Here is a 57,420-nt window from a genome sequence, read left to right as displayed (position 1 = left end):
GCAAAGGCTACTATGGCGCGTTGTTGCCATTGCTTCACGCTGACAACTTTCACTCGGAAAGCTTTCACGCTGAAGACGTCCAAGGAGGGTTGTCATGTGGGTAGATAACGAGACGGAAACAGACTTCCTCAATTTCTCTGGGGTGGCTGACACGGTTGCCGAGATCGTTTACCAAGCTAATGGCCGTCCGATTTCCATCGGCGTATCTGGAGCGTGGGGCGCGGGCAAGTCGTCCATGATCAAGCTGATCCAGGCGTCGCTGAAAGATCCTCCCCAAGGCGAGGAGAAGCCAAAGAAGGACTTTGTGTTCGTCGAGTTCAACGCATGGCTCTATCAAGGTTACGATGACGCCCGCGCTGCCCTGATGGATGTGATTGCCACGCGGCTGGAGGCTGAGGCCAAGAAACGCGCGAAAGGCCTGGATAAGGCCACGGAGCTTCTCTCACGAGTAAACTGGCTTCGGGCAGCGAAGCTTGCTGGCAGCACAGCAATGTCCTTTGCGACGGGCGTACCTGCTCCGGGCTTGCTGAGCGAGGTCATTGGGCTTATCGACCGAGTTCGAAATGGCCAGGTCGATCAGGACGCGATCGAGGCGCTGCACGACACCGCCGAAAAAGCTAAAGACGAGGCCGGTAAGCTATGGAATAGCGCACCTGCCAAAAAGTCTCCGCCCAAGGAAATCCAGGCACTCAGGGATAACTTCGAGGCCATCCTGGAGGAGCTTGGGGTCACGCTGGTCGTCTTAATCGATGACCTAGATCGCTGCCTGCCCGAGACCACCATCTCCACGCTGGAAGCCATTCGGCTCTTCTTGTTCCTGCGCAACACGGCGTTCGTGATCGCTGCGGACAACGAGATGATCAAGCACGCGGTGCGAAAGCACTTTAGCGGCGTGCCTGACGATGTCTTGGTGACCAGCTACTTCGACAAACTGATCCAGGTGCCGATTCGTGTGCCTCCGCTGGGTACCCAGGAAGTCAGGGCGTACATGATGATGCTGTTCCTGGAGAACAGTAAGCTGGAGAAAGATGTGATCGAAGACATCCGGATCAAGGTACGCGGGCAGCTTCGGTCGACATGGCAGGGCAACCGAGTGGATCGCGCTTTCATGCAGAGTTTGTACGATAGCTACCCCACAGATCTCATCGGCAAGTTCGACACCGCTGAGCGCCTGGCTGCAGTCATGACATCCGCCTCAGGTATCCAGGGAAACCCGCGACTCATCAAGCGTTTCCTGAACGCCTTGTCTATCCGGATGAGCATTTCTCGTGCCCACGGGGTGGGTGTTGACGAAGCGGTGCTGGTCAAGCTGATGCTCTTTGAGCGTAGCGGCAACCCCAAGGCATATGAAGAGTTGATGAAGGCCGTGGCTGCCCATAAGGATGGTAAGCCGACCATGCTTGGCGAATGGGAAGCGGATGTGAAGGTAGGCAAAGCCCTGACGCTCCAGCAGCCCTGGGATCTGCCTTTCGTGAAGGAATGGCTGGCTCTGCCACCGGCGTTGGCGGACAAGGATTTGCGGGGAGCCATCTACGTCAGTCGTGAACACGCGCCGATCATCACGGACGAAGACCGGCTGTCTTCCGAGGCCGCCGAGCTGCTCACTGCGCTGCTCGCAACTCCTGACATGGCCGGGCAGTTGAAAGATCGGCTGGCTCTCATTGCGCCCGTAGACATCAACGTGGTGATGGATCGTTTGCTGGATAAAGCGGGCGCTGAGCAAGAGTGGGGCGTACCGGACATCTTGGAAGCCTTACTCGTGGTTGGGCGCCTTGACGCTCAGCAAGGGCTCCGACTGGCTGCGTTTCTCAAAGATCGCCCGCCTGCACAAATTCAGGCGGCCATTGTGCCGAAACTGACCGACGAGCCATGGGCTAGGTCAGTGTACGAATTCTGGATGACCGCTGAAGTGAGCGGGCCTGTGAAGGCTGCGATAAGGAGATTCGATGGGCACTTCGCAAAATAATGACGGGCCTGGTAAAAACCGACCGTTCGTTCCCCCTTGGACTCCTCCGCTGCCGCCGATGCCGCCTGCGCCGCCTGTGCCTCCAAAACCGCCTGAACCGCCTGAGCCGGATCCGAACGATGACGGGCCACCCGAGCCAGACAAAGACAGGCCTGAGGACGGTGACCAAGCTGATGACCCGAGCCAGGCGCCTCAAGCACCGTCGCCGCTAGCGCCTCCTGGACGATTCGCGGGCGCGCGGCGGGGGCTTGGTGACTATGCGAGCAGTGGTAATCGCGACAGCTTGCGCAAGAGTCTGCGGGAATATGTCCGGCATGGGTACGGCGGGGCCAAAACAACCACTGCTCGCTTTGGGGGCACTGCGTCGATCGCAGGGGTCTTCGGCAGCGCCCTTGAGGCGGTTGCTGAAGGTAGCCCGCAAGCCGGCCCAGATGTGCTTGATCGCGCGCTGTTGCAGGGCCGTTCGGCCTCTGAGGTCATGGATGCACTGGTCGAAGCGGTGCGCCCTGTTGATGGCTCCCAGGATGCGGAAGCCGAGCGTGCATCGATTCGCGGTTCGCTGTCTGACGTTCTGCTGCGTTACCCGGACGCCGACTTGCTTAACCTATCGGTCGAGCAGCGGGCGTTTGCTATCGAGCGCTTTACCGCCATGGATGTGTTTCACCGGTATGAGCTGGATCTGGGAAAAACTGTTCAGGAGAAAGCTCCGTCGGCGACTGTGGCCATGCGTCGCTTAAAGGAAATTAAGGATTACATCAAAGAATGCGTGGGCGCTTCTTTCCGCAAGATCGCAACCGCCAGAACGCCCCTGACCACAGGGAAAATTTCTCAGGTGGTCGCACAGGCGTTGAAAGACACCTTTGAAGTCTTCGAGGGGTACGTAGAATGAGATTCGTGTGCGGCCCAGCTGGTTTCAGAGTGCCGGGTGTGGAAGACGCCATGCAAGTGGTGATCTACGGCAAAGCTGAGGATGGGCAGGTCAGCGTTGGTGGCTATGCCAGGGAACTGTTGGACAGGGCTCATCTGGAAATCAGCCCTCAAGCCTGGGACTTCCTGAACATCGCCCTTTCGGTGGTAGCTGCGGATTTCACTGCTTTGAGAGCAAAAAGTGCTGATGCCTGGACTCGCCAGATCAGCCTTGAAATTGCTGTGCAGGATTCGGTGTTTTGGAATACGCAAGCGCGTGCCTTGGAGGCGGCTTTGCGGTTCCTCACAACGGATCAGTGGACGCTGGCATTTCATCCTGGTGGTTATGGGCCGCCGGCACAGATGAAGGCATTGCACCCTATCGAAGACTCCGTTGTGCTGCTCTCAGGTGGTCTGGACAGCTTGATTGGTGCTATTGATCTGGTCGAGCAGGGGGTAAAGCCCTACGCAGTGAGTCAGATTGTCCGAGGTGATGGCGAAAAGCAGAATCTCTTCGCCAAGAGCCTTGGACTGAGCCGAATCGGTTTAAATCATGTCGCCAAATCTCCGGGGGAGCAGGAGCCGTCTCAGCGTGCTCGCTCGATCGTATTCTTAGCATTCGGCCTGGCAGTGGCGACATCGCTTGATCGCTACCATCTCGGCGAGACTGTACCGCTTTATATCTGCGAGAACGGATTCATCGCTATCAACCCACCACTGACTATGTCCCGATTGGGAAGCCTCAGCACGCGCACCGCACATCCTGAGTACCTTGGGCGTCTTCAGCAGATCTTTGATGCTGCAGGCATCAACGTTCAGATTCGTAACCCCTACGCCCTGGTTACGAAAGGGGAAATGATGGTGGAATGCAAAAACCAGGATTTGCTCAAGCAGCATGCTGTGGCATCCACGAGTTGCGGGCGTTTCCAGCGGTTCGGTTACAAGCACTGTGGTCGCTGCGTGCCGTGCCAAGTGAGACGCGCCTCGTTTAAGCGTTGGTCGGCGCTCGATGATGATACTTGGTACGTCTACGACAACCTGAGCAAAGATGACCTACAGCATGGGCGATTTGAAGACGTGCGGTCGGTGGGAATGGCGCTGGCCAACGTCGCCGAAAATGGGTTTGAGCAGTGGCTAGGGCACAGTCTTTCATCCTCCTTCATCCATGATCGCCAAGGGTACAGTCAGATGCTTGCGCGAGGGCTTGATGAGCTGGGCGTTTTGCATCGTGACTATCGGCTGATCTAGTCATGGGACGCGTGCGTCGAATGGCTACGCGGCGTGGCCTGATGCATAGCCATAGTCTGTGTGTGGTTATAGGCATGGGCCGAGCGAGGCCGATCCAGGCGCTTTTCGCAGATATGTGGCATTCAGAATTGGGAAGCCACGCGGTGAGTCGAGGGGCCTTAATCGAGGTCTGATCTGGCCAATTCTGAATTAACGGTCGCGATCAGCCCATGTCATCTATAAAGTCTGGTGACTTTGCCTTCCTGATCAACCTTTCGATGACTCAGTAATCCAGCCTCACCATCGATTTTTACGATCCTTAGTTGAAGATTTTAATCAAGGCGAGCCTGCTTTCTCTGAAAGTTCGGTTTAGCCTTATATTGTTGCGGCGAAATCCTGGTTCGAACATAATCCGCGTCCCTTCAATCTAACGCCATCGACGGAATGTTGGCCGGCTCACAAAAATGGTGAGTACCTCACATTTTGTTGTGGGGTAGCGGTAGAATTAACTTATCTGTTAATTGAATAGAGGCTGATATGGGCTGTCTTCAAGAGTTCGCTCGTCTGACTGAGTTAGTGCATACGCTGGAAAAGCAGAAAGAGCATATGCTTCAGGATGGAGAGCTCGTTCGGGAGTTGGAATTCGAGAGGAAATTGAACGAGCTTTTGGACGAATATGGCGTTCCTAGGGAGCGCTTGTTGGAGATTTTGCTGGGCCGTCCCGATGCGCCCCGCCCAATTCGAAAGGAGCTAGCTGATGTGGGGAGTTTGAAAAGCGAAACCCCGGCTCCAACCCCTGCTAAGCAAGCTGCTGCGAGCACAGCACCTGAACCTGGCCTGCGACCTGCCAGCTCAAATGCTGCTGCATGGAGGGAAAAATTTGGACATCGAAGCTTTGAGTCTTGGTTCAATCAAGCGAAGCCTGAGCGCAGCTGAGTTAAGTAGAATTTTTTAAAACATTAACTTAGCGGCTGATTTTGAATTTCCCATATTCTGAATGGTTAGTGTCGGCGAGCTAGTGAAGTTCGATGCTAACTCAATTCTGAATTGAGATACCGCTATGATCAGATTGCTCCCTGTATGGCTAGAAGTTGTTTCATTTCCGAATAGGCTCTTGCGACCGGTGTGTCCTTGGTCAAGAGCTTGCCAAAGAATGAAGCTGTAATTACATAATCCTGATCGATCAAGTCATTTGTTATGCGAGCGGCGGGGCGACTGTTGATCCCACCCTTGCTGACCCATTCCATATTGTGCCAAAAGCAAGATATGAAATATCTCAGAATCAGTGGCTTAGTTTTCAGAAACCCTTTGATGCGGACGTCTGAAAATCCTTTTTTCCTGAGAAATACTGTCGCACACTCAAAGGCCATTGAATAAATGGCCCCAAGCCGATGCTCATCCGGTGGGGTTTGCCGTAGTTCTTTGGATGCGGTCGGCCCCAGAACAGTTTTCAGCAGGCCGTCTCTTTTCAAGAACTTTTCTTGGTTTTTGACATGATTTAGCTCGTGCTTTTCAATATCTGGCTGAATTTCCTCGATATGTGCAGCGATGAGGCCTAGCCCGGCAGGTGAATCAGATCCTGCTTTCAAATCGTTCATCGCCCTTCGAACGACCTTGGTGAAAGCTTTGTCGACCAAGCGACCTTCCATGCTTTTCAGCCCGGCGCACTCCATTTGAAACGCGACGCCGACAGAAAGCGAAACCGACACGCGACCGGGAATAGACGACAGGGTGGCCAGTGATCCGCGCATGGTTTCGCGCCATTGGGGGCCTTTGCACATTTCGAGGAGTGCAGCGTCCGGAATTAGAAACTTGGCCTTGGGCCTGTCTTCAATTAATTGCTTCAGCTCCTCCGAGCGGAAGTAATTCTGATCCAAGGTGTAAATTTCTGTCATGGGGGAGACCTGAGTTACGCAATCGCTTGTGGAGCAGCCGGAATGGTTCAGGGTGGTTATTACATACAGACCATCAACACGGTTTTTGGATCACGGACGTAGGCGATCCTGGTCGTTTGTCTCAGATGTATCAGCCATCTCATCCTGAATGGCTGAGTCTTCCGTCGTCATGAGGCGTAGATACCATTCCCATCATTCTTGAGCTATTGGCGCAGGCTCCTCGCTACCCTCTGCCCGACTACCGCTCTCATTAGTCTCAACCATGCGCAGCATCTGCTCCCTTACCAGGGGCTCACATTTGTGGCAGGCGAAGTATTTGATTCTCTCCTTATCCCCAGTGACGAATTCATCGCATCGCTCACACGTGACAGCACCCCAGCCCCGGTCGAAGCACGATACACAGCTCCACATCCCGTCGATAAAGAATACTGAAGGCTCAGGGTGCTCGCACTTGTGGCAGGACGCGATATGCTCCTGTCCTTCCTCACACCACTCATCTCCCTGGGGATAATGCTTGGCGCAGAGGTTGGTCAGGACGTCGATGGTGATGTCGTGGCCGCAGTTTGGACAAGCGTTTAAACCCTTTTGGAAGAATTTAAATGGAGCGTTGCAGGCGGGGCAGGGCAGCTCTGCGTTGCACTCTTCCACAACGGTGTCATCGACGCCACACACCATGCAGGTGTAGTCAGTACCCCATGAGTGGGTCTCGCCAACAATAGCGGCGGGCATGTGGCAATGGCCGCAGGGGACGATTTTTTTGCCTTTCTTCTCTTGGATTTCGATTTGAGGCTTCAGGATTTCGAATCGGGTTTTGATGAATTCGCCCTGGCGCATCATGCGCTGGTTGAGCACTTGTAGCTCTACTGCATAGGGTTGAAACACGCCTTCCCATAGCCCGGTCAGGAGCGCATGCAGGTAGTGCCAAGATGCCCATGCTTCGGCAATCACCCCGGCCTGTGTCTTGCTCGAATTATCCATACCTGAATGTGCGAAATGGACAATCTGATTTCGGTGCTCGCCCAGTGCCTTGAAGTTGTCAGAGGCGTTCTTGTCGATTTTCTCGCCAAGAATGGACGGGATCCGGTTAAGGGCGTCATCAAGGTAAACGGAGAGAAAATCTCCAACGGCTAGATTTTGGAGATCTCCGGTCTCCGGCTTTGAAAGCATGAGTGTCCAGTGCTCCTTCATGAGCCGGGCTTTCAGGAACAACTCGACCGCCGTGTACAGATCGACGATGGCATTCTTGGGTTTGGTTTGGAGATGGTCGATAGAGCTATTCACGAAGCCCAGGGCGTTTCGCACCAAGGCGTCGAAGAGCTCTTCTTTCGTCCGGCGTTCCTGCTTCAACCATCTGCGTGCCATAACGCTTTACCGCCTCTGTGTTGATTACTTGCTGCGATTGTAGAAGCGAATGCACCTCGACGGTTCCCCTTCCGTAACGCTCGTTACGGCCCAGGCGGGAGCCTAGGCCAAGTATTGGCTATTCTTGGAGGGTGACTGTGATGGCAGTAGAATCTATGCCATAAAACCGGGCCATGGCGTCTTTGGCCCCTTTGATCGCTAGGTAGGGCTCGCCCTTCGTCTCTGCTACAAAGCCTTCGACCTCAATGGGAGTACCCCTGCTGAATAGCTCTCTCACTCCGCGAGCTAAACCTACGTTCTCATTGTGTTTGAACAAACCACTGACGGATCCAGAGACCTCGATCGCTTTTCTGAATTTCACATCCCATTGCTTCTCGCCGTCAGGGGATAAGACCTTGCACCACTCACAGATTTCGAAAACCAAACCACCTGGATCATGCGCAGATCCATCGGATCCGCCCTTAGGCCAGTATACGAACGATACTGCCAACGCCTCCGCGTCATCTACCACGGGCAAGCGTAAAGAGGCGCCATCAGTTTTGCTCCACGGAGCGGCGGTCTGATGTCGATAAATGAATTCTCTGTCATTCATGGCAATTCCTTAAAAGATTGCGTTGACTCTTAGACGGCTCGGTGTCGAGACCTTGTCTCGCGATGGCCCGGGAGACCATTTCACAGGTAGTGAAGGGGGGCTGGCCTACGGGTCAGGTGTTGAACAAATGGGGCAAAACTGGGCGATCGAGTCAGGCCTTGGCGATCTGCGATTTCACGGCCAGCCTCAGAGTTAACCGCCGATTGGTATACGTTTTGAAGAACCCTTCCTTCGTGGCTGAGCCGGTGCTCAGGTCAACGGTGATCAAGGCAAGCAGTCTACTGGCCTAAGCGCTGTTGCGACAGAACGCTTTTTGGGTGTCTGGGAGAGATCAACCTTGAGGTCATTTCCGGGTTGATTAGGACGGCGGGCCTGTACCTTCGCAATGAACGTTGCGCTATGGGATGCGTGCGTACCTATCGTGAGCTGGAAAAATTTTGAATAGGTACCGACTCTGCAGGTGCCGAACGCTAGCCTATGCAGACATAAATCAGACAGGTATCACTGAGTGCCCCACGAATCTACCGAAGCGGTACAAAAATGCGAAATCCTACTGCGCACTATGATGGAGGATCTTCAGGCCAAGCGAATCTGGCCGAACATGTCCAGCATCATCGACGGCATGCTCAAACGCCGCATAGAGCTTACAGAAGTGTACCAAGAGGTTCATGCCTCCTTGGCGCACGCACCCAGAGCCCTCTTCATTTTCTGGGATGTCTTCCTCCATACTGCTGATGGTTGGAACCTCCAGAAGAATCGAGCTGCGCGGCAAGCCCGTGAGGAATTGGTTGGTGTAAACCGCCGGATTAGCGAGCTCGCTGACCAATTGGCAGCATTGCTGGATCGGCGTGATGCCATTCATAACTACTCAGGTTTTCGTTCGAATACCCACTATCACATCTTGGATATCGTGCACGAAGCGTCTGAGCACAATGGTCTGTATGAGAGCTATGTGAAAGAAGATCTGGATCGTCTTCAGTACCAATTCGACCTGAAATATTGGCCGCCGCTGAGTGATGTGCTTCAGGCAATCGGCACCGACGCCGAGCGCGCAGAGGTTACTGCCACCGACCCAGCTACTGCAGCTGCTACCGCAAGTAGGAAATCAGGGCGTTCAGATTTCGTGAGGGCGTTTATGACGCGGATCGACGGCAGCAGAATAAAAAATTGTGGCTTCATCCCTGATGAATTCACGCTGTCTGATAGCGGCATGGCCTCGCTCGTCAACTGTGGCCTGGATTTGGCTGTCGATGAACTGGTAAATGCCGAATTCATCAAGCGATTTCGGCAGCGACAGCGTCAAGCGAGTAAGGCCTGACCGCACCTGGGCCAGCGTAGCGCAACAGTAGGTGGCACGATCCTACGAATACCTCGATGCTGACCCTGTCAGCTGTGGGCCAAGAGGGGAGCTAGGACTTCGCCGCGTCCATCCAGCGCTGATAGCTCTGCTCGGCGTGAACCGGGTTAGCGAGCTTCGGTTTTGAACGCAAAGCGAACGTCTTCTCAGCCAAGGTCTCCAGCCGCTCTGCTGCTTTCGGCAGCCAGCCATTCTTGATCGCCCACAGCTTGATGTTCTCTGCCGGCTCTTGGTGGTTACGCGAGCGCAGGATTCTAAGGATGCGTTTGGCGTGATCTTCATCGGAGGCGTTCAGGACGGCGGTGCCCAGGTTGATCACTGAGGTCAGGGATTTCATTGCTTGTTCGACGATCGGATCGGCAATGAGCTTTATCGCAGGGGCGGCAGACTTCCCAGATTTTGTGGGCTTGCCCAGTACTTGGGGTGACCAGGTTCTATTCCAATTTTCAATTGCATCGGGCGTCCATGGGACAGCCACGACAGCCACCAGGTTTTGCAGTGAATCGATTTTGTCCATCATGTCCTGGCCGGCAAAGATGGCGATCAGCACGGATGGTTTGGATACCCATTTCAAGGTCTTCATCGTTTCGCAGCGCATCTGGGCGCCGCTCGGCAATGTTACGGGTACTCCTTTGACCAGCTTACTGTGCATCGTCGCCCCTAACGCCTCATGGAGGGCGCCAGAGGTGAGTGATGCTTTGGCGGGCACTAGGAAAATGACGTCGAGCGTGCCGGAGGTTTCGCAGAGACGGTCTGCAACCTTGACACCTGCCAAGACGTGCACAGGGCTCTGATTGGTGTCGGGTAGGAGTATCCGTTGTACGTTGGGCATGCAGTCGTCCTTGTCAAAAATGGTCGTCACGGGTGTGAGCCGGATCAGGGTTTCGAAGCTTGTCTCGCTTCATCTGATAGATCAAGTGATGGAGTCGACTGCACCTCGGTTGGTGCTGGTTGAATGGTCGAATTCAGACGCCCCATGCAGGCCGTTCTGGGCTTGTGGTTTGATTCACATCTTGGCGAATAGCAGCGGATAAGAGAGAGGCTGATGGATAAGGATCAAGATATGGAAATGGTTACGGACGCCCCTGGCAGTTGGCGTCACGCGATGGCCCACCGTTGGCTTCGGATGATCAGGTCATGGCAATTTAGGAGCACTGGCGCAGCGCATGGACTGACCTCAGGCGCACTGAGACGGTAAAGTAATAGAGCGAATGAGAGCGTATTGGGCGAGCATGGAGGAGTTGCGCCGTCAGTGTGAGAGTGAAGAAACCGTTCGACACCAAGCCATCATCAACGCAGAGCACCAACGAGCGCTGCAGCTGCGTTTAGTGGAGAACATGGAGAAGTGGGAGCAAGCGGTACGCCTGAGAAGGTTCATTGATCCAGCAGCAACTGGCATTGGCGAGGTCAGCGAGGAGGAGGGCGTCATTTAAAGGCGTGGGTGGAGTGGGCTAGGGAGCACGTCGATGTACTCGATCCTCTGGGCAAAGACGCCACCACCTCACTTGACTGAGCGAAACCCAGGGCGCCGCTGTATTCTTCTAAAAAGAGCGCCCATATGAGGCGCCCTCAGGCTATCAACCGTGCCCCGCGCTTGGTTAGGATAATTGCCGGAGTGCCAAGTCAGACTGACTGTAAACCACTTTTCTACACTGTAAACTAAGCTGGTTAACAATATAAAAAGTAGGTTTACAGTTCTACGATTGGCTTCGGTTCACGGGTGGCTGAGCATCAGATCGAGCTACATCCTTGATTAGATGTTTTGGGATATCTAGCGAGCATTCTCGCCTAAATGGGTGTCCGGTTTCATTAGACCACTACACGCTGCCTCGACAGGGTGGGAAGGATGGAGAGACATGCCCTGTTGCAGGCTGCTCAGTCCTGGTAGGCCACCTTCGCGTAGCGGGATTTGGAAGGGCCCGTATTTTAGAATGCGGGCCTTTCTTTTGACGACGATTTACGTCAAGCGCGGACGCCCGTAGGACGGTTCGGGACTAAGGAATCTAGGCACCTCCGAGAGCATCAGATCACACTCCACCAATGCTGGCCCGTGCCAGAATAGCGTCCAGCGTTTGTAGTCTTCCTTCGTCTCGATCACGTAGAGCGTCTCCTTTCCAGTTTCTCTGAAAGATCGAATAAACCAAGCGGGGTTAACCTCGGATGGAACACGGAGTTCGTACCCGTCATCCGACCACCCAACCCAGTGGCTAAAGAAGCTGCGCTCAAAGAAGTCGTGTAGTTGGACAAAGTAGTACGATTTGTTTTCGTCTGCTGGCGCCGCTGCGCAGATGCCTTTACCGTGGTCGCGCCAAGAGATGAAAGCATTCTTGAAGGCCTCGAAGCAGCTTTTCCAAGACTCAAAGCCGTAGCGGCGCGCGACGATAGACAAGCAGGCTTTATGTCGCAAGGCCTTCTGGCTGGTACGCTTTAGAATCTTGGCCTCGCGCTTGATCTGATGAAGAAGCTCGGGGGTGAGGGGCTGTGTGAGGGTAAGAGATTTAGACATAGCTATCCCATAAATCCAATACGAGCACTGGCCCGCTCAGGCCCAAGACTTGTGGGTAGTCGTCAGATTTTTGCTAACAGTGTTCTCACTTGGGCCAGCGGGCGGCTCAGGCACCTGTAGTCGTACCTATAGCAGAAATGGTGCGGCACCTTTAGCAAATCTGTCAAGGCGTCAGTCGCTCCGGTCATGTCCATTTTTTTCCTCCACGTCGCTTGTTCGCGTACGTGCCCGCACCCTCGTCAGCCCTTCAAGGGGGTCAGACGCTCTGGGCTTTTTAAGTGTGCTCTCTAACGGCTTGCTGAGGTCGCTTCTGAGCGATCGCTTGATACTGCAAGCTTCTCTCTGACTCAGCCTTCAGCTGGCAGCGCCCGCTCCCATAGAAACCCCACTGTTGATCGACTTATCCCGAGCCGCCTAGCGGTCTCTGCCTTGCTCAAGCCAATCTCTTTGCATTCCAGCACTTTTTTGAGCTTGATCAAATTCACTGGTCGAGCGGCAGGCCGCTTCACTAGATCAATTCCAGCAAGATGCGCGGCAATATCGTCGTCGCTGACGCGTTTTTGTAGCTCCTTCAGCTCCTCTGCGGCCTCTGCGAGCAAAGCCGAGGAGGGAGTCTTATCCCGTGTCGAGAGAATCAGTGCCATGAAAGCCAAAGGGCTCATGCCGAGAGCCTCGGCAAGTTCTACGAATTTATCAATGGTGGGGCTGCTTTCGGCGTTCTCGATTTTGCTCAGGTATGTGCGCGATGCAGCATGGGCAAGGTTTTCCTGAGTGAAGCCTAGATTCCCTCGAACCGCCCGAACGACCGCTGCCAGTGCTGGCTTCAACAAGATGATGTCCTCAAAAGAGAGGATGTAGCCATGTTGCCGTGTACAGTTACACGTCATATGATGTATAAAACCGTACAGATTGCTGTCAGTGATATCGCTTGCACTGGCCGGCGCGTCAATCAGCGGCGTGTAAGGGCACTGCGGGCTCAGCATGCACAGCCCTGGGTATGGTTTTGCGTACGCAGCGTGACTGCGGTTGGAGGTTCACTCAATTCTTCCAATTATTTACTAAATCGCACCGCGTACAGCGAGCCTACTGGAAGAGGAGGCGGTGTAATCGCTCGTCGTTCGTAATAGTTTTATTAATTGTCGAGAATCAAGCAGATGTCTAATTGTGATTGGGTGCCAGACCGTCGGGTGGTCGAGGAACGTCAGGGCGCCCTCCAAGGTACGCCCCCAGAGGTCGTCCGGGCACAGCACGTCGACTGGTCGGTCGTTGTCGACGCTTATCTTTTCAATGCTGCAAGAGTAGGGGAGCGATACGTCGCGCTTGTCTACAGCGACCAATCGGGAGCCTCTGAAAACGGTATGACAGTTGCGACGCATCCTGTGCGATGCGTCGACGAGAGGGATGGCTTCAAGCTGGTTCGTACTGTCGGAGGAGATCACTACGTGATCACAAGCGAGCGAGACTGTTGAAAGTCTAGAGGCCCAGATTATCTGTAGCACCGAGCCGGATGAAGAAAAGGACAATTAACCTCAACTTCATTTCCAACGTTTACCGCATGAACGACGGCATTAGGCAGTATTTGATGGGGCTTTAGATAGCCGCGCCTGCCGAGAACCAATGCGCATAAGGATGAAAAATGGCTCACCTCGAAAAAATAACAGTGACGATAAAAAATTATGACGTCCAAGCGCAAGGCGATCTTGATGCTCTTTACAGTCGCGTGAGACTTGAAGATGAAAAAGGCGAAACCTTCTATTTTAAGCAGGTGGTCGTTCCCAAATACCTGAAAATTCATGGTGCGATGGCGACCGAGATTCCACGAACCTGGTATTTCAAAAGAACCTCCAAAAAGTCCATTGTGGTGCTAGCGTTTGAAAACAAAAACGGAAAAGTCGAATACGATTTGGATGACATCCGCTTGATCGCTAGGTCGACAGTATTGAAAGGCGTGGTGTTCTCGCTCGGTTCAATTCCTGCGGCCATTATCGCTGCTACGGCCACATTCGGCCTTGGTCTGGTGATCATGCCAATGGGCCTCTGGTATGGATACAGGAACATTTTCAAGCTCCCTGCAATGCTGAGTCGCAAAACACTCCTTAGCGATTTTGCGAAGCACGGAATCAACGTTCGTTAATTTCCGCCAATGTCGTTTGGACATGCGTTTCGGCTGCGGTAGTCGAGAGGCCGCTAACTTATGAAGCTGACTCCTTACCTCCCCTCCGATCTTCGCTTGGGTGGCGTAGCTGGACTAGCAATCCACGGATAAGGCTAACGGACACTGCGCCGCACCAGCTCAACTAACCATGAGTACTTACGTGCTCCCAGGGCGTCGTGATGAGTGATATCTGGCTACGAGAACGAGAACGAAGGAAGGCGCTATGGCAGCTCGCTGAACTGGTACCAGGCGATCAAAGCGCACGGGCGATCCTGGAACGATTGGATGAGCTTGAACGACTTGATCATGAAGTTCCATTGAGCGCCTGCCATCTCGACCACGCTGAGCTGGTTCGGCTGCCTAGGGAGGCTCATCCTGTAGGGTGCTGGATTATTCGGAACGCAGATATCCCAGAACCTTGGAGATCCCGCTTTGCGGTGGCTCTGGGGCCCGCAGCTCGTGTGGAGGCAGGATTCTACTGGCATGATTGGATTGATTTTCTAGAGGCTTGGGAGCGCGAAGTCGCGCACGTGGAACAACATCGATCGGCACTCGATGACGAATAACAGCAATTCCCCAAATGCCCGCGATGCTCCTCCAGTAGGTCAAAGTGGTCTCTTGAGTGTGGAACGCAGGGAATTAGTCAGCGGGAGGAGAATGATGGAGCAGCATGTAAGAACGCTGGGCCGTGACAATCTATCAGAACTCGAATCTGTCGAACGACTCGTCACGTCAATTGGCCCAGAAGCATTTGAGGCAGACGTCCGACGTCTATCGAATCTGCACACCGTCGATACCGAGTCCGCTATCCAATCGATCAGCCGCCTCACCCATCCCTCCATAATCGGGATGAGCGAGACACCCTTCCAAATTTTTCAACGGCTATGTGACGACCTAGTGGTAAGAGTGCCGCTATTGCTTCACCGTCCAAGTTATCGGTACAGAAATGGTGATAGCACAGCAGTCCCTTTTGAGCTCTGGTTGGACATCGTCCGGCATGCCAGAGAGTTTTTTGACCCAGCGGGGTTGGATGCGGAATTCCTGGTCGCAAGGATGCGGGAAGGACGTTCCAGCCAGGAGGCCTTCGATGCCCTTATTGCTTCGAAGCGCCCCAAGTGATGGTAGACGTCATACGAAGCGGTCAGCACACTAGGTGCTCGTCACGCCTTCACGGCATGACTACGCCTCTGAGGTTGATCAGGAAGGGTTACCTCCCGCGTTGCAATGGTGTAATGAGGATTCCCCAGAGCGCCTCCGCAGCACCTTCTTGAGACAGCTTTTGGTCGTGTCCGGAATAGTGGGACATGCCCAGAGTTTTCAAGTACAGGGTTTGATCATCTGCATTTACCGAAAGGGATTCGTTGTAGCTATTGCCCGCGAACGTAATCGGCCTGGCTGTAGTAAATCCCGGCACCCATCTGTCCTCCTGTAAACACCGTCCCCCTAAGGCTGTTCTCCACTATCCGGTGTAAGGCTCGACACTAGAACGTGATCCGCCTGATCGTATCCATTTGGAGTCATCCTCGATAGTTCGGATCGGTGAGTTTCTTGGACGGCGTCAGACAAACGTTCATGGATGCGACAAAAGATTCAAATTTGCGACAATTTATTCACCCCCCCTCTTGAAAATTTTAAAGCGAGACGGAGTTCTATATTTGAGAGCAAAAAGATTTTCTACGGTGCTGACGCCACTGATAATGCTTGGATCAGACACGGTGTGACGGTCGATCTTTTTGCTTTTGATCTTAGAGCTCTTTAAGGCTTCAATTGCCTTGCCGATAGGCGAGGGCTGCTAGGGGAGATCGTCTCTTCGGCCTTTAGGCCGCTGCTTTTGCTTTTGGCTTCAAAAAAAACACAAAGAACCCAATTTTTTTGAGCGGAGTAGCTCCGCCTAAAAATGCACCCATGTCAGACAACGTTCAGCAACCCTGGAGTTGGAGGGCTGTATTTTCCCTCGTAACTAGGGGTGTAGAGCGATTGCACCGTTGCTTCACGCTTCACAACCTCCCGCCATTTCTTTTGGTGGCAGCGACTAGGACACTGCCGCCCAAAGGAATAGGCCATGAAAAGCACCACATCACCGCTCCTTCGTCACATCTCGTTCCTCGCCAAGCGCTGTCAAAATGATCCAGATGCACCTCTGAGTCCAGAAGGGCGGGGGCTTCTTAAGCAGTTCAATGGGCGTCCACTTAAACACAGCCAGTGGCTCCAGCACGTTGCCCGGGATTTTGGGTTGGAGTACAACCAGGTTTCCCAGTGCAACGCACGTCTCACAGACTACTGCGATCACAATGCGCAAAAGCGCATCTGGAACAACCCAGTTCGCTTCTTTTACCAGCCTGATGTTTTCGAGCGGCAGTTGCAGGCGCTTCTGAGTGCTGCTGAGGGCAAGTTCAGTCTGGCAGAGGCAGCCAAAAAGCACCGTGTGAGGTTCGAGAATTTTGACTTCAGTCCTGCGCTTCTTGATTTCCTCGTTGAGCGTAAGGGCGTCTCACTCTTGAGTTTCGAGGGGATTTCTGCGTCTAGCAGTGTCATTGCAGATTCCTGGGTATCGATCTGCACCTCGTTTGCCGGCGCTGATCTAAGCAACGCGAAGTTCGTTCGCTATTTCGACGATGGTCAGTGCAGGGCGGGCATGGTGATCCATGAGGGGAAATTTATGGCAGCCAATCTCTCTGGTGCTGATTTGAGGTGGGCCTACCTTCGTGGGGCCGACTTCAGTGGCGCAAATCTGGAAGATACGGATTTGCGCAATGCCAACGTTTATGAAAGCTGCATGCGAAACGTCACGGGCGCTCTTGTCGGTGGTGAAGTGGATTCAACGCACTGGTTACTAGACGAGGTCTGACGGGCCAGCGCTTAGACGGTGAAGCATGCGCAGCCGGCGTGAGACCAGCTGCGCCGTGCCTTTTACGCTACGTCACCGATGCGCTTACCACTTGCCTGAAGTGTCAGCTGCGTATTTCCTTGCGGGGAGCCCTGCAGAGAGAAGACGCCTTTCTCGTAATCGACAGTGCCATGAGCATCAAGCACGAATCCGCCAGTACCACCGAAAACATGGGTGTTACCGGCTTGCCATTGCTGCACGTTGATCTGGGTTTTGAATTCGCCAGACTTAGCGGGAAGTTTTCCTTGATACAGGAAGTTGGCATCGCTGCCATTCACGCTGCCATCCTTGACGAACACGAGACCAGATCCGAAATCCTGGATGTTGGAGCGGAAGTGAACCTCAAACACACCTTGCGACATGGGAGTCTCCATGGTTGCTGAAATTAAGCGTCCAGCATAATGGGATCCAATGCGGGGTGGCCTAATGCTGTTTTGTTACCAGCTGTTTCCTGTCTGGTAGTTTGTTGGGGGCTGAATGCTTTGAGCGTCTAGATAAGCGAATTCTGTCTGTCCATTCAGGGCTGCGTGGCGCCGCTTCGTGCTCTGAAGCGCGAGCGTCATCGTCCGTCAGGTCGCAGGTTGTAGTCCCGATGCAACGCCATCACGAGCCGACGTTTCTATCTCACCACGGAGATGGCCGCCAGCGCTGTCACCCCCAGCGGCGATCCAGGCCGGTCAGAGGGCTGTATCTTCTTCCGGTACCGTGGCGGGGGCTTCTACGGTGGGACGAAAGATGTCACGAATGAGATACAGGTGTTCGTTCACTTGATGCAGCCGAGCTAAAAAGGTATCCATGAACTCATCGGTAACCTCGAAGTGCTTCGCCGGTTTACTGGAGGTTAGCGTCTCGCCCTGACCTCTGGGCTCAGTCGCGTCCTGGCGTCGATGCAGAATTTGGTTACCGGCCATGCTGGTGGTCGGGTAGGAGTGGATGATGTCCGATCGCTCATCGTTGAGTGTCCTGAACAGCTCATAGGCTTGTTGTCCGGCGGCGAAGGCTTCCGGTTCCAAATGCTCGATCTTTGTCACCGTTTGCTTAAACGCGTCTGCAAGGCGACCGCCCATTTTGGCTTCGAGCTCGGTACGAGACTTCTCGGGATCCATATGGCAGATCACCTCCGCCATAAAACTGCTGACCGAAGCGAATCCGTAGACAGCGGCCCCCAGACGAAATACATAGCGGTCACTCTCGGGCAAGGCGATTCGAGTCAGCCGCCTGATATCTGCGAAATCCTTTTCGATGCTGGTCATTTCTCATTTCCTGGGTCGTGGGTAAAGCTGCACGCTTGCCGAGGCCGAACAAGGCGCTTTGCGCGCAAGCTATTCGGATCATCGCCTAAATTTGTTGCATCGAGTAGAGTCTGGCGCATGTTCCGCCTGCGCCCTTTCCGATGCGAGGCCTGAGGCGGCTAAGGCAGATCACGACGCTGGCAGCTGGAAATCCCGGGCAGCCAAGTCATCGATGGAATGTGAGGGCGTGAATGCAAATCAGCCGAAAGCTCAACCTTTACGAGATTGAGGATCTTTATCAGTCGCTAGGCACTGATCCCAACCTCAGGCTTCCCCGCAGCATGAGCCACGGCGGTGGGCTGGGTGTTGATGCAGCATTGGCTCAGTTCATCGTGACCTGGGCTCGTGCCTACGATAAGACCGTCCTTCACCTGTACTCGCCTGCTGATGAAGCGATCGCCCAAATCACGCAGTTGGCTCATAGCGCCGCTGGATTCTTTGCCTTGATCATGTGCAGTGAAGTGCACGCTCGGGATCATCAACTGATTGATCGGCGAGAAGCCCTCATGGCGATCAGACCCCTGGTCGATGCAATGTTTGCAGGTGATCTGCGCAACACCTCGAACCTGAGAGGCGCCCGCCCAACTGCCATCAACCTATTCTGCGTGAACAACGCAAAGCGTGAATTCATCAAGCCGTTCTACTTCGATCACTCCGTCCCAAAAGTCCAGCCCAGGACGTGGTTCTCAACGCTCATAGAGGCGTCGTCGAAGCTGATGACCACTCGCAGTGACCAAGGTGCATTGCTCAGATCAGGCCTCCCTGCACTGGGCAGCGTACTCTGGGAGCTGATCTCGAACGCTGACCAGCATGCGGTCACCGACGTTGATGGGAACAAGTACAAGAAGGCGCTGCGCGGCACCTCGATCAAGCTCAACAGGATGAGTCGTCAGGATGCGCTGGAGTACTCCGACGTTGAGCCAGAACTTGCTCGATTCATTCTGAAGCGTTTTGTCAAAGCTGAGGTACTGGAATTCCTGGAGATCTCGGTCATCGACAGCGGGCCTGGCTTGGCCCGGCGATGGCTAACGGTCAAGGAGGAACGACCAGTCGAATCGCTGGATGGACTGAGCTTAGAGGCTGAACTTGAGGCCACGCTTGACTGCTTCAAGAAGCACGTCACTTCCAAGACGCAGTCTCCGAATTCGGGAATGGGCCTGCACAACGCTGTTCAGGCACTCAACAAACTGAAAGCCTTTGTACGTGTCCGGACGGGGCGGCTTTCATTGCACCAGGCCTTTCATGGCAGAGATGAGGTTATGGAATTCGAACCGTCGACTCGATTCGGTGGCCGAGTATTGGCTGCTGTCGAAGGCACTGTCTTCACGATCTGCATTCCGGTGAATTGACATGTTCGATCTCGTGGATTTTGAAGTCGAGCTAAGTCACGCCGGGAAGCCGGTTCACGCGGTGGTGTTTTTCACCGGCCCAGATCTCCTTACCGAGACGCAAGCAGCGCACGCCCTCCAGCACCAGCTCGCCGGCTATGTCATGCCCGATCTCCTGGTGTTTCTCATGCCAGGCTACATCTTGGCGGAATTTCGCGCTCAGCAAGCAGACACAACATCCCCTCTCATGGCGGAGCTAAGCCGCAAAGGCCCGGGGTCGCCTCGCACCTATGCGTGTGCGTTCTACGACGTAAAGGGCGCCATAACTGAGTATGTCCACATCTCAGGGCCCGAGGAGGGCTTGGCAACGCTGATCAAGGACAAGTCCAGGGCCATCGTCAAAGCCGGTCTGACGAACCTCGTCGAGCGCTCCAGCGTCCTAAAGAAGGCGCCTGCGGGCTTCTTCTATTCAAAGCCTTCCTCTCGGGCCTCGAATTATTTCATCCGCGCTGAAGACCTCCTGTCCGAGACGTTGCACGCTTATTACCTGGCATTCGCATGCCTGCCCTTGATCGAGAAGGCCACGGACGAGGGCGCGGCTCGCCCTGATACCCTCTACCTGGACACGATTGCCTTGCTGCCCCTGGCGATGTGCATGCAGATGTACCTCATGAAATTCGGGCTGCCAGGCTTCGCCAACATTCGTTCTTTCCACTCGCACGAGGGACTGATCAAAGACGGGCCTTTGCCCAAAGCGGTATCCGCCTTGTGCCTCATCTCTGCCTCGACCCAGTGCGGCCTCGCGCAACAGTGGGTAAAAGTGAACAGCGCTCCTCCTGAGCGTGTAGCGACCATCCTCTCCTTTGAGCGGTCATCGGATTCCTGTTCTGTCCTGTACACGCTCAAGCAGCCAGACGACTTCGAAATTCTGGGGGAGGGCGAAGCGGGCGGTACCCGTCTGATTCGGATTCATGGTGAGCGATTCGTTGCAGAGCACAGCGAAACCAAGGCGCTGAACATCGGAACCGATCATGCACCGGCTTTGCTGCAAAAACTGTTTCACTCCTTCATGGGGGCGAACCTTTTCAGTTGCTACGCCCATGATCGGCCAGGGCTCAGGCCTCGGACGGTGTGCGTCTATAAAGACAATCTCGCAGCTGCCGACGACTTCTTGGAATGGTTTGAGCGCGTCTTGTTGGAGGAAGCGGTCGCATCAACCCGCTGGATCATTCACGATGACGACGGGGCCAGCGAGGCTTTAGCCGACCGGGCAATCGCGTACCTTGCGTCCCGTGGCGTGACGGTCGAGAGCAAGGTGTCCTTCGATAACTTTGATGCCAGTGTGGATTTTGACGGGTCTGTCATTGTCATTGCAGCTGCTGCTGAGCGTGGGTCGCGCCTACAGAGCGTAAGCCGTCGTCTGCGCACCGCGCAGCAGTCCGGCACCCGGCTGTACATCACTGGAGCACTTTTCGGGCGCAGCTATGCACTGATGAAGGATCTGCAGAGCAACTTGACCCAGCCCGCCAAGGATCACAGCAGGTACGTTTTCAAGACCTTCATGGAAATCCCTGCGGCAGAGCTGGCCTGCACGAATCACTGGGTCGAAGAGCAGCGTCTGCTCGACTCTTTGCACTCAGTCGTCGACACGTTCTCAGCACCAATAACGCAACGCATGGAGGTGTTTGATAACGCAGGCACAGGTGGGCTTGGCCAGCACCCTTTCTGGCCCAGTAGCCACACCAATGAACCGATGACGCTGAGCCGAGGTTTCGCATTTGTCGACGGTACGGAAGATGTGAGGATCGCGACGTCGACTGACATCTACCTCACCATCCTGTGGATTCTGCAGAATGCCCGGCATAGCGATAAAGTGCAGAACGCCAAGCGACTGGAGTCCGGGGAGCTTCAGCAAGTGCTCCTCTCGCCCGACGTGTTCTCACGGTTCGACGATGGTGTTATCCAGGCTGCGTTCTTGCGTGCCGCGCTACCTGCCGAGCTCGATTACCGGGCTCAGGAAACCCACAGCTTGTCGATGAGCGATATCATCAAGCGTGTCGCCGCAGGGTATGGCCAAGAGCGGGGAGAAGCCGCCTTGGAGTTCGTGATCGCGCTGGCGATCGGAAAGATCCGCCTGCATAAAGACATTGATAGCCGCCTGCGGGCTAGCTTGATCGAAACGCTCTCGCCGCACCTTCCAGAAATCCCTTATTTGCTTGATCCAAATTATGAACCGCCGTTGTAACCTGCTCCCGGAAGCCGTCGGGCCGGCGCTTAATCAACGTTCGTTCTCAGGCGCTCTGGTCGCGACAGGCAAGGGCATTAACGTCCATTTAGATCACTGCCAAAGTACTATTGGTAAGCTGGTTCTTGTGCCCAGAATGACTTGCACGGGCCGAATCGAATGCATAGGGGGCCGGCGAACACACCTTTAAAATCCCAGCATCAAAAGCGATGGTGTTTGCGTATGTTTAAGCTGACGTGATCGCTCTTGATGATGGAGTTCGGTAGAGGCCATGTCGTAAGTCTCATTGAGAGCGCATAAGACCAGTAGAAGGAGAGATCATTGGTCAGTGCTCGCTTGTGACATCGCTTGATGATTGAAAAAAGGTGGGAGGTTTTTACCTATTGGCGGCTGAGCTGAAAGCGCGAGTGGGCTGGCCAAAGTGAGCCGAGGAAAACGTAGTGTCAGGGGGTATCTGACCACTACTCTTACTGGCTCTGTGGCATGACTCGATCGCTGCGGCGTATGATTTCGCCGCCTCCCCCGAGAACCTGAAGTGGGGAACGACTGCCAAGGATGCCATCGTGACCCCTATTTTTCGCCCTGAATGCCCTGACTATCTTCTTCCATATCTTGCAAATGGCCCCCATGAACTGGGACAGCGTTGGGGGCTTGAAGGGTATGACGGCAGCCGTTCGGACGATGTTACGAGAAAGTTCAGACGCAGATTGGTGGAGGACTTAGTTCAGGTTTTTGGGCCGATCTGCTGTTATTGTGAGAGCTATGCTCATCCCGGGAGTGGCGTGATAGAGCGTCACCGGCCTCGAAGTGGCGTACGCGGAGAGCATCCCTATCAGCACCTTCATTCGGATTGGCGAAACATTTATTGGGCATGCCCGGTCTGCGATCGATATAAGGGAAATCGGTTTCCCCTGATGGGCTCGCCGCTGCCCGAGCGTCCCTATTTGGAAACAGTTGAGTTTGAGGAACCCGGGTTATTGGATCCTTGTCGAGACAATCCAGACGAGCATCTAGAATTCTCTGAAACGGGTGAGGTGTCTCCACTTAGCGTTCGTGGTGACATCACCATTAAGCTCCTTGATCTAAACCGGCGTCAATTGATCCAGACTCGATTCGAGCAGGTACAGCTACTGCAGAGCACGGGCAGGATACATTCAGTCGACGAGCATCCAGCACACAGGGCGGTATGGCGCCAGCTTGGAGAGGCGGGGAGACATCAAGCTCCTTCTTATGGCTTTCCCGGTGAGGTTCCAAGGCGCCAACAGGATTTCGATCGCCACAAGGAAGAGTCGCCTGTTGAGATAATCGACACTGAATCCAAGAAAGGCATGGAGGCCTACCTTGCAAAAGCGCAATACGTGACACGGCTGGAGATCAAAAATTATGGGCCTATCCATCATCTGGATCTCAATCTAGAAGTGCAAGAGGGGTCGAATGCACCTTGCTATGCTTTGCTCGGTGAGAATGGTGTAGGTAAGAGCACCGTACTCAAAGCGCTAGCTTTGACGCTATCGGGTGAGGCGTACTCGAAAGCCCTTCGCCGCACGAGCAACCAATTACTGGCGACCGGAGCGCATGAGGGCTCGGTTGTTGTAACTTTGGTAGGCGGTGATCAGGTCTCGATGCGTTTCAAACGCAACAAAAAAATTGAGTTTAGTAACGAGCACTCTCGTTCACTCGTCGTGGCGTATGGCGCCACTCGGCTTTTGGCGACTGCGCGCCATAAATCAAAGCCCGGAAAGGATCACGCGAAGATCGACAACTTGTTCGACCCCTTCTTACCAATCAGCGATCCTACCGAGTGGCTAAAGCATTTGGGTCGCGATCGTCTGGACGAGGTCAACGACGTCCTTCGTAAGTTGATGCCCAAGGATCACCAGGTACAAGTCATGGTATCCGACGATGGTGCTATGCACCTCAACGTAGGTGGTGTCGATGGGCGTCAGCTTCGTGAGCTCAGCGATGGGTATCAGTGCATGATCGGCATGGCAGTAGACATCATGCATGTGCTTTCACAGTCAGGGGCTGCGCTTGATTCGTCAGAGGGAATCGTCCTGATTGATGAACTCGGCAACCACTTCCACCCTGCTTGGCGCCTCCAGTGCCTGCCAGCACTACGCGAAGCCTTCCCCGGAGCTCAGATCATCTACAGCACCCATGACCCTCTTTGCCTCCGTGGCTTGAAGGAGGGCGAGGTAGCGGTGCTGCGTCGAGACAGACTCAATCATATCTACGCGCTGGAGAATCTTCCTAGTGTCGCCAATTTCAGAGTTGATCAGCTCCTTACCTCCGAGCATTTCGGACTGCGGAGCACGGTCGATCCGGAGCTCGAAACCAAGATAGAGGCGTACGAAGAGCTCTTAAGTAAACCAGCGAGATCATACGAAGAAGAGCAAGCGCTTGCTGACTTGGTGGCTGACCTCACTGACACCCGTTATCTAGGCGGCAGTCGCCGTGAGCGAATGGCCTTGCAGATGCTCGACACAACAGGCGCACTGGACATACCGGTAAATGCAGCGGTGAATGTAAAACAATTCACCGATTCGACGGTGTCGAAGCTCAAATTTCTCATGCAGCAGGTCACGCCGCTGGCGGATGGGGGCGGGTACAAGCAATGATTAAGATCACGCGCCCAAGGGATAGCGCACCAGCAGATTTGATACGCAGGGGGCGTGCTGAGCTGAGGAAAAACTTAGCGCTCGAACCTAAGAAGCGGGTTTTCAAAGAGTATGGCTCAACGGCGGTCAGGGAAAGGCTGGCAGAGCTATTCGGTCGCAAATGCATGTTCTGCGAGTCGCTGCTGGCAGGAACGCAGTCCGGTGATGTGGAGCACTACAGGCCAAAAGGTAAGGTGGTCGTCACCGTCAAAACGGCGAAAGTTGCAGCAGAGGTAATCCCCGGATATTTCTGGTTGGGAGCTAAATGGCCGAACCTGTTGTTGTCATGTTCAGATTGCAATCGACCCAGAACACAGGATGATTTTGATGGCAATGCTCGGGTAATCGGTAAGGCCAACTTTTTCCCGTTGGTCGACGAGACCAAGCGAGCAAAAGGGACATGGCGGGTTCGCCAGGAGGAACCACTGCTGCTTAATCCCTGCATTGATGATCCCGCAGAGCACCTAGTGTTCCTGGAGGACGGGCGTGTGGAGGCGCGCGTGATTGACGGTGTGCCAAGCGCAAAAGGTACGGCCAGCATCTACTACCTGGGACTGGCTCGCGCGGAGCTACTTCAGATGCGCGCACGCCATGGTCGGATGGTTCGTGCTGCAATTCGTCACACGCTAAGTGCCTTGAAGGAAGGCCGTGATCCTGGTGCCGATTTGGAAGACCTCGAAGCGTTCTTGATGCCTAAGGAACCATACGTCGCGTTCAGTCGCGTACTGATCTACAAGTACATGAGAGAACATCTCGCAGCGCTGGGTTTGTCGGTTTGAGTCGGGCGTCGTCGCTGATTGGTTGTTGCCACTGCTGATCATTGGCTAGTGCTTGGAGTTGGCACATTGATAAGCACACTGTGGCTTTGCCGCATCGAACACCGCGACCACTTGGGCCTACGCTCTCTCAGTACCGGCGCGTATGTCCAGAGGCTGTTAGCAAGCGAGATAGGTGTATTCGCCATCCGCTCACTCAAATGCAGCGCTAACCCATATTGAGCTTCGCCTGAAAGGATCCGAAGGAGTGGTTATGGCAGGGGTCTACCAGCATTTCATACCGCGTTTTTTGCAAAAAGGATTCCGAGCCCCAGGCACTGGTGGGGAGGTGCGCAGCTGGCTGTACGACCGGCGTCGAGAGCCTAGGAAAACAAACCTCAAAGCTATCGGGATGGAAGGGCATTTCTATGCGGTAGAAACCGAGCCAGACCTTGATGACAAAATCACGATAGTCGAGGAGAAAGTTTATGCCCCTTTGATCGACCGGCTTCGGCGAGGTGAGCTCGATGGTCAAAGCGTTAGCGCCATACCAGATCTGCTAGCCCACTTTGAAATTCGCAGCCGTCATGTGCGGCACAATATGGAGTCTGCCGGGGATGCGTGCATCAGCGGCATTCTAAAACGCATGGCTGATCCAGGCACTCTTGCTCAGCTACTCAGGCCCCATCTGCACATGGAGTCCCCAGCTATCGATCAAGTCATCAGAGAGATGCCCAACGCCGATCAGGTCAAGCAGGTACTGGCGGGGCGTCCAGATCTGCTAGCAGGGTTCTTCGATGCAGTGGTTCCGATGGCAGCAGCACAGATTGCGGCATTGCTGCCAAGTACCAAGAATCATGTCTCACAAGCGGTGAGGCAATGCCACATCAATGTGATGTCCGAATCGGTTGCCCCCGCAATGCGAGCGGATCGCTTCAGGTCACTGAGCTATAGCTTGGAGAGCTATGCACCTGGTGATCTTCCACTAGGTGACTCCATCGTGCTCTTCCATGTGAAGGCGCAAAGGGCATTCAGTCCGTTTCTCGACAAGGCTGACGAGCTCGTACACGTCGTTCTTCCCCTCGCATCCAATTTGTTCCTCCTGGGCACCGCTGATGGTTACCAGGGCCCCCCAACCTATGACATGCCGAGGGAGATTGCTCGCTGCTCCATGGACTACTTCATCGCAAGTGACGCCAAACCGCACCTGGCTGACCTGAGATGTGAAATTGGCTCTAACGCTCAATGGGTCTCTGAAGCTGAGGTGAGTTGCATCATGGAGGAGGTCATCCAGAAGCTCATGCAAGGGTAGAGCTGATAAGGTTACATCCTTTTAAGACTGGAAGAGTCCTCCCAGTAATCATCTTGATGGTGGCGTTACCGTGGGGCTTGAGCGCTTGAGGCACTCCTAGATAAAACGGCCCTGGTAAGGGGGCCGCTTACTGTCGCGAACGGCCAAGTATCCTGCGTTTACTCGCTGGCTAGGCGGCCCTTCCTCCTTCCTCGGCTCCATCCTCCACCAACTTGTTCCGATCTATCGGACGCAGATTCTTAATGAAGCTGGATACGGAGTGCTCAGGCGCGCGGATCAGATCCAGCGCATGTCCTTTATGGGCGAACATGAGGACGCGGGCCATGCTCACGTAGAATTTGTAAGTGGTGGCGACATCTTCATGACCCATCTGCCGGGTGAGCGCTTGAGCGGCAGCCAGGTAGAGCACCTCTAGATTCTCCGTTAGCAGGCGATCACCGAAGAAGCCTATGAGGTACTGGGTCGGCCACCAGTGCCTGGTCTGGTAGAAATTGATGTGAGACCTGAAATTGCTGTCGATCTTCGCGGCGTTGTTCTTCGCATCGTGCGTTCGGGACGCAATCCTGTCGACATCGACGGGTATCCCCCGGGAGGTCAGAAACAATACATCGGGCGGACAGTCTTGTTTGAACCGCTTCTTGTAGAGCTGTTTACGAACGCCATAGTGGGGAATGATGTAGTTCTCTTCGAGGGCTTTAAGATCATCCATGTGTATGGTGATCTCACGATCCTTGCCTCCTTTGCTGTTGTAAACCGTGTATTGCGTGGTCACATCTCCCTTATTCATATTCGAATACGGCATGATGTGCTTGTTCGCGGCATTACCCAGATACGGGAATCTGACCAAGTCCATAGGACGCATCGCGGTACCTAACGCGAGAAGAAAAATAGACGCATATACGGGGTCTGAGTACGATTGCAAAAGCAGCTTGATTTCATCGTCAGTGATCAGGAAATCGTACTGTTTCTGCCGACTTTGCTTGTCCAAAACTCGGATGTTATTCGAGTTGATTCTCGACGTACCAATTCGATTGATGTAGTTGAGCATCCGCCCACTACGGAAATTTGCGCGCCACGTTCGGGTCGTCACATCGACATTGGTCACATAGCCGTGTTCGTTTAGCCACCTGAAGAAGTTCAGGAGCACTTTAGCGTCTTCGAAGATGGTTTCAGAGGACGGCTTCAGAGAGTTTTTTTCGAGCCGTTCAAGCTGGCGGTGCACCTGCCATCGGCGGATGTCCCTGTTGTCCGCTAAGGCATGGTAGTACTCCAGATCAACGTTCTTCATTTTCGGCTGTGTCGACAGGAACCGGTAGAACATCGAAATAAGAGTCGCGTAACGTGTTGAGGTCGCTATCGATGACCGGGTGTGTTTATACAGAAATAGGTTGGGGTGGCTCAGCAATAACTGCTTGTTCTTCCGCTGGGCGACCAGCACACAGTGCGTAACTTCCATCCCCAGCTCTACGCTGTTGTAAGTGAGCTGCTTGGTCTTGATTTGCAGACCGGCATTGACGCTAGACGAATGCGTTTTGTCAATCACGATCAGTCTCCGGCTGGGACTTTGAAGAAGACGAGCTCGTCCAGGCCCCAGGTCATGCTGGGCGCATCGGCATTATCGGCTGCCCGGATCTCCTGCTCGGGTAAAGCGTTGCGCTGATAGATGAACACCCTTTGCGCCTTTCGCTCAGTGTCCAGCAGCATGTAGGGAACGTGCAGCGATTTCTTGAAGGCGGCGGGAATGTGCTTGATGAAGTTGTTAATCTCTGCCCGGGAGAACAATGGCAACCGTATTATCAAGCAGGTTTCACCAGGTAAGGCCGCGTATTGCGAGGCAAAATTTCTGAATCTGGAGATGTACCTGTCTGCAAAGAGAACCACGTGTACATCGGGCATAGATGTAAAGCGTGCAAACTTTTCCCTGATGGCCATGAGCTCCGCTTCCTTAGCATCCTCAAAATCATCCAGGCTTTTCGTGCGTTGGTAGTGGATGCACAACTGCTCGATGTCGACATCGTAAATTATTTTGTTCTGACTCGATGTGCTCTGAAGCGGTGCTTCCCGCTGGGAAGCTGCTGCCAGCTTGAGCTCCAGTATGGAGTTCTTCTTCATGAGCTCGACCGCATGAAGGGTCTGTTTCTCCAGGGACTTGCGCAGCTGATTGCTTTCGAACATGGCGATGTCATCGTTCATCAATGTGCTGATGTGGCTGTTGATGGCCCTGGCAATCTCCTTGTCTCGCTCCACCAGAACCTGATCAAGGCGTGCCTTCCACTTCGCGTCAACGGCATTGATAGTGGCTTGAGTTTCCACCTTGGCCTTGGCCACTGTGCCATCCACAAGATCTGATACGTCTTTCTTACCAGCGATGTAAGGCTTGAACTCTGAGTAGTAGCGATCAAGCGCTTGGCGAGTAATGCCGGCCCGTTGAGCTACCTCCACCAGTTTAAGTTTGTGGGTGGCGCCGGACGTGTAATGCGAGACGATGATGTCCTTGATGACCTGCCGACGGTCAGATTGAGCCGCCGCCTGTGCAAGCAACACATCCGGGCTATGTTCATCTGCAGCGGCTTGTACCGGGACTTTGGCATTTTTCGCTATAGGACTGATCTTAGACATGGCGCACCTCAATGTGCCTCGACGCCGAGTGTCCGGTGCTGATGAGGTTATTCAGGTGACCTTCGCTCGTCGCAATACGACGCAACAGTTCGGATTCCGCCTTGGGCGCGAGCTTCCCGCGAGCGTTATCCAGCACCGCTTCGTAGAACTGGATATTGTCCGCCAATGCTTGCTTGGCTGAGCCCAGCATCACGATCTTTTTGCACTCCAGCTTGCAGTTGCCAGGGTCTGGCATGATCAAGCCCTCGTCGAACTGCCTTCCTTCCAGGCAAGGGGGCAGATTCGACGGAGTGAAGCGCTCGCCTGAGAGGCAATACGTGCCCAAGGCGGTACGGCGGATGAAGAGGGGCTCTCCGGCCTTCAGCAGGTGGCTGACATACGAGACGACGGTCACCTTGAACTGCTGACCTGCAAACTCATCCGGACGCTTGAGGATTTGCTTGTAGATACGCTCTGCAGCAGCCCCCGAATGACCAAGCCGCAGGCCGGCAACGATGTTGTGAAACTCCCGGGCGTAGTTCTGCTCAATCGCCAGGGCGACGCTGCGCACCATGAGCGGATTTCGCGCGATGTACCGAAGCGTCATCGCATAACTTTTGTGCCCGAACAACGCACGGATGATGTCGATGTTGCGCTCATCTCGGTTGATCAAGATCTCAGCAATGGTCTTTCTGAATCTGTGGCAATGCAGCCGCTCGATGGGCAACACATTCTTGAGCTGCTCAATCACTGACGTGATCTGGGAGGGAGTGGCTCTGTTGACGACTTTGGTCGACTTCATAGCCTGGAACAGCCAACCTTCCATCACAAACGGTGGGATTGATCGCAACTGCTCATACTTGCGTATCATTTCGCCGACAAATCGGGGTAGGGGAAGGACATCTTCTTCCCCATGCTTTGGACTGGCGGCAGTCTTCCAGCGAGTGATCTTCAGCCAGTAGTCGCCGTTATGGTCTGTCGTAACATGGGAAAAATGCATTGCTGCCAATTCACCTTTACGGGCACCAGTCACCATTGCGACGAGGATGAAGATCGAGTTGCGAATGCCGTCTAGAACCTTGCTGTAGCCGGTGTGCCAGCTGTAGGTCAGATGGGGTAGGCCATCCTTAAGATGCCTGTTCACATGAGGCTTCATCACCTGTTTCCCATCGATTTCGATGGTGCACAATGCTTCAAGCTCTAACAGAGGCTCACGTCGAGTGACCACGCGATCCTTCAGGAATGCGAATCGGCTTTCTACCAAGTAATCCTTGAGTGCTTCTGCTTTGGGCATAACGCGCTCCAGCCAGAAGAACGTATATTCCATGAGGACTTCCAGATCCTCCTCCGAATACGCGATCCAGCTTTCTATTGCGCCGTTGAAGCGATTCTGTACAACTTCCTTTCGGCGCTCGGGGATGTCGATATGCTCTGACGAGACATCCAGCCGAAGCGCTTCTGGGAGCAGCTTCTGTTCGGATAGTCTGGCCCAGAAGCGCAGATGCTTGAAAAGCGCAAAATAGTGGTGTTTCGCAGTGCTCGCCTTGGCCCGCTCAAAGGCCAGGTTAATCATCGGCATTGAGATCAGGGCGATATGCTGAGGCTCGGCGGTGAGGCCGTTGTCTTTGAAGATGTACTGTTCGACGATTGCGTACTCGTTGCCAAAAGCCTTGGTAGTGGTGTTCGAGCGGATATAACTGAACGGCGAGAACGCAGGGATGGTGTGATACGTCAGCGCGCGTTTGAGGTCATTAGAGCCTGGGAGCTCACGATCAAATCGGATGTTGTTTGGATGCGCGTGGGGCCCGTGAGGCAATGACCACATGGCATCCCCATAGCTAACACCGTTGCTAACCGGGAAGTCCTCGCCCATCTGGGCGATCTTGTTGGCCAACGACATCGATGGCTGCGACGCCTTGGACGTCAGCTCCTCTTGAAGTGCGTCAAGCTCCTCCAGAAGGGCCTCCGAGTAGTCTTCATCGATGTCATCCAGGATCGCTTGAGCGTCTGCATCGATAATATTTTGGGCGGCCTCGGTGTCTTCGGCTGCATCGGTGTCGTAGCCGGATTTGTCGCGTGCTTGCTTCGGCTGCCCAGGTTTTTTGGCTTTGGCTTTGGCTTCTGCTTTTGCTTCTGGTTGAGCGCGTTCCTGGCTGACCTCGGCAGTGGTCGCTGGCGGGCTTTGCTCGTCTTCGATCAGGGTGCCGTCAGACTGAATCGAGAAGGAGGTCAGATTTTTATTAGGCATTGTGCACCTCACTTTCAAAGATGATTTCCAACAGATCGAGGTCGCGCGGGAGCAGCGGGCCATTGTTACGGCGGTAGCGAGCGGCTTGCTTGATCTCGTCGTAGTCACCCCATTCGTCGAGGATGAACCTGATAGCTTCTTGCTCTTTCACAAACCGAGAAGAGAATCCGCCGGCGCCAGTTTCCAGCAGCTCGCTCAGGTGCGCATCACGCTCCATCAGGTACGGCAGGGAGTCCTGGAAAATCCGAAGTTGAGAGCAGAAAATGCACTCCTTGATCTTCCAGCACTTCTTGCCGGTCGTGGCGATGATCTCGGAGCCGACCCAATTCGGCTTGGTTTGATCCGCGCAGCCCCACATCGCCTTGAGTTGTCCCGGGATATGGAAAACCTTCCACATGGCTGCGGCCAGCGCCTGGGCGTGCTTGCTGAGCATCCCTTTGAATCTACGGGCCCGCAGCAGCTCAATGATGGCCTCCAGCTCACTACGCAAGCGCTGCAGGCGTTCTTGGTGAGCGGCTGCAGAGTTGTCGTAGAACATATCCGTCGTGTCTCGACTTTCATGGCCCATAGTCATGGATAGCAGCGCAATGGGGTTGTCCCGCTTCTTATAAAGAAGCCAGGTGGGGCGCAGGCGTCGAGTCAGTTCACTGGCACTCGTCAGTCTCTTGCCGTTCTCCACGACTTCGTACTGCTGAAGGAAATGTTGCACACAGACGCGGAACGTCTTGGGATGAGCGATCGAAGTCAGGCGGCCACCCCGGCTCCAGTCCTCTCTCAGGCGCAGGCAGAGGAACAGCGGGTTCATCTGGTCTTCCGTCATGTCCACTGGGATCTGATCGATCGGGTAGGGGGACAAGGGAGCGGCCAGGTGCTTGGCCAGCCGGATCAGGTTGTAGAAGGAGTAAGGATCATCGCCACTTGTGGGGATCTCAATGCGTTTAGCTGAGAAGTAAGGCTTGTCATTACCCTGAGAGCGTGCTTTCTCCGCGAACACGACCTTAACTGCCTCATCAATGGTGCCGGTCAGGAGATGCTCGAAATTGTCCTTATCCAGCGAGAGGGCTGTCTCTTTGTTCCACCCCGACTGGAACATCATGAAGAGCAGGATGGCGGTCATGTCGACAACAGTCGGGTAGTAGTAACCAAGCACTTCGTCGACCATAGGTAGGAACAGCGACTCTTCACGGTTCGCGACAGTGAACCGGTACAGAAGCAGCTTGATAACGTCCTGGCAGCCCACCCCGTAAACATTCAGATTTTTTCTGCGCAGCTCGTTGTAGAGGTAATCCAAAGACATCTCGAACGGGTAGCCGTGAGTGAGGAAGGTCTTGATCACGCGGTGGTAGTCAGGCTGCCAGTAGCTCATGGGAATGCCCGCAAGGGGATCTTCCCCCGTGTCGAACGAGGGAAGACTTCTCAGCTCCCGTTCGTAGATCGCTCTTAGGCGTTGCAGCGCCGTTTCGGGCGTGAGCGAAAGCTCGCGAAGTTCCGGATCCGTGCATTCAGAGAGTCGCTTCAGCCACACTTGTTTTTTTGGCTTGATGTCGTTCACACGCTGATAGTGAAAGGACTGCAGCATCCTGACCCGAGTCCGAACTGGGAACACTTGGTCGTTGATCTCATCGGCAGTATATGGCTGGACGCTTTCCACCACTTCGCGGAATAACATTTTGTTCCAGAGGACGTTGACGTGCGTGGTCAGCGCCTCCTCCAGGGAATAGAGGCCCTCGGGGGACAAAGGCGGGTTTTTCCCCATCTTGGGCGGCATGGGCACGATCGGCAGCGTCAGCAGCGGAAGCTTGCCGGTTTCTTCCGGTACGACTTTGGCTGCGGTTTTGAAAATTTCCGGCTTGGCGGATGTATCGCCTAGGTCTTTTACGTACTCGATGTAGCGATTGAAAATCTCCGCGTTGATGTCCGTGTACATCTTGATATGCAGAGGTTCGGGGTTGTTCGAGTTGTGAAGGTGCGCGAAGTCCACAAAGAGGCCGATAGCATCGCGCAGCAGGTAAGCCCGTGCGTGGTTTCTGGCAGGGCAATAAAGAAGGAACAACCAATGAAGACATGCGCAGACGTTGCTGGTTGGATCGTAGTTAGGGTTACCCAGGTATGAGCATTCCACCTTCCGGCCAGTGGAGGTCACCACTTCGGTAATGCTGTGGTCGAAGGCAGACATCAGTTGCTGCCTCCGGTTTGGCTGGTTTCTGAGTTGGCCTCTGTGTTGTTTTTTGTGGGCGAGTGACGCTGGACGTGAGATTGCCAGGCCTCTGCTACACGGGCCTTGAGGTCTTCCAGGGTGCCATCATTGATTAGATGCAGATCGCCAGGTGCTTGGGCCACGCCGAGCTCTGAAGAATGAGCATTGATCTTCTGCAGGTTCGGTCTGGTGATGTGCCAGATCTCACCGTTGTGCGCTCGAAGGAACGCTGCTTCGTTTTCAAAGCGGATGTCCTTGAAGATGATTGTTCTCGCATTGACCGGGATCTGTCCGCGCGGGGTCGGCTTGCTGACAGGGCGGTGGCTGCGCAGGGCATCAAAGTCCGGGTACAGGTCGTAAGCGTGACGTTTAAGCAGCGCTACGGCATCGGCAGGGGAGAGGCCCCAGTAGCTATCGAGAGTCTCGTAGGAATCTGAGTTCCAGACCTGGTCGTCGCTGAAATCGAAAATCGCCTGAGCTGCCAGCAGGAACGTAGCGTCTGGGGCGCTGAGGTTTGCGGGTGTTGCGGGGGGTTGTGGGCGTTCTGGGGGATTGATCTCCCTGGCAGCTCTCATTAGCCAATGGTCTGCGTTATGATGGCGCATCCATTCAGTACCCACCGTTTGAAAGAACTCGCGAGGCGAACGGCCCCAGAGCTCGATGGTTTCTTCCTTAATGTCGTCCTGCCACGCCTCTGCGTCTGTCAGGCCGAACAAAGCTTGGCACCCCACCTTGAGTGGGTCAGCCAGAGCGAAGGCGGCGACCCCCGGAATGCTCAAAAGCATTGAAGCGACGGTGTCTTTGCCAGATCTGGCTAAGGCGGCTAGGCCGATAATGGTTCTCACGGTGTACTCCTGTTTTCGGCTCAAGCCCTGTGGGCTGGGGATTTGAGCACGTTTACCTTTTAGTGAAAAGGGTTATAATTTTCTGATGTTGACGTTTTTGAAAAACCGAAAACAAGATTCGACATACGCCTATCAGGGTGGCGGTCGCGGTTTGTCGCTGGAACGCATCGCCACGCTGGAGACTTTCGTCCAGGGCGACCTGCGTCCGGATCTGACGCTGATTTTTGATCTGCCGGTGGAAATCGGCCTGGCCCGCGCCAGCGCCCGTGGCCGTCTGGATCGTTTTGAGCTGGAAGGTCGAGCGTTTTTCGAAGCGGTACGCAATGCGTTTCTCGAACGCGCCGAAGCCGACCCGGCGCGCTATGTGCGCATCGATGCCGGTCAGCCATTGGTCAAGGTTCAGCAATCGCTGGATACTCTGATTCCGAACTTGCTGGAGCTGATTCGTGGCTGAGGCCTATCCATGGCAGGACAGCCTCTGGCAACAACTGGCCGGACGTAGTCAGCACGCCCACGCGTACCTGCTGCACGGCCCGGCCGGGATCGGCAAGCGCGCGCTGGCCGAGCGCCTGATGGCCAGCCTGCTCTGTCAGCGTCCGACGCCCGAGGCGTGCGGCGAATGCAAGTCCTGCCTGTTGCTCAAGGCCGGCAGCCATCCGGACAATTACATCCTCGAGCCGGAGGAGGCCGACAAGGCGATCAAGGTCGATCAGGTGCGCGATCTGGTCAGTTTCGTGGTGCAGACTGCGCAACTGGGCGGGCGCAAAGTGGTGCTGATCGAACCGGTGGAGTCGATGAACATCAACGCCGCCAACGCACTGCTCAAGAGCCTTGAGGAGCCTTCCGGCGATACTGTGCTGTTGTTGGTCAGTCATCAGCCGAGCCGTTTGCTGCCGACGATCAAGAGTCGCTGTGTGCAGCAGGCGTGTCCGCTGCCCGGTGAGGCCATGAGCCTGCAATGGCTGGCGCAGGCGTTGCCGGAGTGCTCTGAAGAGGAGCGCGTCGAATTGCTGGCGCTGGCCGCCGGCTCGCCGTTGATGGCGGTCAGCCTGCAGTCCCAGGGCGTGCGCGAACAGCGGGCGCAGGTGGTCGAAGGGGTAAAGAAGCTGCTCAAGCAACAGCAGTCGCCAACGCAACTGGCCGAAGAGTGGAAAAACATTCCGATGCTGCGCCTGTTCGACTGGTTCTGCGACTGGTCGAGCTTGATCCTGCGCTATCAACTGACTCAGGACGAAACCGGCCTCGGTCTGACCGACATGCGCAAAGTCGTGCAGTACCTGGCGCAGAAAAGCGCCCAGGGCAAAGTCCTCGATATTCAGGACTGGATTCTCGCCCAACGGCAGAAAGTCCTGAGCAAAGCCAACCTCAATCCGGCACTGCTGCTGGAAGCGTTGTTGGTGCAATGGGCGGGATTGCCTGGTCAAAGATAAGAATGTGTACCTAGACTCTGAGCATCAGCAGTGGAGGTCAACATGAATGAAGCCATCAGCCCGGGGCCGCGCAACGGCATCCTGTCCCTGACCATCAAGGACAAATCGGTGCTTTACGCCGCCTACATGCCGTTCATCAGGAACGGTGGCCTGTTCATCCCGACCAACAAGAGCTACAAGTTGGGCGACGAGGTGTTCATGCTGCTGAACCTGATGGACGAGGCGGAGAAGATTCCGGTGGCCGGCAAGGTCGCCTGGATCACCCCCAAAGGCGCCCAGGGCAACCGCGCCGCCGGTGTCGGCGTGCAATTCAACGAAGGCGACAACACCGCCCGCAGTCGCATCGAAACCCATCTGGCCGGAGCACTGAAGTCCGACCGTCCCACTCATACGATGTAAGTAGCCGTCTCTTTTATGCTCGTAGATTCCCATTGTCACCTTGATCGCCTCGACCTCGCCGCCCATGACGGTTCGCTGGATGCTGCACTCGATGCTGCGCGCCAGCGCGGGGTAGGGCACTTTCTGTGCATCGGCGTGAGTGCCGACAATGCCGCTGACGTCAAAGCCCTCGCCGATCGTTATGACGACGTCGATTGCTCGGTCGGTGTGCATCCATTGGATGTGCAACCGGGCGCCGCGCCGGCGCTCGACTGGCTGTTGCACGAACTCAATCACCCGAAAGTGGTGGCGATCGGCGAAACCGGTCTGGATTATCACTACGAACCGGAAGCCGCCGAGCTGCAGCAGGAATCCTTCCGCCTGCACCTGCAAGCCGCCCAGCAGACCGGTAAGCCGGTGATCATCCACACCCGAGGCGCCCGCGCCGATACCCTCGAGCTGCTGCGTGAAGCGGCGTTGCCCCAGGCCGGTGTGCTGCATTGTTTCACCGAAGACTGGGACATGGCCAAGGCCGCGCTGGACATGGGTTACTACATTTCCCTGTCGGGCATCGTCACTTTCCGCAATGCCGACGCCCTGCGCGATGTGGCCAGCAAGGTGCCGGCCGATCGCCTGCTGGTCGAGACCGATTCGCCGTATCTGGCGCCGATCCCTTATCGCGGCAAGCCGAACCTGCCGCAGTATGTGCGCGAAGTGGCAGAGTTTCTGGCGATGCTGCGCGGAGAAAACTATGAGCGGTTTGCCGAGCAGACCACCGAGAACTTCAAGCGGCTGTTCCCGTTGGCCCATGTAAAAGCCTGAATCGCAGGCAAAAAAAACCCGGGTTCTGGGGGGTGAATCCGGGTTAAGACCATTAGGAGTAAAACAAAGGCACGCGGTCCCTTGGTACCTTTATCGGCACGGCACTTGGGGGAGATGCCGTCCGACAGTTCAAGTATTGATCAGTCTGGCGTGCAGTCCAGTTGGCCGGTCGGGGTTTTTAAACAAATTTGGAATACATGCGCTTCAGATGAGTTCTCATTGCGCCACAAACGTTCCCGAAATGAACAACAAACACAGATATGGTCGGATGATCCGTGCATTTTTGCGCAAGTTAGGCATAATACGCGGCTTCGAATTTTGACCCCTACAGACCTTTTCTTATGCACAAAGAACCTCGTAAGGTCCGTGAGTTTCGTCGCCGCGAGCAAGAAATTCTCGATACCGCGCTCAAGCTGTTCCTCGATCAAGGTGAAGACAGTGTCACCGTCGAGATGATTGCTGATGCCGTGGGTATCGGCAAAGGCACGATCTACAAGCACTTCAAGTCCAAGGCCGAGATCTACCTGCGCCTGATGCTCGATTACGAGCGCGATTTGAACGAGCTGCTGCATTCGGCCGATGTCGACAAGGACAAGGAAGCGCTGTCCCGTGCCTACTTCGAATTCCGCATGCGTGACCCGCAGCGCTATCGCCTGTTCGACCGCCTCGAAGAGAAGGTCGTAAAAGGCAATCAGGTGCCGGAAATGGTCGAGGAGCTGCACAAGATCCGTGCCTCGAACTTCGAACGCCTGACCCTGTTGATCAAGGGCCGGATCAGCGAAGGCAAGCTCGAAGACGTGCCGCCGTACTTCCACTACTGCGCATCCTGGGCGCTGGTGCACGGCGCGGTGGCGCTGTATCACTCGCCGTTCTGGAGCAATGTGCTGGAAGATCAGGAAGGTTTCTTCCAGTTCCTGATGGACATCGGCGTGCGCATGGGCAACAAGCGCAAGCGCGATCCGGAAATCCCAAGCAGCTGAGCCATTCAGCTGCCTTATTGCGCCATGATTTCGCTACATGGCGCAGTAGCGCAGGAATATACTCAGGCATAGGGCTTGCTAAAACTTGATTTGTGAGTCAAGTTTTAGTCGCTCGATTTTCTATCGCCGGAGTGATCATGATCGTTGACCGTCAAGGCAGGCGTTTTCGCAATTTGCGCATCAGCCTGACCTCAGCCTGCAATTACGCCTGTACCTACTGCGTGCCTAACGGCAAGCGGTTGGTGGCTGCGCAGGATGAACTGTCGGCCGAGGCCATGGCCCGTGGCGTGGCTTATCTGATCGAAGCCGCTGGCATCGAACGCTTGCGCATCACCGGTGGCGAGCCGCTGGTCAGCCCCAAACTCGAATCTTTCATGAGCGCCGTCGGCAAGATGGGCCTGGAAGACATCAGCCTGACCACCAACGGTCAACTCCTCGCGAAAAAGCTGCCGCTGCTGGTGGATGCCGGTCTGCGCCGGATCAACGTGTCCCTCGATACCCTGGATGCCGGCGCCTTCCGCAGCATCGCCCGTGGCGGCGATCTGCCGACCGTGCTCGATGGCATGGACCAGGCAAAAGCCGCCGGACTGAAGATCAAGGTCAACATGGTGCCGTTGCGCGGGCAGAACCTGGATCAGGTGATGCCGCTGCTCGATTACTGCCTGGAGCGCGGCTACGAGTTGCGCTTCATCGAGTTGATGCGCATGGGCCACCTCGCCACCGACTCCAATGCCTTCCTGCAACAGTTCGTCAGCCTGCAGCAACTGCTGAGCCTGATTGGCGAGCGCTACGAGTACGCCCAGGCCGATGCGCCGGTGGATGCCACGGCTGTGCGCTACGCGATCCCGGGGCTGGGCCATTTCGGTGTGATTGCCAACGAAAGCGTGCCGTTCTGCCGAACCTGTTCGCGTCTGCGTCTGTCCTCGACCGGTTGGCTGCATGGCTGCCTGTCGTCGAGCAACCGCCACTATGTCGGCGATCTGCTCGACAAGCCACGTCATCAGGCGTTGCCGGCATTGCAGCGTCTGTTGGTCAAGGCGTTGGGGGACAAGCAGGAAGTGGCGTTCTCCGGTGGCGCTACGGTCATGAAGATTATCGGCGGCTGAACAACCGCTTTCGCGAGCAAGCTCGCTCCCCCATTTCGAGTGCATTCTCCTGTGGGAGCGAGCTTGCTCGCGAATACGATCTTACAATCAACGAATTTCCTGAGCTGGCGCAAAAGCTGCATCCAACGGCCATTCGCCGGTTTTCCGTCACCGGCTTCTGGAGGATGAGGATGCGTAGCCTGGTTTTGCTGCTGGCCGTTTTGGCGCTTGGCGGCTGTATGACTGTCAGCGATATGGCCGAAGGCACTCGCTATCAGATGAGCGACGCGGGGCTGCTGGATCACAGCGACAGCCGGCGGGTGAACAACTTCCGCATTCAGCCGGACTCATTCATCTACATCGCCCAGGGTGCATTCGCGCCGCCGGGTGGTTCCTACCCGCGGCCGAACGTAGTGGCCGAAGAGGCCTTCAAGGGTTTTGTCGAATACTTCCCGATGGTTCGCCGTGCCCGTGCACCGGAAGGCCTCGATCAGGCGTTGGGCGAAGCTCGCGATGCTGGCGCCCACTACCTGCTGTACACCCGTTTCGCCAGGTCTGACGACCGCATCGGCAACTCCGATGAGTGGCTCGATCAGGAAGCCGTGGATCGCCTCGGCATCGACAGCGGCGTGATTCAGATCATGTTGATCGAGACCAGCACCCAGTATTTGATTGATACTGCACGGATCAAGAGTCGTGGCGGTTTACTGACGTTCCACGACAACAAACCGGAAGACCTGATCGGCCCGCCGCTGGCGCAATACGCGCGCAGCCTGCTGGGGATCAGCGACCAATAAACCCAAGGAGTACGCCATGAGTGGCCCGCAAAAAGCCAATGACCTGTTGGGACAGATCCCCAAAACCAAAGGCTTGCCGCCGGTGCACTTGTGGAACCCGGACTTCTGCGGCGACATCGACATGCGCATCGCCCGCGACGGCACCTGGTATTACCTGGGCACGCCGATCGGGCGCAAGCCGATGGTCAAGCTGTTCTCCACCATCATCCGCCGCGACGGCGATGATTACTTCCTGATTACCCCGGTCGAAAAGGTCGGGATCAAAGTCGACGATGCGCCGTTCGTGGCGATTGCCGTGGAAGTCGAAGGCGAGGGTGAGGCGCAGGTACTGCGCTTCACCACCAACGTCGAGGAGACCGCCGAGGCCGGGCCGGAACATCCGATCCGCGTCGAGATCGATCCGGCGACTCAAGAGCCCGCGCCTTATGTGCATGTGCGCAGCAACCTCGAAGCGCTGATTCACCGCAATGTGTTTTACCAACTGGTGGAGCTGGCGGTCAGTCGTGAGATCGACGGGCAACGCTGGTTGGGCGTGTGGAGCGGCGGCGAGTTCTTCCGCATCGGCCTCGAGCCCTGACAATGAATCGAATGTGGGAGGGGGCTTGCTCCCGAAGGCGGTGTGACAGTCACCCTATGCAGTGACTGATGTATTGCCTTCGGGAGCAAGCCCCCTCCCACATTGATCTATGTACATCCGCAAAATCTGATTTGACTCCCAATCATATGATCATTAGCGTGGACACCCATCGCCACCCGCTTTGAGGTCTCCATGTCCAGCAGCTTTCATGCATCAACGGTCGATTGGCTGGGCAGCTGGATTGCCGCCGGCCAGGTCAAGCCGGGGCAGGCGATCAAGGTCGAGGCAGATCTGGGCGAGCAGCTCGGTGTCAGCCGCACGGTGATCCGCGAAGCGATCAAGACCCTCGTCGCCAAAGGCATGCTCGAAGTCGGGCCGAAAGTCGGTACCCGCGTGTTGCCGGTGCGGCGCTGGAATCTGTTCGATCCGCAAGTCGTCGGCTGGCTGTCGCGCAACGGCCTGCCGGAAAACTTCGTCGATGACCTGCTCGACCTGCGCCGCACCATCGAACCAATGGCCGTGCGCTGGGCCTGCGAGCGCGCCACGCTTGAGCAGATTCAGGCCGTGCAACTGGCCTACAACGCGCTGGAGCGGGCTGTCGACAGCGGCATCGATTACAACCGCGCCGACCAGTCCTTCCACGAATGCATTCTGGCGGCCAGCCACAACCAGTTCATCGAGCAAATGGTCCCGGCCCTCGGCGCCTTGCTCGCTGTGTCGTTTGAAGTCTCCGCTGCCGACCCCGATGAACTGCGTCGCACATTACCGATCCACAAGGACATGGCCGACGCCATCGCCACCCGCGATGCCGCGCGCGGGGTGTGGGCCTGCATGACCCTGATCGACAATGCCGACCTGGCGATCAAACGCTTTTACCCGCAGGTGATGGCCGACAAAAAAGCCAGCTGAAAACACACATCCCCCTGTAGGAGTGAGCCTGCTCGCGATAGCGGTGGGTCAGTCACAATCGTCGTCACTGACCCACCGCTATCGCGAGCAGGCTCACTCCTACAGTTAAAACAACAACATGAAGGATTCAATATGCCGTTGACCGCCGTAACCCAACACCGCGCCAAACTCGGTGAAGGGCCATTCTGGGACGCTCCCACCCAAGCGCTGTACTGGGTCGATATCGCCGGCCAGCAAGCGCTGCGGCTAATCGGCAACAACGTGCAGATCTGGCAGATGCCCGAGCACGTTTCGGCTTTCATTCCGTGTGCCAGCGGCGATGCGCTGGTGACCCTGAGCAGCGGCGTGTATCGCCTTGATCTCGATTCCCCCGGCCTCGAACCGCGCCTGACGCTGTTCTGCATCGCCGACCCGCAACCGGGCAACCGGCCCAACGAGGCGCGCTGCGACGCACTGGGCCGACTGTGGCTCGGCACCATGCAGAACAACATCGGCGACAATGGCGAAGACCTGCCGATCGTGCGCCGCTCCGGTGGCCTGTTTCGTATCGATCCCGATCAGCGCGTCACGCCATTGCTGCGCGGTCTGGGGATTCCTAACACCCTGCTATGGAGCGATGACGGCACCACGCTGCTGTTCGGCGACAGCCTCGACGGGGCGCTCAATCGCTATTTCATTCACACCGACGGCAATCTCGGCAGCCCCGAGGCCTGGTACGGCGCAGACGGGCAGGGCGGCCCGGACGGTTCGGCGATGGACGCCGAAGGTTATGTGTGGAACGCCCGCTGGGATGGCAACTGCCTGCTGCGCCTGAGCCCGGAGGGCAAGGTCGAGCGCACAATCGATCTGCCCGTCAGCCGACCGACCAGTTGTGTATTCGGCGGTGAAGACCTGAAAAACCTGTACATCACCAGCGCCCAGAGTCCGCACAACCATCCACTGGATGGCGCGGTGCTGTCGATGCGGGTCGACGTGCCGGGCAAACTCTGCACGCGGTTCGCGGGTTAAATCTCATAATGTGGGATGCAAAATTATATATTGAGATTATTCGGCGGTCGGGTTTATAGTCGGTTCCAGCAGTAACACGCACTCACACTTAAAAAGAACAAAACAGGTGAAGTGATGCAGCGAATCTCTATCGCACTCCTCAGCGGAGTCAGCGTCTCGCAACGGCCCAGCGTCGTTCGCCGCGCCTGCCTGTTTTGTTTTCACAATCTTCCAGACCGGACATCGGCAGATGCCCGGTTTTTTTGTGCTGACGAACAGGAGTCATGATCCATGGCTGAACCTCTTTCCTTGCCGCCGGTGCCCGAGCCGCCGAAGGGTGAGCGCCTGAAAAACAAAGTGGTGCTGCTGACCGGCGCCGCTCAAGGCATCGGCGAAGCCATTGTCGCGACCTTCGCCTCGCAGCAGGCCAGACTGGTGATCAGCGATATTCAGGCAGAGAAGGTCGAGAAGGTTGCCGCCCACTGGCGCGACAAGGGCTACGACGTGCAGGCGATCAAGGCCGACGTTTCGCGTCAGCAAGACCTGCACGCCATGGCCAGACTGGCGATCGAACTGCACGGACGCATCGACGTGCTGGTCAACTGCGCCGGGGTCAACGTGTTCCGCGATCCGCTGCAAATGACCGAAGAAGACTGGCATCGCTGCTTCGCCATCGACCTGGACGGCGCCTGGTACGGTTGCAAAGCCGTGCTGCCGCAGATGATCGAGCAGGGCGTCGGCAGCATCATCAATATTGCCTCGACCCATTCCAGCCACATCATTCCCGGTTGCTTCCCGTACCCGGTGGCCAAGCACGGCTTGCTCGGACTGACCCGGGCGCTGGGCATCGAATACGCGCCGAAGGGCGTTCGGGTCAACGCTATTGCCCCGGGCTACATCGAGACACAGCTCAACGTTGATTACTGGAACGGCTTTGCCGATCCGCACGCCGAGCGTCAGCGCGCATTCGATCTGCACCCGCCGAAACGCATCGGCCAGCCAATCGAAGTGGCGATGACCGCCGTGTTCCTGGCCAGTGATGAAGCGCCGTTCATCAACGCCTCGTGCATCACCATCGATGGTGGGCGCTCGGTGATGTACCACGACTGAGTGGATTGGGTTTCAGGCGATGAACTCCGTCTGAAATCCAATCATCATACGATATGACTATTTTCAACAGGCTTTGCAGCAGTACGTGTCACGCCACCACACCTGTGGCGAGGGAGCTCGCTCCCGCTCGGCTGCGCAGCAGTCGTAAATTCGGGCTGCGCGGTGTGTTTGATTGACCGAGGTAACCGGTTTTAGGGCCGCTTCGCAGCCCAGCGGGAGCAAGCTCCCTCGCCACAAGCTGTTTAATTTGCTCAAAAAAAATAACAAGGAGTCAGCTTATGAAACGTCGTTTCGGGATTCGTACCCTGTGCAGTGCCGCGCTGGCGGTCACCGCGTTCAGCCTGAGCAGCTCGCTGCTGGCTGCCGACACCGTGAAAATTGGTTTTCTGGTCAAGCAGGCAGAAGAGCCGTGGTTCCAGACCGAGTGGGCCTTCGCTGAAAAAGCCGCCAAGGACAAAGGCTTCGAACTGATCAAGATCGCCGTGCCGGACGGCGAGAAAACCCTCTCGGCCATCGACAGCCTTGCGGCCAATGGCGCGAAAGGCTTCGTGATCTGCCCGCCGGACGTCTCGCTCGGCCCGGCGATCATGGCCAAAGCCAAGCTCAATGACCTCAAAGTGATCGCCGTGGACGACCGCTTCGTCGACGCCAACGGCAAGTTCATGGAAGACGTGCCGTACCTCGGCATGGCGGCGTTCGAAGTCGGCCAGAAGCAGGGCAACGCGATGGTCGCCGAGGCGAAGAAGCGCAACTGGGACTGGAAAGACACCTACGCGGTGGTCAATACCTACAACGAACTCGACACCGGCAAGAAGCGCACCGACGGTTCGATGAAGGCGCTTGAAGATGCCGGTCTGCCGAAAGAGCACATCCTGACCGCCGCGCTTAAAACCCTCGACGTGCCGGGCAGCATGGACGCCACCAACTCGGCGCTGGTCAAGCTGCCCAGCGCAGCGAAAAACCTGATCATTGGCGGCATGAACGACAACACCGTGCTCGGCGGCGTACGCGCTACCGAAGCCGCCGGGTTCGCTGCGGCCAACGTGATTGGCATCGGCATCAATGGCACCGACGCCATCGGCGAGCTGAAAAAGCCCAACAGCGGTTTCTTCGGTTCGATGCTGCCTAGCCCGCACATCGAAGGCTACAAGACCGCCGAGATGATGTACGAGTGGGTCACCACCGGCAAAGAGCCGCCGAAGTACACGGCGATGGACGACGTCACCCTGATCACCCGCGAGAACTTCAAGCAAGAGCTGGAAAAAATCGGCCTGTGGAATTGATGGCTGCTCGATCGGTGTGAAGAGGTGACTCAGATGCACGCGCAAGTACAGACACATGCAAGCAGCGCCGGCGGCAGCCTGCGCTTCAACGGAATCGGCAAGACCTTCCCCGGGGTCAAGGCGCTGGACGCCATCAGCTTCGTCGCTCACCCGGGGCAGGTGCACGCCTTGATGGGCGAGAACGGTGCCGGCAAATCGACTCTGCTGAAAATCCTCGGCGGCGCCTACATCCCCAGCAGTGGCGAGTTGCAGATCGGCGAGCAGACCATGGCGTTCAAGTCGACGGCCGACAGCATTGGCAGCGGCGTCGCGGTGATCCACCAGGAGCTGCACCTGGTGCCGGAAATGACCGTGGCCGAGAACCTGTTTCTCGGCCATCTGCCGGCCAGTTTCGGCCTGATCAATCGCGGCCTGCTGCGCCAGAATGCCTTGGACTGCCTCAAGGGCCTGGCCGATGAAATCGATCCGCAAACCAAGGTCGGGCGCCTGTCGCTCGGTCAGCGGCAATTGGTGGAAATTGCCAAGGCGCTGTCCCGTGGCGCGCATGTAATCGCCTTCGATGAGCCGACCAGCAGCCTCTCGGCGCGCGAAATCGACCGTTTGATGGCGATCATCAGTCGCCTGCGCGATGAGGGCAAAGTGGTGCTCTACGTCTCCCATCGCATGGAAGAAGTGTTCCGTATTTGCGACGCGGTGACGGTGTTCAAGGATGGCCGTTACGTGCGCACCTTCGATGACATGAGCCAGTTGACCCACGATCAACTGGTGACCTGCATGGTCGGCCGCGACATTCAAGACATCTACGATTACCGCAGCCGTCCACGCGGTGCGGTGGCGTTGAAGGTCGACGGTCTGCTCGGCCCGGGCCTGCGCGAGCCGGTGAGTTTCGAGGCGCACAAGGGCGAGATTCTCGGCCTGTTCGGTCTGGTCGGGGCCGGGCGCACCGAGCTGTTTCGCTTGCTCAGCGGGCTTGAACGCAACACCGCCGGACGCCTCGAATTGCGCGGGCATGAATTGAAGTTGCGCTCGCCGCGTGACGCGATTGCCGCCGGGATTCTGCTGTGTCCCGAGGACCGCAAAAAGGAGGGGATCATCCCGCTGGCCAGCGTCGCCGAGAACATCAACATCAGCGCGCGCGGCGCCAATGCCAGCCTCGGCTGCCTGCTGCGCGGACTGTGGGAGAAGGGCAACGCCGACAAGCAGATCAAAGCGCTGAAAGTCAAAACCCCGCACGCCGGGCAGCAGATCAAATTCCTGTCCGGCGGCAATCAGCAGAAGGCGATTCTCGGTCGCTGGCTGTCGATGCCGATGAAGGTCCTGCTGCTCGACGAGCCGACTCGCGGCATCGACATCGGGGCCAAGGCCGAGATCTACCAGATCATCCACAACCTGGCCGCCGACGGTATTTCGGTGATCGTGGTGTCCAGCGACCTGATGGAAGTGATGGGCATTTCCGACCGCATTCTGGTGCTCTGCGAAGGCGCGCTGCGCGGCGAAGTCAGCCGCGACCAGGCCAATGAATCCAACCTGCTGCAACTGGCTTTGCCGCGCCATCGCGCTGACGGCGTGGCGAACTGAGAGGTGAACATGATGACCATCCAAAACAAGGCGTTGCCGACCCCCCGCAAACCGCTGGACCTGCGGCGCTTCCTCGATGACTGGGTCATGCTGCTGGCGGCCATCGGCATCTTCCTCGCTTGCACCTTGCTGATCGACAACTTCCTTTCGCCGCTGAACATGCGCGGGCTGGGCCTGGCGATTTCCACCACTGGCATCGCTGCGTGCACCATGCTGTATTGCCTGGCGTCGGGGCATTTCGACCTGTCGGTGGGCTCGGTGATCGCCTGCGCCGGGGTGGTTGCGGCGGTGGTGATGCGCGACACCAACAGCGTGTTCCTCGGCGTCAGTGCGGCGCTGGTGATGGGCCTGATTGTCGGGCTGATCAACGGCATCGTGATTGCCAAGCTGCGGGTCAATGCGCTGATCACCACACTGGCGACCATGCAGATCGTCCGTGGCCTGGCCTACATTTTTGCCAACGGCAAAGCGGTGGGTGTGTCGCAGGAATCGTTCTTCGTGTTCGGCAACGGCCAGTTGTTCGGCGTGCCGGTGCCGATCCTGATCACCATCGTCTGCTTCCTGTTTTTCGGCTGGCTGCTGAACTACACCACCTATGGGCGCAACACCATGGCCATCGGTGGCAACCAGGAAGCGGCGTTGCTCGCCGGGGTGAATGTCGACCGGACCAAAATCATCATCTTCGCCGTGCACGGCGTGATCGGTGCGCTGGCCGGGGTGATTCTGGCGTCGCGCATGACCTCCGGGCAGCCGATGATTGGCCAGGGTTTCGAGCTGACGGTGATCTCGGCGTGTGTGCTCGGCGGCGTGTCGCTGAGCGGCGGTATCGGCATGATCCGCCATGTGATTGCCGGGGTGCTGATTCTGGCGATCATCGAGAATGCGATGAACCTGAAGAACATCGATACGTTTTATCAGTATGTGATTCGCGGTTCGATTCTGCTGTTGGCGGTGGTCATCGACCGCCTCAAACAACGCTGATTCTATCTGTCGAAGCATAATTTTGTGGCGAGGGAGCTTGCTCCCGCTCGGCTGCGCAGCAGTCGCAAATCCGGACAGTGCGGTGTGTCAGACTCACCCTTGTCACCGCTTTTGGGGCCGCTCCGCAGCCCAGCGGGAGCAAGCTCCCTCGCCACAGTTATGCATTCCTTCTGTCCGAACCCCTAAAAACCCCTTGCTCGTGTGCGCCCGTTTCGGGTATCACTTTGTACATGATTAGACAGGTACGATTTGACAAGAAACAACGGGTGGTCGACGAACTCGTCCGGCGCATCGAAAGCGGCCTCATGGAGGACGGCTTTCTGTTGCCCGGCGAGCATCAGTTGGCTCAGGAATTCAATGTCAGCCGTGGCACGTTGCGCGAAGCGCTGGCCGAGCTGAAGCGGCGCAATTACATCGCCACGCAAAGCGGGGTCGGCTCGATCGTCACGTTTGACGGTGTGGTGCTCGATCAGCGCAGCGGCTGGGCGCAGGCGCTGGCCGACAGCGGGGCGCTGATCAACACCGAAGTGCTGCGTCTGGAAGCCGTGACCCGGCCCGATCTGCTCTCGCGCTTCGGCACCGAGCAATTCATCACCCTCGACCGGCGCCGTCGTTCCAACGACGGCACGCTGGTGTCCCTCGAACGCTCTTTGATGCCGGCGACCGGAGGCCTGGAAAGCCTGCCGCGCGTTGGTTTGATCGACAACTCGCTGACCATCACCCTGGCCGCCTACGGCTACATCGGCGAGCGCGGTGATCAGTGGATCGGCGCCGAACCGCTGAATGCCGAAGACGCCGAACTGCTCGGGCGCCCGGTCGGCACCGTTTTCCTCAAAGCCCTGCGCACCACCTACGACCGGCAGAACCGTTTCATGGAGCAGGTCGAAAGCCTGCTCGACCCGGTGCATTTCCGCCTGCACCTGCAATTTGGAGAATCGAAATGACCGCGCTCAACCGTGCCCTCGGTGCGTTTTATGGCCTGGCCCTCGGTGATGCGCTGGGTATGCCGACGCAATCGCTGAACCGCGAAACGATCAGGACCCGCTTCGGCAAAATCACTGATCTGCAGGACGCTGGTCCCCTGCAACCGATCGCCGCCAACATGCCCAAGGGTTCGATCACCGATGACACCGAACAGGCGATTCTGGTCGGCGAGTTGCTGATTGAAGGCAAGGGCCGGATCGAACCGGCAGTCCTCGCCCAGCGGCTGATCGAGTGGGAAGCCGAGATGCAGGCCAAGGGTTCGCAGGACCTGCTCGGGCCATCGACCAAACGCGCCATTGAAATGATCCTCGCCGGTCACTCGCCGGAGGAGGCCGGGCGTTACGGCACCACCAACGGCGCGGCCATGCGCATTACTCCGGTGGGCATCGCGGCAGACGTCGCCGATCCCGAGCGTTTCATCGCAGCCGTGGTCCAGGCCTGTCAGGTCACGCACAACACCACGCTGGGGATTTCCAGCGCGGCGGCCGTCGCGGCAGTGGTCTCAGCCGGGATCAACGGCATGGACCTGGGCGAGGCGCTGAACCTCGGCCAGCAGATTGCGCAACAGGCCGAAGCGCACGGGCACTGGGTCGCCGGTGGACGTATTGCTTCGCGCATCAGTTGGGCGCGAACCATCAGCGTCGACAGTGACAAGGCACTGCTGGCGGATCTGCTGTACGACGTGATCGGCACTTCGGTGGCATCGCAGGAATCGGTGGTGGTGTCGTTCGCCCTGGCGCAGCAAGTGGCGGTCGGCGAGATGAGCGCATTCGATGCGTTGTGCATGGCCGCCAGTCTTGGCGGCGACACCGACACCATCGCAGCGATTCTTGGCGCCATGCTCGGGGCCTGCCTGGGTCTCGAGAGCTGGCCGGCGCCGATGATTGCCACGGTCAAAGCGGTCAATCATCTGGAGCTTGAACCGTTGGTGCAGGGGCTGTTGGCCTTGCGCTGACCACATAACTGTGGCGAGGGAGCTTGCTCCCGCTGGGCTGCGAAGCGGCCCCAAACCCTGCCGACACACTGTGTCAGACATACCCCATTGTTTGGATTTACGACTGCTTCGCAGCCGAGCGGGAGCAAGCTCCCTCGCCACAAAAGCAAGTTTTATTGAGTCATTGCCACAACCACAATAAAGGCAAACAGGAGCACTGTTCATGAGTTCATCAAACGCCGGGCAAAGCGCCGGACAGCTGGAAACCCGCGGTATCGAGCCGGTACCGGAAGCCGAGTGCAACGGTCATCCGCTGCAACTGTTCTGGGTCTGGTTCGCCGCCAACATTTCCATTCTCGGTCTGCCGCTGGGTGCCACGCTGGTGGCGTTTCGCGGGCTGGCGATCTGGCAGGCGATCATCGTCGCGATTGTCGGCGCCGCCGGTTCATTCGCGGTGGTCGGGATCATCTCGATTGCCGGCCGCCGAGGCCGTGCGCCGAGCCTGACCCTGTCGCGGGCGATCTTCGGTGTGCGCGGCAACATCGGCCCGACGCTGGTCTCGCTGATGTCGCGGCTGGGCTGGGAAACCGTCAACACCACCACCGCCGCGTTCGTGTTGCTGTCGTTGTGCTCGATCCTGTTTGGCTCCCCGGTGGAAGCGAAAAGCGCGCCGGTCCTCACGCTGATTTTCATCGCGATTTTCGTGTTGCTGACCCTGTCGGTTTCCGGCCTCGGCCACGCCACCTTGCTGGTGATCCAGAAGTGGGCGACCTACGTGTTCGGTGCGTTGAACATTCTGGTCGGTGGCTTCCTCTGTGCCACCATCGACTGGAGCGCCGTATTCAACGCCACCCCTGCGCCGATGAGCGCGATGATCATCGGCATCGGCACCATGGCCGCCGGCACCGGGATCGGCTGGGCCAACGCCGGTGCTGACATGTCGCGCTATCAGCACCGCAGCGTCAAGGCTGTGCGGCTGGTCGCTTCGGCGGCGTTTGGTGCGGGGATTCCGCTGGTGTTGCTGATCACCCTCGGCGGCCTGCTGTCGGTGGGCAACAACGATCTCGCCTCGGCGACTGATCCGATCGTGGCCATCCGCGACATGCTGCCGACATGGATGGCCGTGCCGTACCTGATCACTGCGTTCGGCGGTCTGCTGCTGTCGAACAACCTCTCGGTGTACTCCGCCGGTTTGACCACGCTGACCCTCGGCCTGAAGGTCAAACGCGTCTACGCGGTAGTGGTCGACATCGTGGCGATCTTCGCCGGTTCGATCTACTTCATGCTGATTGCCGACAGCTTCTATGGCCCGTTCATCACCTTCATTTCGCTGCTGGCGGTGCCGATCACCGCGTGGGTCGGGATCTTCGTCGTCGACCTGCTTCACCGTCATTACTACAGCCCCAAAGACTTGCTCGACGTCAGCCCGAGCAGCGCCTACTGGTATCGCGGCGGCATCGAGTGGCGCGCGTTCGGCGCGTGGGCGATTGCCATCGTGCTCGGCTTCAGCTTTACCACCATCGGCACCACGGCCGAGAACATCTGGTTCAAGGGCTTTTTGTCTGACTCGTGGCTGGGCCACAACGGTCTGGGCTGGATCGTGACCTTCGTGGTGGCCGGTGGCATTTACCTGGTCCTCGGTGGGGCAAAAGATCGCCGCGCCGCGCAAGTCGAGAATGCTCATGCCTAAGATGTTGCACACCGGCCAGGTCATCATCGACCTGGTCATGGCCGTGGATCAGCTACCGCAAATCGGTGGCGATGTGCTGGCGCAGTCTGCCGCGTTCGAGGCTGGCGGCGGTTTCAACGTGATGGCCGCAGCCGTGCGTAATGGTTTGCCGGTGGTCTATCTCGGTCGTCACGGTACCGGGCGTTTTGGTGATCTGGCGCGCCAGGCGATGACCGCTGAAGGCATCCACATCGGGATCGAACAAGCGGCGCAGCGCGACACCGGTTTGTGCGTGGCGCTGACCGACTCATCGGCCGAACGCAGTTTCATTTCCTACATCGGTGCCGAAGGCGAGGTGACGCAAGACGACCTGAACAGCGTGGCTGCCGAGGCGGGCGATTATGTCTACGTCAGCGGTTACAGCCTGCTGCATGCAGGCAAGGCGCAATCGCTGCTGGACTGGACGCTGGCGCTGCCGCGGGCGATTAACGTGGTGTTTGATCCAGGGCCGTTGGTCGAGTCGCCGGACTCGCCGTTGATCCAGGCGCTGCTGCCGCGCATCGATGTGTGGACCAGCAACAGCGTCGAGGCGCTGCGCTTTACCGAGGCGACGGACATTGCTCAAGCGCTGGACCGGTTGGCGGATCATCTGCCGAAGGATGTGCTCATGGTGGTGCGCGACGGGCCGCAGGGCTGCTGGATTCAGCAGCGTGGCGAGCGTCGGCATGTGCCGGGATTTGCCGTGAAAGCGCTGGACAGCAACGGGGCGGGTGATGCCCATGCCGGAGTGTTTGTCGCCGGATTGGCGCAGGGTTTGAGCGCGCACGAGGCGGCGCGGCGGGCGAATGCGGCGGCGGCTTTGGCGGTGACCCGTTGGGGGCCGGCGACAGCGCCGGGGGCTGCCGAGGTGGACGCGTTTATCAGTGAGTCCTGCGGCGATTGATCGACCGCCTTCGCGAGCAAGCCCGCTCCCACATGGGATTCGCGTCGCTCACAAGTCCCCTTTAGAAGCTGCCGCCGGCTGCGATCTTTGCTCTTGAAAGATCACATCCTGCAGCAGCTTCTACAGGACTCAAATGCCTGCGGATCTACCGTCAGCTTTCGAGCTTTCTCGCCGCTTCAACCCCAGCCGCACTGAGCTTGATCGGCAAATTCAACGAGTGTTCGCCGGCCTCGTTGCAGGTCACATGACCATGGTGGATCAGTCCGCGATCCTGCAAGGAGGCGAGGGCGCTGGCCACGACTTTCTCACCGCGATAGTTGTCCAGCACCTCTTTGCCCAATCCGCTCGGATGGGCATGCAGCAGGCGGGTGAGGACTTCTTTTTCCAGGTTTTTATCGACGTTCATGGTTACCTCTTCATGGATGTGAATAGGACGCTCGCGTCGGCGAACTACTGGCCGGACCCTTCGGAGCCCGACCCACCAGTGGTGGTTTTGGAGCCGATTCCAGCGCCCGAGTTGTCAGGCGTAGCAGGGGAATCTGGCGTATTCATGCCGCCCTGGCGACCGGGATCACTGCCTTGAGTGCGCGGATCGGTGCCGGTGGCGGGTGGCTGGTTGATCAACGGCACGCCGGAGCCATCGGTGTTCATGCCGGGGGCACTGTTGATGGCGGGCGCGCGTGGCGGTGGAACCGGGTCGGTGGGGCCTGTGCCCGCTGCGGTGGTGGAAGCGGCGAACACCGCTGGGCAGAGCAGGGCGCTGAATACGAGGGCAGTCAACCTTGACGAGATCATAGGGCTTCTCCAGTGATTGGAATCCTTACCTGTTGTTGGTCTGCCCTTGAATCGGATTGGTGCCTGATGAACGACGAACGGTCGAGACACAGGACTGTCAGTCGAGGCCGATTTCTTCCTTGAACTGCTCCATGAAACCCTTCAGGCGCTGATGCCGGACCTGTGCCAGACGCTGACCGGCAGCGGTCTGGAAACCATCGGCCAGGTGCAGCAGTTTGGTCTGGAAGTGGTCGAGACAAAAGCGTGTGTCGTCGTAGTCGCGTGCTTTGGCTTCGGGGTCGACAGGGTCATACAACGCACTGCCCATGCGTCCGGCGACATAGAAGGTGCGCGCGACGCCGAGCATGCCCAGCGAGTCGAGACGGTCGGCGTCCTGGACCAGTTTCGCTTCGAGGGTCAGCGGGGTGATGTTGGCGGAAAAACTGTGGGCTTCGATGGCGTGGGTGACGGCGCTGATTTTGCCTTCGGGCCAATCCAGATCGGCCAGCACGTTGGCGGCTTTTTCTGCGGCGAGACGCGAAGCCTGCGAGCGCAGCGGCGAGTTTTTTTCCACGGACACGCAGTCGTGCAGCAGCACGGCGGCGAGCAACACTTCCAGGTCGCCACCTTCCTCAGCCTGCAAGGTGCGCGCGGTGTGCCAGACCCGTTGCAGGTGGGCGAGGTCGTGGGCGCCGTCGTCGCCGGGTTCGAGGGCGTGGGGCAGCAGTGCTGCTGCGAGCGCCTCCACGGGCATAAAAATCTCAGTGTTCATGAGCATCCTTTCAGATTGTCGAAGTTCCCTGTGGGAGCGGGCTTGCTCGCGAAGGTATCAATCCAGTCACCATCATTGTTGTCTGTCAGACCGCTTTCGCGAGCAAGCCCGCTCGCACATTGCACTATCGGAGCAGGATATTCTCTGTGTTGCCATGTGACGAGCGCCGTCCACGGCCTTAGTATGGCGTTTTCCTTTTCCGACAAGGCCCGTCCATGACGATCGAAATCCGCCCGGCGACCCCCAGCGATGCACCGCAAATCCTCGCCTTCATCACCGAACTGGCAGATTTCGAAAAGGCCCGCCACGAAGTCATTGCGAGTGTCACCGACATCGAGCGCAGCCTGTTCAGCGAGGGCGCCACCGCCCACGGCCTGATCTGCCTGCGTGACGGTGTGCCGATCGGTTTTGCGGTGTTCTTCTTCAGCTATTCGACGTGGCTCGGCAGCAACTGCCTGTACCTCGAAGACCTCTACATCACCCCCGAACAACGCGGCGGCGGCGCCGGCAAAACCCTGCTGCGGCATCTGGCGAAAATCGCCTGTGCCAATGACTGCGGACGCTTCGAATGGAGCGTGCTGGACTGGAACACCCCGGCCATCGAGTTCTACAAATCCCTCGGCGCGCAACCGCAGGAAGAGTGGGTGCGCTATCGCATGGATGGCAAGGTGTTGCGTGAGTTTGCCGAAGGGTAGGTGATCCTTCAGGAAAAGATCGCAGCCTTCGGCAGCTCCTACAAAAGATTTGACCAGCCTCTGTAGGAGCTGCCGAAGCCTGCGATCTTTTTTTGTTCGTATCCCACAATATGGGAATGATATTTATATATTGAGATTTTCCTGCGCCAAGGTTTATAGTCCATCGCACTCACTGCCAAAAACAAAACAGGTGAAGCGATGCAGGCGCAATTGATCGCGCTCGATTGGGGGACGACCTCATTACGTGCTTACAAACTCGCGGCGGGCGCAGTGGTGCTGGAGCAGCGTGCGCTGTCGTCCGGGATCATGCAGTTACCGCAGACGCCGCGAGTCATCAACGGTCGTGAATGCGCCGACGGTTTTGAACTGGCCTTCGAAGACGCGTGCGGCGACTGGCTTGATGCGCAGCCGGATCTGCCAGTGATCGCCTGCGGCATGGTCGGCAGCGCTCAGGGCTGGCGCGAAGCGGCCTACTGCGAAACGCCGGCGAACGTCGCCAATCTCGGAAATTCCCTACAAACCCTGGTCAGTCTGCGCGGCACGCGGGTGTACATCGTGCCGGGCGTGATTCAGCGTTCGCACTTGCCCAACGTGATGCGCGGCGAAGAAACCCAGGTTCTCGGCGTACTGCAGAATTTGCCGCTCGAGGCGGGCGGCGATCTGTTGATCGGTCTGCCGGGCAGCCATTCCAAGTGGGTGGAAGTGGTCGATGGCTGCATCACTCATTTCGACACCTTCATGACCGGCGAAGTGTTCGCCGTACTCAGTCATCACAGCATTCTGGGTCGTACCCAACAGCACGGCGCGGCTTTCGATGGCCCGGCGTTTGATCGTGGCGTGCAAGTGGCGCTGTCGGCGGACGGCGAGCTGGGCGTGCTATCGACGCTGTTCAGTGCCCGCACGCTGGGCCTGACCGGCGAACTCGACGCCAGTGCACAACCTGACTATTTGTCCGGCCTGTTGATCGGCCATGAACTCGCTGCACTCGCCACGGCTCAGCGCCGCCGACGCAACAGCGTGCATCTGCCTTCGATCGTCCTCATCGGCAACGCGCAACTCTGCGCCCGCTACGGCCGGGCCCTCGATGCCTGCGGTTTCGCCCGGGTCACGCTGGCCGAGCAGGCCACCGAGCGCGGTCTGTGGCAACTGGCGCTGGCCGCCGGACTGCTCGATTCCTCATCCCGTTAACCCTGACTGGAGGCCTGACATGCTCAAGCAAGCACTGGCACAAAACGGTCTGATCGCGATCCTGCGTGGCCTGCATCCGCAGGAAGCCGCCGCTGTCGGAGAAGTCCTGTATGCAGCCGGATTTCGCGTCATCGAAGTACCGCTCAATTCCCCGTCGCCGTACGAAAGTATCCGCATCCTGCGTCAGACCTTGCCCGCCGATTGCCTGATCGGTGCCGGCACGGTGCTGACCCCGGAGCAGGTCGAGTTGGTGAAAGAGGCCGGCGGCCAGGTGATCGTCATGCCACACAGCGACGCCAAGGTGCTGCGTGCGGCGAAAGCGGCGGGGCTGTACCTGTCGCCGGGTGTCGCGACACCGACCGAAGCGTTCGCGGCGCTGGAGGAGGGCGCGGACATTCTCAAGCTGTTCCCGGCCGAGCAGATGAGCCCGGCGGTGGTCAAGGCTTGGCTCGCGGTATTGCCGTCCGGGACGGTGCTGGCGCCGGTCGGCGGGATCACCCCGGACAACATGCAAGCGTTCATCGACGCTGGCGTGAAAGGTTTCGGCCTCGGTTCCGGACTGTTCAAACCGGGCATGAGCGTTGAGCAAGTTGCCGTCAATGCCAAGGCTTACGTCGCCGCCTGGAAAGCCCTTCGCTAACCTTTCTGGCGCATCTATAAGAGAGACAAGAAGATGAAAATCACCAAACTCACCACCTTCATCGTCCCGCCGCGCTGGTGCTTCCTCAAGGTCGAAACCGATGAGGGTGTGACCGGTTGGGGCGAGCCTGTGGTCGAAGGCCGCGCGCACACCGTCGCCGCTGCCGTTGAAGAATTGTCCGACTACCTGATCGGCAAAGACCCACGCAACATCGAGGACATCTGGACCGTGCTGTACCGCGGCGGCTTCTACCGCGGCGGCGCGATCCACATGAGTGCGCTGGCCGGTATCGATCAGGCGCTGTGGGACATCAAGGGCAAGGCCCTCGGCGTGTCGGTCAGCGATCTGCTCGGCGGTCAGGTGCGCGACAAGATTCGCGTGTATTCGTGGATCGGTGGCGACCGTCCGGCCGACACCGCACGCGCCGCGAAAGAGGCGGTGAGCCGGGGTTTTACCGCGGTGAAAATGAACGGCACCGAAGAGCTGCAGTTCCTCGATTCCTTCGAGAAAGTCGATCTGGCCCTGGCCAACGTCGCCGCTGTGCGCGATGCGGTCGGGCCGAACGTCGGTATCGGCGTCGACTTCCATGGCCGGGTGCACAAACCCATGGCCAAGGTGCTGATGAAGGAACTTGATCCGTACAAACTGATGTTCATCGAAGAGCCGGTGCTCAGCGAAAACTACGAAGCGCTGAAAGAATTGGCGCCGCTGACCAGCACGCCGATTGCCCTTGGCGAGCGGCTGTTCTCGCGCTGGGATTTCAAGCGGGTGCTGAGCGAAGGCTACGTCGACATCATCCAGCCGGATGCCTCGCATGCCGGCGGTATCACCGAGACCCGCAAGATCGCCAACATGGCCGAAGCCTACGACGTGGCGCTGGCGCTGCATTGCCCGCTGGGGCCAATCGCGCTGGCGGCGTGCCTGCAACTGGATGCGGTTTGCTACAACGCGTTCATTCAGGAGCAGAGCCTGGGCATCCATTACAACGAGAGCAACGATCTGCTCGACTACGTGAAGGATCCGCGAGTGTTCGACTACGACCAGGGCTTCGTGAAGATTCCGAACGGGCCGGGGCTGGGCATCGAGATCAATGAGGAATACGTGATCGAACGCGCGGCGGTCGGCCACCGCTGGCGCAACCCGATCTGGCGCCATGCCGATGGCAGTTTTGCCGAGTGGTGAGTCCCTTCTGACCCACCACAAATCTCCTGTAGGAGTGAGCCTGCTCGCGATGGCGTCTTGCCTGACACATCAATGCCGGATGTGCCACCGAATCGCGAGCAGGCTCACTCCTACAGGGATTAGTGCAAGGCCTCAGGCCGACCTCAAATAATCATAAAAAGAGGCACCCCCCATGCCAACGCAAACCCTCACCGGGCAGGCGTCTTTAGTCACGCCCAGCCGCAAGCGGTTTTTCATCATGGTGTTGCTGTTCATCACCGTGGTCATCAATTACCTCGACCGCAGCAACCTGTCGATTGCCGCGCCCGCGCTGACCAGCGAGCTGGGCATTGATCCGGTTCACGTCGGGCTGATTTTCTCCGCGTTTGGCTGGACCTACGCCGCGATGCAGA

The 57,420-nt window shown here is 57.1% G+C and carries 52 protein-coding genes and 1 pseudogene (1 of these 53 only partly in view); 37 read left to right on the top strand and 16 right to left on the bottom strand.

What is annotated here, in order from left to right; genetic code table 11:
- Positions 1-94 precede the first annotated feature (94 nt).
- The 4 genes from ACVHNU_RS17085 (at position 95) to ACVHNU_RS17070 (ending at position 5,035) form a co-directional block, all read left to right on the top strand.
- Entirely contained in the window at positions 95-1,966 is a 1,872-nt protein-coding gene (locus tag ACVHNU_RS17085; protein WP_204934309.1) for a P-loop NTPase fold protein, read from the top strand.
- Positions 1,967-2,249: 283 nt separating this feature from the next.
- The gene (gene qatB / locus ACVHNU_RS17080; RefSeq protein ID WP_473017909.1) at positions 2,250-2,855 is read left to right on the top strand and encodes a Qat anti-phage system associated protein QatB; all 606 of its coding nucleotides are present in this window, start codon (positions 2,250-2,252) and stop codon (positions 2,853-2,855) included.
- Positions 2,852-4,120, top strand: a complete 1,269-nt coding sequence (gene qatC / locus ACVHNU_RS17075; protein ID WP_473017908.1) for a Qat anti-phage system QueC-like protein QatC — start codon at positions 2,852-2,854, stop codon at positions 4,118-4,120. Before qatB ends, qatC begins: the two co-directional genes overlap by 4 nt.
- A gap of 516 nt (positions 4,121-4,636) precedes the next feature.
- Positions 4,637-5,035 (top strand): hypothetical protein, encoded by a 399-nt coding sequence (locus tag ACVHNU_RS17070; protein ID WP_473017907.1) that lies wholly within the window; start codon positions 4,637-4,639, stop codon positions 5,033-5,035.
- A 128-nt stretch (positions 5,036-5,163) separates the two neighbouring features.
- On the opposite strand, the gene ACVHNU_RS17065 is transcribed toward ACVHNU_RS17070, so the two are convergent.
- The 3 genes from ACVHNU_RS17065 to ACVHNU_RS17055 all read right to left on the bottom strand — a co-directional run bounded on the left by ACVHNU_RS17065 (position 5,164) and on the right by ACVHNU_RS17055 (position 7,948).
- Positions 5,164-5,994 carry a hypothetical protein gene (locus ACVHNU_RS17065; protein ID WP_204934313.1) on the bottom strand — a complete coding sequence of 277 codons (831 nt, stop codon included), beginning with the start codon at positions 5,992-5,994 and terminating at the stop codon, positions 5,164-5,166.
- A 192-nt stretch (positions 5,995-6,186) separates the two neighbouring features.
- Positions 6,187-7,341 (bottom strand): hypothetical protein, encoded by a 1,155-nt coding sequence (locus tag ACVHNU_RS17060; RefSeq protein WP_473017905.1) that lies wholly within the window; start codon positions 7,339-7,341, stop codon positions 6,187-6,189.
- A 133-nt stretch (positions 7,342-7,474) separates the two neighbouring features.
- Complete coding sequence (locus ACVHNU_RS17055; RefSeq protein WP_473017904.1) at positions 7,475-7,948, bottom strand: hypothetical protein; 474 nt, start codon at positions 7,946-7,948, stop codon at positions 7,475-7,477.
- 601 nt (positions 7,949-8,549) lie between these two features.
- Here ACVHNU_RS17055 and ACVHNU_RS17050 point away from each other — a divergent pair.
- Entirely contained in the window at positions 8,550-9,266 is a 717-nt protein-coding gene (locus ACVHNU_RS17050; RefSeq protein WP_473017903.1) for a hypothetical protein, read from the top strand.
- Between the two features lie 91 nt (positions 9,267-9,357).
- Here the strand turns inward: ACVHNU_RS17050 and ACVHNU_RS17045 are convergent, their stop codons facing one another.
- Positions 9,358-10,137 carry a hypothetical protein gene (locus ACVHNU_RS17045; RefSeq protein WP_473017902.1) on the bottom strand — a complete coding sequence of 260 codons (780 nt, stop codon included), beginning with the start codon at positions 10,135-10,137 and terminating at the stop codon, positions 9,358-9,360.
- Between the two features lie 400 nt (positions 10,138-10,537).
- Between ACVHNU_RS17045 and ACVHNU_RS17040 the strand changes: the two genes are divergently transcribed.
- On the top strand, positions 10,538-10,738 hold the full coding sequence (locus ACVHNU_RS17040) for a hypothetical protein (protein ID WP_473017901.1): 201 nt from the start codon (positions 10,538-10,540) through the stop codon (positions 10,736-10,738).
- A 524-nt stretch (positions 10,739-11,262) separates the two neighbouring features.
- Here ACVHNU_RS17040 and ACVHNU_RS17035 read toward each other — a convergent pair.
- Positions 11,263-11,811, bottom strand: a complete 549-nt coding sequence (locus ACVHNU_RS17035; RefSeq protein WP_473017900.1) for a hypothetical protein — start codon at positions 11,809-11,811, stop codon at positions 11,263-11,265.
- A gap of 347 nt (positions 11,812-12,158) precedes the next feature.
- The gene (locus tag ACVHNU_RS17030) at positions 12,159-12,794 is read right to left on the bottom strand and encodes a helix-turn-helix domain-containing protein (protein WP_473017899.1); all 636 of its coding nucleotides are present in this window, start codon (positions 12,792-12,794) and stop codon (positions 12,159-12,161) included.
- A gap of 653 nt (positions 12,795-13,447) precedes the next feature.
- Here ACVHNU_RS17030 and ACVHNU_RS17025 point away from each other — a divergent pair.
- The 3 genes from ACVHNU_RS17025 to ACVHNU_RS17015 all read left to right on the top strand — a co-directional run bounded on the left by ACVHNU_RS17025 (position 13,448) and on the right by ACVHNU_RS17015 (position 16,814).
- The gene (locus ACVHNU_RS17025) at positions 13,448-13,945 is read left to right on the top strand and encodes a hypothetical protein (RefSeq protein ID WP_473017898.1); all 498 of its coding nucleotides are present in this window, start codon (positions 13,448-13,450) and stop codon (positions 13,943-13,945) included.
- Positions 13,946-14,145: 200 nt separating this feature from the next.
- Positions 14,146-14,532, top strand: a complete 387-nt coding sequence (locus tag ACVHNU_RS17020; protein WP_473017897.1) for a hypothetical protein — start codon at positions 14,146-14,148, stop codon at positions 14,530-14,532.
- A gap of 1,496 nt (positions 14,533-16,028) precedes the next feature.
- On the top strand, positions 16,029-16,814 hold the full coding sequence (locus tag ACVHNU_RS17015; protein ID WP_473017896.1) for a pentapeptide repeat-containing protein: 786 nt from the start codon (positions 16,029-16,031) through the stop codon (positions 16,812-16,814).
- A gap of 62 nt (positions 16,815-16,876) precedes the next feature.
- On the opposite strand, the gene ACVHNU_RS17010 is transcribed toward ACVHNU_RS17015, so the two are convergent.
- Complete coding sequence (locus tag ACVHNU_RS17010) at positions 16,877-17,215, bottom strand: GrlR family regulatory protein (RefSeq protein WP_473017895.1); 339 nt, start codon at positions 17,213-17,215, stop codon at positions 16,877-16,879.
- A 315-nt stretch (positions 17,216-17,530) separates the two neighbouring features.
- A complete protein-coding gene (locus ACVHNU_RS17005) occupies positions 17,531-18,106 on the bottom strand; it encodes a hypothetical protein (protein WP_473017894.1) in 576 nt (191 codons plus the stop codon).
- A gap of 230 nt (positions 18,107-18,336) precedes the next feature.
- Between ACVHNU_RS17005 and ACVHNU_RS17000 the strand changes: the two genes are divergently transcribed.
- The 5 genes from ACVHNU_RS17000 to ACVHNU_RS16980 all read left to right on the top strand — a co-directional run bounded on the left by ACVHNU_RS17000 (position 18,337) and on the right by ACVHNU_RS16980 (position 26,442).
- Positions 18,337-19,494, top strand: coding sequence for an ATP-binding protein (locus tag ACVHNU_RS17000; protein ID WP_473017893.1), 1,158 nt, complete (start codon positions 18,337-18,339; stop codon positions 19,492-19,494).
- Between the two features lies 1 nt (position 19,495).
- Entirely contained in the window at positions 19,496-21,718 is a 2,223-nt protein-coding gene (locus tag ACVHNU_RS16995; RefSeq protein WP_473017892.1) for a hypothetical protein, read from the top strand.
- Between the two features lie 914 nt (positions 21,719-22,632).
- Positions 22,633-24,336 (top strand): AAA family ATPase, encoded by a 1,704-nt coding sequence (locus ACVHNU_RS16990; protein ID WP_473017891.1) that lies wholly within the window; start codon positions 22,633-22,635, stop codon positions 24,334-24,336.
- Complete coding sequence (locus ACVHNU_RS16985) at positions 24,333-25,154, top strand: hypothetical protein (protein WP_330755058.1); 822 nt, start codon at positions 24,333-24,335, stop codon at positions 25,152-25,154. The genes ACVHNU_RS16990 and ACVHNU_RS16985 overlap by 4 nt, the downstream gene beginning before the upstream one ends.
- 250 nt (positions 25,155-25,404) lie before the next feature.
- A complete protein-coding gene (locus tag ACVHNU_RS16980; protein ID WP_473017889.1) occupies positions 25,405-26,442 on the top strand; it encodes a DUF4238 domain-containing protein in 1,038 nt (345 codons plus the stop codon).
- Between the two features lie 169 nt (positions 26,443-26,611).
- Here ACVHNU_RS16980 and ACVHNU_RS16975 read toward each other — a convergent pair whose 3' ends face one another.
- From ACVHNU_RS16975 to ACVHNU_RS16955, 5 genes are read right to left on the bottom strand one after another with little or no spacing between them, the layout of a single operon-like run.
- Positions 26,612-27,985 (bottom strand): site-specific integrase, encoded by a 1,374-nt coding sequence (locus tag ACVHNU_RS16975; protein ID WP_473017888.1) that lies wholly within the window; start codon positions 27,983-27,985, stop codon positions 26,612-26,614.
- A 2-nt stretch (positions 27,986-27,987) separates the two neighbouring features.
- A complete protein-coding gene (locus tag ACVHNU_RS16970) occupies positions 27,988-29,061 on the bottom strand; it encodes a hypothetical protein (RefSeq protein WP_473017887.1) in 1,074 nt (357 codons plus the stop codon).
- Positions 29,054-31,288: a tyrosine-type recombinase/integrase gene (locus ACVHNU_RS16965; protein ID WP_473017886.1), complete on the bottom strand. Its 2,235-nt coding sequence runs from the start codon at positions 31,286-31,288 to the stop codon at positions 29,054-29,056. The genes ACVHNU_RS16970 and ACVHNU_RS16965 overlap by 8 nt, the downstream gene beginning before the upstream one ends.
- Positions 31,281-33,464, bottom strand: coding sequence for a hypothetical protein (locus tag ACVHNU_RS16960; RefSeq protein WP_473017885.1), 2,184 nt, complete (start codon positions 33,462-33,464; stop codon positions 31,281-31,283). The genes ACVHNU_RS16965 and ACVHNU_RS16960 overlap by 8 nt, the downstream gene beginning before the upstream one ends.
- Complete coding sequence (locus ACVHNU_RS16955; protein ID WP_473017884.1) at positions 33,464-34,330, bottom strand: deoxynucleotide monophosphate kinase family protein; 867 nt, start codon at positions 34,328-34,330, stop codon at positions 33,464-33,466. The genes ACVHNU_RS16960 and ACVHNU_RS16955 overlap by 1 nt, the downstream gene beginning before the upstream one ends.
- A 97-nt stretch (positions 34,331-34,427) precedes the next feature.
- On the opposite strand from ACVHNU_RS16955, the pseudogene ACVHNU_RS16950 reads away from it, so the two are divergent.
- The 18 genes and pseudogenes from ACVHNU_RS16950 to ACVHNU_RS16865 form a co-directional block, all read left to right on the top strand.
- A pseudogene (locus ACVHNU_RS16950) lies at positions 34,428-34,784 on the top strand (dTMP kinase); the annotation flags it as partial.
- Positions 34,777-35,760: a DNA polymerase III subunit delta' gene (locus ACVHNU_RS16945; RefSeq protein ID WP_473017883.1), complete on the top strand. Its 984-nt coding sequence runs from the start codon at positions 34,777-34,779 to the stop codon at positions 35,758-35,760. The pseudogene ACVHNU_RS16950 and the gene ACVHNU_RS16945, both read left to right, overlap by 8 nt.
- A 42-nt stretch (positions 35,761-35,802) precedes the next feature.
- On the top strand, positions 35,803-36,159 hold the full coding sequence (locus ACVHNU_RS16940) for a PilZ domain-containing protein (protein ID WP_003227030.1): 357 nt from the start codon (positions 35,803-35,805) through the stop codon (positions 36,157-36,159).
- Between the two features lie 15 nt (positions 36,160-36,174).
- On the top strand, positions 36,175-36,960 hold the full coding sequence (locus ACVHNU_RS16935; protein ID WP_262141590.1) for a TatD family hydrolase: 786 nt from the start codon (positions 36,175-36,177) through the stop codon (positions 36,958-36,960).
- Positions 36,961-37,301: 341 nt separating this feature from the next.
- A complete protein-coding gene (locus ACVHNU_RS16930) occupies positions 37,302-37,940 on the top strand; it encodes a TetR/AcrR family transcriptional regulator (RefSeq protein ID WP_045122584.1) in 639 nt (212 codons plus the stop codon).
- Positions 37,941-38,077: 137 nt separating this feature from the next.
- Entirely contained in the window at positions 38,078-39,046 is a 969-nt protein-coding gene (locus tag ACVHNU_RS16925; protein ID WP_473017882.1) for a GTP 3',8-cyclase MoaA, read from the top strand.
- Positions 39,047-39,216: 170 nt separating this feature from the next.
- Positions 39,217-39,822, top strand: coding sequence for a DUF4823 domain-containing protein (locus tag ACVHNU_RS16920; RefSeq protein WP_003227024.1), 606 nt, complete (start codon positions 39,217-39,219; stop codon positions 39,820-39,822).
- A 16-nt stretch (positions 39,823-39,838) separates the two neighbouring features.
- A complete protein-coding gene (locus tag ACVHNU_RS16915; RefSeq protein ID WP_003227023.1) occupies positions 39,839-40,399 on the top strand; it encodes a DUF1285 domain-containing protein in 561 nt (186 codons plus the stop codon).
- 192 nt (positions 40,400-40,591) lie between these two features.
- Positions 40,592-41,308, top strand: a complete 717-nt coding sequence (locus tag ACVHNU_RS16910; protein ID WP_103484726.1) for a FadR/GntR family transcriptional regulator — start codon at positions 40,592-40,594, stop codon at positions 41,306-41,308.
- A 132-nt stretch (positions 41,309-41,440) separates the two neighbouring features.
- Positions 41,441-42,316 (top strand): SMP-30/gluconolactonase/LRE family protein, encoded by an 876-nt coding sequence (locus ACVHNU_RS16905; RefSeq protein ID WP_473017881.1) that lies wholly within the window; start codon positions 41,441-41,443, stop codon positions 42,314-42,316.
- A gap of 270 nt (positions 42,317-42,586) precedes the next feature.
- Positions 42,587-43,405 carry an SDR family oxidoreductase gene (locus ACVHNU_RS16900; RefSeq protein WP_473017880.1) on the top strand — a complete coding sequence of 273 codons (819 nt, stop codon included), beginning with the start codon at positions 42,587-42,589 and terminating at the stop codon, positions 43,403-43,405.
- 278 nt (positions 43,406-43,683) lie between these two features.
- Positions 43,684-44,688: a substrate-binding domain-containing protein gene (locus tag ACVHNU_RS16895; protein WP_103484723.1), complete on the top strand. Its 1,005-nt coding sequence runs from the start codon at positions 43,684-43,686 to the stop codon at positions 44,686-44,688.
- 33 nt (positions 44,689-44,721) lie between these two features.
- Positions 44,722-46,266, top strand: coding sequence for an L-arabinose ABC transporter ATP-binding protein AraG (gene araG, locus ACVHNU_RS16890; RefSeq protein ID WP_003227013.1), 1,545 nt, complete (start codon positions 44,722-44,724; stop codon positions 46,264-46,266).
- Positions 46,267-46,278: 12 nt separating this feature from the next.
- A complete protein-coding gene (gene araH, locus ACVHNU_RS16885; RefSeq protein WP_045122821.1) occupies positions 46,279-47,247 on the top strand; it encodes an L-arabinose ABC transporter permease AraH in 969 nt (322 codons plus the stop codon).
- A 230-nt stretch (positions 47,248-47,477) separates the two neighbouring features.
- Complete coding sequence (locus ACVHNU_RS16880) at positions 47,478-48,191, top strand: GntR family transcriptional regulator (protein ID WP_045122582.1); 714 nt, start codon at positions 47,478-47,480, stop codon at positions 48,189-48,191.
- Positions 48,188-49,186, top strand: coding sequence for an ADP-ribosylglycohydrolase family protein (locus tag ACVHNU_RS16875; protein ID WP_226499662.1), 999 nt, complete (start codon positions 48,188-48,190; stop codon positions 49,184-49,186). The genes ACVHNU_RS16880 and ACVHNU_RS16875 overlap by 4 nt, the downstream gene beginning before the upstream one ends.
- Before the next feature lie 202 nt (positions 49,187-49,388).
- The gene (locus tag ACVHNU_RS16870; protein WP_473017878.1) at positions 49,389-50,855 is read left to right on the top strand and encodes a purine-cytosine permease family protein; all 1,467 of its coding nucleotides are present in this window, start codon (positions 49,389-49,391) and stop codon (positions 50,853-50,855) included.
- On the top strand, positions 50,848-51,777 hold the full coding sequence (locus tag ACVHNU_RS16865; RefSeq protein ID WP_473017877.1) for a PfkB family carbohydrate kinase: 930 nt from the start codon (positions 50,848-50,850) through the stop codon (positions 51,775-51,777). The genes ACVHNU_RS16870 and ACVHNU_RS16865 overlap by 8 nt, the downstream gene beginning before the upstream one ends.
- Positions 51,778-51,928: 151 nt before the next feature.
- Here ACVHNU_RS16865 and ACVHNU_RS16860 read toward each other — a convergent pair whose 3' ends face one another.
- From ACVHNU_RS16860 to ACVHNU_RS16850, 3 genes are all read right to left on the bottom strand, one after another.
- Positions 51,929-52,183 carry a hypothetical protein gene (locus tag ACVHNU_RS16860; RefSeq protein ID WP_103484720.1) on the bottom strand — a complete coding sequence of 85 codons (255 nt, stop codon included), beginning with the start codon at positions 52,181-52,183 and terminating at the stop codon, positions 51,929-51,931.
- Between the two features lie 44 nt (positions 52,184-52,227).
- Entirely contained in the window at positions 52,228-52,572 is a 345-nt protein-coding gene (locus ACVHNU_RS16855) for a hypothetical protein (RefSeq protein WP_003227000.1), read from the bottom strand.
- Positions 52,573-52,669: 97 nt separating this feature from the next.
- Complete coding sequence (locus tag ACVHNU_RS16850; protein WP_473017876.1) at positions 52,670-53,323, bottom strand: HD domain-containing protein; 654 nt, start codon at positions 53,321-53,323, stop codon at positions 52,670-52,672.
- Between the two features lie 215 nt (positions 53,324-53,538).
- On the opposite strand from ACVHNU_RS16850, the gene ACVHNU_RS16845 reads away from it, so the two are divergent.
- The 5 genes from ACVHNU_RS16845 to ACVHNU_RS16825 form a co-directional block, all read left to right on the top strand.
- Positions 53,539-54,018 (top strand): GNAT family N-acetyltransferase, encoded by a 480-nt coding sequence (locus tag ACVHNU_RS16845; protein ID WP_003226995.1) that lies wholly within the window; start codon positions 53,539-53,541, stop codon positions 54,016-54,018.
- A 198-nt stretch (positions 54,019-54,216) separates the two neighbouring features.
- Entirely contained in the window at positions 54,217-55,206 is a 990-nt protein-coding gene (locus ACVHNU_RS16840) for a 2-dehydro-3-deoxygalactonokinase (protein ID WP_473017874.1), read from the top strand.
- 19 nt (positions 55,207-55,225) lie between these two features.
- Positions 55,226-55,846, top strand: coding sequence for a 2-dehydro-3-deoxy-6-phosphogalactonate aldolase (locus ACVHNU_RS16835; RefSeq protein WP_003226992.1), 621 nt, complete (start codon positions 55,226-55,228; stop codon positions 55,844-55,846).
- Positions 55,847-55,879: 33 nt separating this feature from the next.
- On the top strand, positions 55,880-57,028 hold the full coding sequence (dgoD, locus tag ACVHNU_RS16830) for a galactonate dehydratase (RefSeq protein WP_003226991.1): 1,149 nt from the start codon (positions 55,880-55,882) through the stop codon (positions 57,026-57,028).
- Between the two features lie 172 nt (positions 57,029-57,200).
- Positions 57,201-57,420, top strand: partial view of an MFS transporter gene (locus ACVHNU_RS16825; RefSeq protein WP_338802674.1) — the 5' portion only. 1,085 nt of this gene lie beyond the right edge of the window; 220 of the gene's 1,305 nt are visible here — the first part of the coding sequence; its start codon is at positions 57,201-57,203; its stop codon lies beyond the right edge, outside the window.

It is taken from the genome of Pseudomonas sp. Ors-4-3C (genome assembly GCF_055755035.1).
This window is presented reverse-complemented; position numbering and strand designations above follow the sequence as displayed.

Coding starts and splice junctions, on each gene's coding strand:
- ACVHNU_RS17085 (WP_204934309.1), top strand. CDS start 95: ATGTGGGTAGATAACGAGACGGAAACAGACTTCCTCAATTTCTCTGGG.
- qatC (WP_473017908.1), top strand. CDS start 2,852: ATGAGATTCGTGTGCGGCCCAGCTGGTTTCAGAGTGCCGGGTGTGGAA.
- ACVHNU_RS17070 (WP_473017907.1), top strand. CDS start 4,637: ATGGGCTGTCTTCAAGAGTTCGCTCGTCTGACTGAGTTAGTGCATACG.
- ACVHNU_RS17065 (WP_204934313.1), bottom strand. CDS start 5,994: ATGACAGAAATTTACACCTTGGATCAGAATTACTTCCGCTCGGAGGAG.
- ACVHNU_RS17055 (WP_473017904.1), bottom strand. CDS start 7,948: ATGAATGACAGAGAATTCATTTATCGACATCAGACCGCCGCTCCGTGG.
- ACVHNU_RS17050 (WP_473017903.1), top strand. CDS start 8,550: ATGTCCAGCATCATCGACGGCATGCTCAAACGCCGCATAGAGCTTACA.
- ACVHNU_RS17045 (WP_473017902.1), bottom strand. CDS start 10,137: ATGCCCAACGTACAACGGATACTCCTACCCGACACCAATCAGAGCCCT.
- ACVHNU_RS17040 (WP_473017901.1), top strand. CDS start 10,538: ATGGAGGAGTTGCGCCGTCAGTGTGAGAGTGAAGAAACCGTTCGACAC.
- ACVHNU_RS17035 (WP_473017900.1), bottom strand. CDS start 11,811: ATGTCTAAATCTCTTACCCTCACACAGCCCCTCACCCCCGAGCTTCTT.
- ACVHNU_RS17030 (WP_473017899.1), bottom strand. CDS start 12,794: ATGCTGAGCCCGCAGTGCCCTTACACGCCGCTGATTGACGCGCCGGCC.
- ACVHNU_RS17025 (WP_473017898.1), top strand. CDS start 13,448: ATGGCTCACCTCGAAAAAATAACAGTGACGATAAAAAATTATGACGTC.
- ACVHNU_RS17020 (WP_473017897.1), top strand. CDS start 14,146: ATGAGTGATATCTGGCTACGAGAACGAGAACGAAGGAAGGCGCTATGG.
- ACVHNU_RS17015 (WP_473017896.1), top strand. CDS start 16,029: ATGAAAAGCACCACATCACCGCTCCTTCGTCACATCTCGTTCCTCGCC.
- ACVHNU_RS17010 (WP_473017895.1), bottom strand. CDS start 17,215: ATGTCGCAAGGTGTGTTTGAGGTTCACTTCCGCTCCAACATCCAGGAT.
- ACVHNU_RS17005 (WP_473017894.1), bottom strand. CDS start 18,106: ATGACCAGCATCGAAAAGGATTTCGCAGATATCAGGCGGCTGACTCGA.
- ACVHNU_RS17000 (WP_473017893.1), top strand. CDS start 18,337: ATGCAAATCAGCCGAAAGCTCAACCTTTACGAGATTGAGGATCTTTAT.
- ACVHNU_RS16995 (WP_473017892.1), top strand. CDS start 19,496: ATGTTCGATCTCGTGGATTTTGAAGTCGAGCTAAGTCACGCCGGGAAG.
- ACVHNU_RS16990 (WP_473017891.1), top strand. CDS start 22,633: ATGGGCTCGCCGCTGCCCGAGCGTCCCTATTTGGAAACAGTTGAGTTT.
- ACVHNU_RS16985 (WP_330755058.1), top strand. CDS start 24,333: ATGATTAAGATCACGCGCCCAAGGGATAGCGCACCAGCAGATTTGATA.
- ACVHNU_RS16980 (WP_473017889.1), top strand. CDS start 25,405: ATGGCAGGGGTCTACCAGCATTTCATACCGCGTTTTTTGCAAAAAGGA.
- ACVHNU_RS16970 (WP_473017887.1), bottom strand. CDS start 29,061: ATGTCTAAGATCAGTCCTATAGCGAAAAATGCCAAAGTCCCGGTACAA.
- ACVHNU_RS16965 (WP_473017886.1), bottom strand. CDS start 31,288: ATGCCTAATAAAAATCTGACCTCCTTCTCGATTCAGTCTGACGGCACC.
- ACVHNU_RS16960 (WP_473017885.1), bottom strand. CDS start 33,464: ATGTCTGCCTTCGACCACAGCATTACCGAAGTGGTGACCTCCACTGGC.
- ACVHNU_RS16940 (WP_003227030.1), top strand. CDS start 35,803: ATGAATGAAGCCATCAGCCCGGGGCCGCGCAACGGCATCCTGTCCCTG.
- ACVHNU_RS16935 (WP_262141590.1), top strand. CDS start 36,175: ATGCTCGTAGATTCCCATTGTCACCTTGATCGCCTCGACCTCGCCGCC.
- ACVHNU_RS16930 (WP_045122584.1), top strand. CDS start 37,302: ATGCACAAAGAACCTCGTAAGGTCCGTGAGTTTCGTCGCCGCGAGCAA.
- ACVHNU_RS16925 (WP_473017882.1), top strand. CDS start 38,078: ATGATCGTTGACCGTCAAGGCAGGCGTTTTCGCAATTTGCGCATCAGC.
- ACVHNU_RS16920 (WP_003227024.1), top strand. CDS start 39,217: ATGCGTAGCCTGGTTTTGCTGCTGGCCGTTTTGGCGCTTGGCGGCTGT.
- ACVHNU_RS16915 (WP_003227023.1), top strand. CDS start 39,839: ATGAGTGGCCCGCAAAAAGCCAATGACCTGTTGGGACAGATCCCCAAA.
- ACVHNU_RS16910 (WP_103484726.1), top strand. CDS start 40,592: ATGTCCAGCAGCTTTCATGCATCAACGGTCGATTGGCTGGGCAGCTGG.
- ACVHNU_RS16905 (WP_473017881.1), top strand. CDS start 41,441: ATGCCGTTGACCGCCGTAACCCAACACCGCGCCAAACTCGGTGAAGGG.
- ACVHNU_RS16900 (WP_473017880.1), top strand. CDS start 42,587: ATGGCTGAACCTCTTTCCTTGCCGCCGGTGCCCGAGCCGCCGAAGGGT.
- ACVHNU_RS16895 (WP_103484723.1), top strand. CDS start 43,684: ATGAAACGTCGTTTCGGGATTCGTACCCTGTGCAGTGCCGCGCTGGCG.
- araG (WP_003227013.1), top strand. CDS start 44,722: ATGCACGCGCAAGTACAGACACATGCAAGCAGCGCCGGCGGCAGCCTG.
- araH (WP_045122821.1), top strand. CDS start 46,279: ATGACCATCCAAAACAAGGCGTTGCCGACCCCCCGCAAACCGCTGGAC.
- ACVHNU_RS16880 (WP_045122582.1), top strand. CDS start 47,478: ATGATTAGACAGGTACGATTTGACAAGAAACAACGGGTGGTCGACGAA.
- ACVHNU_RS16875 (WP_226499662.1), top strand. CDS start 48,188: ATGACCGCGCTCAACCGTGCCCTCGGTGCGTTTTATGGCCTGGCCCTC.
- ACVHNU_RS16870 (WP_473017878.1), top strand. CDS start 49,389: ATGAGTTCATCAAACGCCGGGCAAAGCGCCGGACAGCTGGAAACCCGC.
- ACVHNU_RS16865 (WP_473017877.1), top strand. CDS start 50,848: ATGCCTAAGATGTTGCACACCGGCCAGGTCATCATCGACCTGGTCATG.
- ACVHNU_RS16860 (WP_103484720.1), bottom strand. CDS start 52,183: ATGAACGTCGATAAAAACCTGGAAAAAGAAGTCCTCACCCGCCTGCTG.
- ACVHNU_RS16855 (WP_003227000.1), bottom strand. CDS start 52,572: ATGATCTCGTCAAGGTTGACTGCCCTCGTATTCAGCGCCCTGCTCTGC.
- ACVHNU_RS16850 (WP_473017876.1), bottom strand. CDS start 53,323: ATGAACACTGAGATTTTTATGCCCGTGGAGGCGCTCGCAGCAGCACTG.
- ACVHNU_RS16845 (WP_003226995.1), top strand. CDS start 53,539: ATGACGATCGAAATCCGCCCGGCGACCCCCAGCGATGCACCGCAAATC.
- ACVHNU_RS16840 (WP_473017874.1), top strand. CDS start 54,217: ATGCAGGCGCAATTGATCGCGCTCGATTGGGGGACGACCTCATTACGT.
- ACVHNU_RS16835 (WP_003226992.1), top strand. CDS start 55,226: ATGCTCAAGCAAGCACTGGCACAAAACGGTCTGATCGCGATCCTGCGT.
- dgoD (WP_003226991.1), top strand. CDS start 55,880: ATGAAAATCACCAAACTCACCACCTTCATCGTCCCGCCGCGCTGGTGC.